This is a genomic window from Vibrio viridaestus (assembly GCF_003856525.1).
GTDB classification, from domain to species: Bacteria; Pseudomonadota; Gammaproteobacteria; order Enterobacterales; family Vibrionaceae; genus Vibrio; species Vibrio viridaestus.
In genome coordinates this window covers 461,372-519,042 of sequence record NZ_RJVQ01000003.1, presented here as the reverse complement: position 1 = coordinate 519,042, position 57,671 = coordinate 461,372, and the positions used below count along the sequence as shown (strand labels likewise).

At 42.1% G+C, this 57,671-nt stretch carries 47 protein-coding genes (1 of these 47 cut by a window edge); 17 read left to right on the top strand and 30 right to left on the bottom strand.

The genetic code is table 11. The features are described 5' to 3' along the window. The 10 genes from rlmKL to EES38_RS09890 form a co-directional block, all read right to left on the bottom strand. On the bottom strand, positions 1-1,878 hold the 5' portion of the coding sequence (gene rlmKL, locus EES38_RS09935) for a bifunctional 23S rRNA (guanine(2069)-N(7))-methyltransferase RlmK/23S rRNA (guanine(2445)-N(2))-methyltransferase RlmL (RefSeq protein ID WP_124937025.1). Its footprint begins 264 nt before the window's first position; the window shows 1,878 of its 2,142 coding nt (coding positions 1-1,878); its start codon is at positions 1,876-1,878; its stop codon lies off the left edge, out of view. A 454-nt stretch (positions 1,879-2,332) separates the two neighbouring features. Further along, positions 2,333-2,875, bottom strand: a complete 543-nt coding sequence (locus EES38_RS09930; RefSeq protein WP_124937024.1) for a cell division protein ZapC — start codon at positions 2,873-2,875, stop codon at positions 2,333-2,335. A 180-nt stretch (positions 2,876-3,055) separates the two neighbouring features. Continuing rightward, the gene (gene pyrD, locus EES38_RS09925) at positions 3,056-4,066 is read right to left on the bottom strand and encodes a quinone-dependent dihydroorotate dehydrogenase (protein ID WP_124937023.1); all 1,011 of its coding nucleotides are present in this window, start codon (positions 4,064-4,066) and stop codon (positions 3,056-3,058) included. Between the two features lie 43 nt (positions 4,067-4,109). Next, a complete protein-coding gene (locus EES38_RS09920) occupies positions 4,110-8,948 on the bottom strand; it encodes an NAD-glutamate dehydrogenase (protein WP_124937022.1) in 4,839 nt (1,612 codons plus the stop codon). A 148-nt stretch (positions 8,949-9,096) separates the two neighbouring features. After that, positions 9,097-9,315: a DUF2835 domain-containing protein gene (locus EES38_RS09915; RefSeq protein ID WP_124937021.1), complete on the bottom strand. Its 219-nt coding sequence runs from the start codon at positions 9,313-9,315 to the stop codon at positions 9,097-9,099. A 37-nt stretch (positions 9,316-9,352) separates the two neighbouring features. Next, on the bottom strand, positions 9,353-11,959 hold the full coding sequence (gene pepN, locus EES38_RS09910) for an aminopeptidase N (RefSeq protein WP_124937020.1): 2,607 nt from the start codon (positions 11,957-11,959) through the stop codon (positions 9,353-9,355). A 145-nt stretch (positions 11,960-12,104) separates the two neighbouring features. Beyond that, on the bottom strand, positions 12,105-12,782 hold the full coding sequence (locus EES38_RS09905; protein ID WP_124937019.1) for a hypothetical protein: 678 nt from the start codon (positions 12,780-12,782) through the stop codon (positions 12,105-12,107). Positions 12,783-12,907: 125 nt separating this feature from the next. Then, positions 12,908-14,911, bottom strand: a complete 2,004-nt coding sequence (gene prc / locus EES38_RS09900) for a carboxy terminal-processing peptidase (protein WP_124937018.1) — start codon at positions 14,909-14,911, stop codon at positions 12,908-12,910. A 17-nt stretch (positions 14,912-14,928) separates the two neighbouring features. Next, positions 14,929-15,558 carry an RNA chaperone ProQ gene (proQ, locus tag EES38_RS09895; RefSeq protein WP_124937017.1) on the bottom strand — a complete coding sequence of 210 codons (630 nt, stop codon included), beginning with the start codon at positions 15,556-15,558 and terminating at the stop codon, positions 14,929-14,931. Positions 15,559-15,666: 108 nt separating this feature from the next. Continuing rightward, positions 15,667-16,140, bottom strand: coding sequence for a free L-methionine (R)-S-oxide reductase MsrC (locus EES38_RS09890; protein ID WP_124937016.1), 474 nt, complete (start codon positions 16,138-16,140; stop codon positions 15,667-15,669). A 73-nt stretch (positions 16,141-16,213) separates the two neighbouring features. Between EES38_RS09890 and EES38_RS09885 the strand changes: the two genes are divergently transcribed. From EES38_RS09885 to rsmF, 4 genes are all read left to right on the top strand, one after another. Then, complete coding sequence (locus EES38_RS09885) at positions 16,214-17,998, top strand: ABC transporter ATP-binding protein (RefSeq protein WP_124937015.1); 1,785 nt, start codon at positions 16,214-16,216, stop codon at positions 17,996-17,998. A gap of 14 nt (positions 17,999-18,012) precedes the next feature. Then, a complete protein-coding gene (locus tag EES38_RS09880) occupies positions 18,013-19,182 on the top strand; it encodes a paraquat-inducible protein A (protein ID WP_124937014.1) in 1,170 nt (389 codons plus the stop codon). Further along, positions 19,175-21,817, top strand: coding sequence for a PqiB family protein (locus EES38_RS09875; protein WP_124937013.1), 2,643 nt, complete (start codon positions 19,175-19,177; stop codon positions 21,815-21,817). Before EES38_RS09880 ends, EES38_RS09875 begins: the two co-directional genes overlap by 8 nt. Positions 21,818-21,901: 84 nt before the next feature. Further along, positions 21,902-23,323, top strand: coding sequence for a 16S rRNA (cytosine(1407)-C(5))-methyltransferase RsmF (gene rsmF / locus EES38_RS09870; RefSeq protein WP_124937012.1), 1,422 nt, complete (start codon positions 21,902-21,904; stop codon positions 23,321-23,323). 162 nt (positions 23,324-23,485) lie between these two features. On the opposite strand, the gene EES38_RS09865 is transcribed toward rsmF, so the two are convergent. Beyond that, positions 23,486-24,319 (bottom strand): CvfB family protein, encoded by an 834-nt coding sequence (locus EES38_RS09865; RefSeq protein ID WP_124937011.1) that lies wholly within the window; start codon positions 24,317-24,319, stop codon positions 23,486-23,488. 150 nt (positions 24,320-24,469) lie between these two features. Between EES38_RS09865 and EES38_RS09860 the strand changes: the two genes are divergently transcribed. Beyond that, a complete protein-coding gene (locus EES38_RS09860) occupies positions 24,470-25,822 on the top strand; it encodes a hypothetical protein (RefSeq protein WP_124937010.1) in 1,353 nt (450 codons plus the stop codon). A gap of 23 nt (positions 25,823-25,845) precedes the next feature. On the opposite strand, the gene EES38_RS09855 is transcribed toward EES38_RS09860, so the two are convergent. Beyond that, positions 25,846-26,742: a putative PEP-binding protein gene (locus EES38_RS09855; protein ID WP_124937009.1), complete on the bottom strand. Its 897-nt coding sequence runs from the start codon at positions 26,740-26,742 to the stop codon at positions 25,846-25,848. 232 nt (positions 26,743-26,974) lie between these two features. Here EES38_RS09855 and EES38_RS09850 point away from each other — a divergent pair, with 232 nt between their 5' ends. Further along, the gene (locus tag EES38_RS09850; RefSeq protein ID WP_124937008.1) at positions 26,975-27,457 is read left to right on the top strand and encodes a YajQ family cyclic di-GMP-binding protein; all 483 of its coding nucleotides are present in this window, start codon (positions 26,975-26,977) and stop codon (positions 27,455-27,457) included. 60 nt (positions 27,458-27,517) lie between these two features. Here the strand turns inward: EES38_RS09850 and EES38_RS09845 are convergent, their stop codons facing one another. Then, a complete protein-coding gene (locus EES38_RS09845; RefSeq protein ID WP_124937007.1) occupies positions 27,518-28,468 on the bottom strand; it encodes an NAD(P)-dependent oxidoreductase in 951 nt (316 codons plus the stop codon). A 456-nt stretch (positions 28,469-28,924) separates the two neighbouring features. Between EES38_RS09845 and EES38_RS09840 the strand changes: the two genes are divergently transcribed. The 6 genes from EES38_RS09840 (at position 28,925) to EES38_RS09815 (ending at position 34,502) form a co-directional block, all read left to right on the top strand. After that, complete coding sequence (locus EES38_RS09840; RefSeq protein WP_124937006.1) at positions 28,925-29,953, top strand: amino acid ABC transporter substrate-binding protein; 1,029 nt, start codon at positions 28,925-28,927, stop codon at positions 29,951-29,953. A gap of 85 nt (positions 29,954-30,038) precedes the next feature. Beyond that, positions 30,039-31,247, top strand: coding sequence for an amino acid ABC transporter permease (locus tag EES38_RS09835; RefSeq protein WP_124937005.1), 1,209 nt, complete (start codon positions 30,039-30,041; stop codon positions 31,245-31,247). A gap of 1 nt (position 31,248) precedes the next feature. Further along, positions 31,249-32,346: an amino acid ABC transporter permease gene (locus tag EES38_RS09830; RefSeq protein ID WP_124937004.1), complete on the top strand. Its 1,098-nt coding sequence runs from the start codon at positions 31,249-31,251 to the stop codon at positions 32,344-32,346. 19 nt (positions 32,347-32,365) lie between these two features. Next, positions 32,366-33,124, top strand: a complete 759-nt coding sequence (locus tag EES38_RS09825; RefSeq protein ID WP_124937003.1) for an amino acid ABC transporter ATP-binding protein — start codon at positions 32,366-32,368, stop codon at positions 33,122-33,124. Positions 33,125-33,335: 211 nt separating this feature from the next. Continuing rightward, a complete protein-coding gene (locus EES38_RS09820; RefSeq protein WP_124937002.1) occupies positions 33,336-33,998 on the top strand; it encodes a Bax inhibitor-1/YccA family protein in 663 nt (220 codons plus the stop codon). A 174-nt stretch (positions 33,999-34,172) separates the two neighbouring features. Then, entirely contained in the window at positions 34,173-34,502 is a 330-nt protein-coding gene (locus tag EES38_RS09815; RefSeq protein ID WP_124937001.1) for a TusE/DsrC/DsvC family sulfur relay protein, read from the top strand. 7 nt (positions 34,503-34,509) lie between these two features. Here EES38_RS09815 and yccX read toward each other — a convergent pair whose 3' ends face one another. The 3 genes from yccX to EES38_RS09800 all read right to left on the bottom strand — a co-directional run bounded on the left by yccX (position 34,510) and on the right by EES38_RS09800 (position 36,897). Next, positions 34,510-34,782, bottom strand: coding sequence for an acylphosphatase (yccX, locus tag EES38_RS09810; RefSeq protein WP_124937000.1), 273 nt, complete (start codon positions 34,780-34,782; stop codon positions 34,510-34,512). Between the two features lie 104 nt (positions 34,783-34,886). After that, complete coding sequence (locus EES38_RS09805; protein WP_124936999.1) at positions 34,887-35,861, bottom strand: L-lactate dehydrogenase; 975 nt, start codon at positions 35,859-35,861, stop codon at positions 34,887-34,889. Between the two features lie 154 nt (positions 35,862-36,015). Further along, positions 36,016-36,897, bottom strand: coding sequence for a LysR substrate-binding domain-containing protein (locus EES38_RS09800; RefSeq protein WP_124936998.1), 882 nt, complete (start codon positions 36,895-36,897; stop codon positions 36,016-36,018). Between the two features lie 100 nt (positions 36,898-36,997). On the opposite strand from EES38_RS09800, the gene EES38_RS09795 reads away from it, so the two are divergent. After that, positions 36,998-37,315 (top strand): carboxymuconolactone decarboxylase family protein, encoded by a 318-nt coding sequence (locus EES38_RS09795; RefSeq protein ID WP_124936997.1) that lies wholly within the window; start codon positions 36,998-37,000, stop codon positions 37,313-37,315. Next, positions 37,306-37,704 (top strand): tautomerase family protein, encoded by a 399-nt coding sequence (locus EES38_RS09790; RefSeq protein WP_124936996.1) that lies wholly within the window; start codon positions 37,306-37,308, stop codon positions 37,702-37,704. The genes EES38_RS09795 and EES38_RS09790 overlap by 10 nt, the downstream gene beginning before the upstream one ends. A 47-nt stretch (positions 37,705-37,751) precedes the next feature. On the opposite strand, the gene EES38_RS09785 is transcribed toward EES38_RS09790, so the two are convergent. Next, positions 37,752-38,981 (bottom strand): OprD family outer membrane porin, encoded by a 1,230-nt coding sequence (locus tag EES38_RS09785; protein WP_124936995.1) that lies wholly within the window; start codon positions 38,979-38,981, stop codon positions 37,752-37,754. Between the two features lie 834 nt (positions 38,982-39,815). Further along, a complete protein-coding gene (locus EES38_RS09780) occupies positions 39,816-41,876 on the bottom strand; it encodes a TonB-dependent receptor (protein ID WP_124936994.1) in 2,061 nt (686 codons plus the stop codon). Between the two features lie 309 nt (positions 41,877-42,185). Between EES38_RS09780 and EES38_RS09775 the strand changes: the two genes are divergently transcribed. Then, entirely contained in the window at positions 42,186-43,175 is a 990-nt protein-coding gene (locus EES38_RS09775; RefSeq protein ID WP_124936993.1) for a helix-turn-helix transcriptional regulator, read from the top strand. A 73-nt stretch (positions 43,176-43,248) separates the two neighbouring features. Continuing rightward, complete coding sequence (locus EES38_RS09770) at positions 43,249-44,442, top strand: class I SAM-dependent methyltransferase (RefSeq protein WP_124936992.1); 1,194 nt, start codon at positions 43,249-43,251, stop codon at positions 44,440-44,442. A 31-nt stretch (positions 44,443-44,473) separates the two neighbouring features. On the opposite strand, the gene EES38_RS09765 is transcribed toward EES38_RS09770, so the two are convergent. From EES38_RS09765 to EES38_RS09735, 7 genes are all read right to left on the bottom strand, one after another. Continuing rightward, complete coding sequence (locus tag EES38_RS09765; RefSeq protein WP_124936991.1) at positions 44,474-45,634, bottom strand: M20 family metallopeptidase; 1,161 nt, start codon at positions 45,632-45,634, stop codon at positions 44,474-44,476. Continuing rightward, positions 45,627-47,045: a M20 family metallopeptidase gene (locus tag EES38_RS09760; protein WP_124936990.1), complete on the bottom strand. Its 1,419-nt coding sequence runs from the start codon at positions 47,043-47,045 to the stop codon at positions 45,627-45,629. Before EES38_RS09760 ends, EES38_RS09765 begins: the two co-directional genes overlap by 8 nt. A gap of 99 nt (positions 47,046-47,144) precedes the next feature. Continuing rightward, entirely contained in the window at positions 47,145-47,972 is an 828-nt protein-coding gene (locus EES38_RS09755) for an ATP-binding cassette domain-containing protein (protein ID WP_208020424.1), read from the bottom strand. Further along, positions 47,972-48,964, bottom strand: coding sequence for an ABC transporter ATP-binding protein (locus EES38_RS09750; RefSeq protein ID WP_124936988.1), 993 nt, complete (start codon positions 48,962-48,964; stop codon positions 47,972-47,974). The genes EES38_RS09755 and EES38_RS09750 overlap by 1 nt, the downstream gene beginning before the upstream one ends. Positions 48,965-48,976: 12 nt before the next feature. Continuing rightward, entirely contained in the window at positions 48,977-49,882 is a 906-nt protein-coding gene (locus tag EES38_RS09745) for an ABC transporter permease (protein WP_124936987.1), read from the bottom strand. Positions 49,883-49,894: 12 nt separating this feature from the next. Beyond that, a complete protein-coding gene (locus tag EES38_RS09740; RefSeq protein WP_124936986.1) occupies positions 49,895-50,812 on the bottom strand; it encodes an ABC transporter permease in 918 nt (305 codons plus the stop codon). Positions 50,813-50,847: 35 nt separating this feature from the next. Beyond that, a complete protein-coding gene (locus tag EES38_RS09735; protein WP_124936985.1) occupies positions 50,848-52,374 on the bottom strand; it encodes an ABC transporter substrate-binding protein in 1,527 nt (508 codons plus the stop codon). Between the two features lie 275 nt (positions 52,375-52,649). Between EES38_RS09735 and EES38_RS09730 the strand changes: the two genes are divergently transcribed. After that, on the top strand, positions 52,650-53,564 hold the full coding sequence (locus EES38_RS09730; RefSeq protein WP_124936984.1) for a LysR family transcriptional regulator: 915 nt from the start codon (positions 52,650-52,652) through the stop codon (positions 53,562-53,564). A 37-nt stretch (positions 53,565-53,601) separates the two neighbouring features. Here the strand turns inward: EES38_RS09730 and EES38_RS09725 are convergent, their stop codons facing one another. The 5 genes from EES38_RS09725 to ureC are packed head-to-tail and all read right to left on the bottom strand — an operon-like array spanning position 53,602 to position 57,670. Further along, positions 53,602-54,144 carry a HupE/UreJ family protein gene (locus EES38_RS09725; protein WP_166434235.1) on the bottom strand — a complete coding sequence of 181 codons (543 nt, stop codon included), beginning with the start codon at positions 54,142-54,144 and terminating at the stop codon, positions 53,602-53,604. A gap of 30 nt (positions 54,145-54,174) precedes the next feature. Beyond that, on the bottom strand, positions 54,175-54,816 hold the full coding sequence (ureG, locus tag EES38_RS09720) for an urease accessory protein UreG (protein ID WP_124936982.1): 642 nt from the start codon (positions 54,814-54,816) through the stop codon (positions 54,175-54,177). 2 nt (positions 54,817-54,818) lie between these two features. Further along, entirely contained in the window at positions 54,819-55,481 is a 663-nt protein-coding gene (locus EES38_RS09715) for an urease accessory protein UreF (RefSeq protein ID WP_124936981.1), read from the bottom strand. Beyond that, the gene (ureE, locus tag EES38_RS09710; protein WP_124936980.1) at positions 55,481-55,951 is read right to left on the bottom strand and encodes an urease accessory protein UreE; all 471 of its coding nucleotides are present in this window, start codon (positions 55,949-55,951) and stop codon (positions 55,481-55,483) included. Before ureE ends, EES38_RS09715 begins: the two co-directional genes overlap by 1 nt. A gap of 12 nt (positions 55,952-55,963) precedes the next feature. Beyond that, complete coding sequence (ureC, locus tag EES38_RS09705; RefSeq protein WP_124936979.1) at positions 55,964-57,670, bottom strand: urease subunit alpha; 1,707 nt, start codon at positions 57,668-57,670, stop codon at positions 55,964-55,966. Position 57,671: the final 1 nt, after the last annotated feature.

Genomic DNA, 57,671 nt, shown 5'->3' with positions numbered 1-57,671 from the left:
ATCAATAAATATCAGATCAAACTGATCATTTGAACTTTCGAGCCACTGTAAACAATCAGCTTGAATAAATGTATGTTCAGAGCCAGACATTCCGTTCAACTGCATATTTTGCTTGGCCCAATCAAGATACGTTTTAGACATATCCACAGTTGTCGTCTTCGATGCCCCACCTAAAGCCGCATGAACGGTTGCGGAGCCAGTATAAGAAAACAGATTGAGGAACGTTTTACCACGAGACATTTGCCCTAACATACGTCTAGTTAGTTTGTGGTCGAGAAACAAACCTGTATCAAGATAATCCTGCAGATTGACGATTAAATCAGCACCATACTCATGTACAGTAAATTGCTCGGCTTGTTTGGCTAGCTTTTGATACTGAGATTTTCCCTTTTGCTTCTCGCGGACTTTTAGTATGACGTTATTAGAATCCACATCCAGAGTAAGCATAATGGCACGTAACATGTCTGTTAAACGTCGTTTGGCTTTCTCTGGTTCAATATTCTTAGGTGCCGCGTACTCTTGTACAACAACGAACTCACCATAAATGTCAATTGCTGCATTGTAGTCAGGAAGGTCCGCATCATAAACACGATAACAGTCTAATTTTTCCTTTCGAGCCCATTTAGACAATTTGACAAAGTTCTTTTTCAGACGATTTGTGAAATCCGGTGCGACCACAACTTCATTCGATGATGTTTCTGAACCACCTGAATCCGTTGAGACCTCAGTGCTACGCTCACGATCAGAAATAGAATAAAGTTTAAAGTGACACTGTAATGCACCATTACTGACTTTAAAGTGTTTATCCGCCCTCATGCGCAAACAACTTAACAAATCATCATTACTTGAGAGTAAAGCGACTTTGCTACCAGGGAAAGCGTGCTTAAGTTGACCACCAAAAGCTGAGTAAAGCGCTATGAGTGCTGGCTCTGTCCCTAAACGCTCACCATATGGTGGATTAGAAAGTATGAAGGCCTGCTCAATACCTGAGGGACGCTGTAACTTTGCAGCATCACCCACAGCAAATTCGATTGCTGAATCAACACCAGCTCTGCGCGCATTAGCCTTAGCAACTTCGATAACTCTTGGATCGAGGTCATAACCAAAAAATTTTGTTTCGAGCTGTTTTAAACCACGCTTACCAGTCACAGAAGCTTCTGCTTTGATTTCGTTCCAGCTATCACGGTCAAAGTCTAAAAGCGATTCAAAACCCCACTTCACTCGATGAATACCAGGCGCCATATTTGCAGCTTTAAGACACGCCTCGATTAAGAGCGTGCCAGAGCCACACATTGGGTCGATTAGAGCTTCATCGGTCCACCCGGAGCGTCTTACTAATGCAGCAGCTAACGTTTCTCTTAGCGGTGCACCACCAGACTCACGTCGATAACCACGAATATGCAGGCCACCACCAACAAAATCAACGCCAAGAAGAGCCTGTTCTTTATGCAAACGAACGTGCAGCCTAAGATCCGGACGATCTTTATCGATCATCGGCCTTGGTAAGTTGCGCTTAGTAAAATGGTCTACTACCGCGTCTTTTACTTTCATTGCGCCATATTGGCTATTTCGAATAGATCGGTTAGTACCGTTGAAATCAACCACAAATCGCTTAGTTGCGTGGAATATTGATGACCAACTAACGGACGTAGAGCTCAGATAGAGATCCATATCATCGTTACAAGTAAACTCAGATAGAACAAGTACAAATCGAGAAGCAATTCTGCTCCATAAACAACAACGATATGCTAAAGCAAGATCAGCATTAAATCTGACGCCTGCTTGTACAGGTTTTGGATCAATGACTCCTATCTCAGCAAGCTCTTCTGCTAAGAGATTTTCAAGACCATTAGAGGTTATTGCTAAATATTGACGCATAGTAATTTTCTAGAATTCAAAACGGCCAATAGTATAACTGAGACACGTTCATTAAGCTAAAAATTCTCTAGTTTCCCTTGTCCGTTTATCCATTCCGACAAACAACACTAATTTATACCCAAACCCTACTATCAATTAAATTGATAACATAAAAATAAGGAATTACAGGTTAGTGAGTATTTATTCACACCAATAATTGGTCTATACCAGAACCCATTTTTAGCCGTAATTTACTTTCATTTTTTGGCTAATAGAGGAATTTTTATCGCATCATGAGCTGATATTGGATGAAATTGTTGGAGAAAAATATGTAGGATTTTTAAACTAATTGAGCCCATCTCATTCCTGAGAGAGCTATTTTCACGAAAAGTAGCGTTATTTGAGGCAAAAAAAATCGGCCATAAGACCGATTCAACATTAATGGAACATAAAAACTAGTCCGCCATAGAGGTGGCTAGCTAACCATCGACAACATCTCAGTTTGGAAACTAATATTGGGTAACGCCATGCGATCGTGCATTACCTTTATAACATCTGAAAAATTGAGTGCCTTCGAAGCACTCAAATCAAACCCATCCTGTTCAACGCAAATACACAGACTGGATGAATCCCCAGCCTCTATCACAACAAAATGACCATCATTCATACCATTTCTTAAAGAAATTAGCTCGCCCTCTTTTGGTTGCATGTCGATACCCTGAGTATCAAAAAACCAACTTTTGGGTTGAACTGGCTTATAGAATCGCTTCGCTGCAACGCAATTAAGAACAAGTTCTACCTTACGCGCTTCAATAATAGGTAAATAAGAAATGGATTCGCAGAACGTTTGGTAATCGCCTGCATCATCTACGGTAAAATCGTTATCACAGAAAGCGCAGTCTACTAATACTTTTCCAGCAAAATTAGTCCTGAAGAGCATATCAGTTCCCAGGTCGAGCATCAGGTGACCTTCTTTATCACAGAAGTACCAACTCCATTTGTCACTTGGTTTAAGCATTGTTCCAACTCTCTACTCTGTCTATTTGATAGTGGTTCTAACGTAGACGTTGCTGAATTTGCCAACGAATATCATTCATTCTATAAACGATTTCTTAAAAAAAAAGAGGAAATGAAAAGTCATTCCCTCTCTTAGAATCAATATGATAGACGTCTTAAACCATCATTTATGCAGAGTAAGTTAGATATTTTTTACGATATCTTTAACTAGACCAGGTCCGTGATAAATAAAACCAGAATAAACCTGAACGAGTTTAGCTCCTGCGAGTAGTTTTTCTTTCGCTGATACAAACGAGTCGATACCACCAACACCGATAATCGGTATTTGATCCCCGAGCTGCTCGTAAAGCTTCTTGATCACTTCGGTACTTTTAAGTTGAACTGGGCGCCCACTTAATCCACCCGTTTCGTTGGCGTATTTCATACCTTCTACAACTGAACGGTCTAAAGTCGTATTCGTTGCGATAACACCATCGATAGCATTGGTTTTGAGAGAATCACATATTTGAACTAGCTCTTCGTCACTTAAGTCCGGAGCTATCTTGAGAGCAAGAGGAACATATTTATCATGCTTTATCTGAAGTTCTTTCTGCTTCTCTTTTAAAGCAGCAAGTAGTTCATCCAATGCTTCTCCATATTGTAGCGAGCGAAGTCCTGGAGTATTGGGTGAAGATATATTTACGGCAATATAACCAGCATAAGGATAAACTTTGTCCATACAAATTAAGTAATCGTCAACTCCTTTTTCGATGGGAGTATCCTTGTTCTTACCTATATTGATGCCAATTACACCATCATATTTCGCTTTTTTTACATTTTCTACGAGATGATCTACACCTAGGTTATTGAAACCCATGCGATTAATAATCCCTTCTGCATCAACCAATCTGAATAATCTTGGTTTATCGTTACCAGGTTGTGGACGCGGTGTCACAGTCCCTACCTCAACAAATCCAAAGCCCATTGCGCCAAATGCTTCAATACATTCGCCGTTTTTATCCAAACCAGCTGCTAGGCCGACCGGATTTTTAAACGTTATGCCCATGCACTCAACCGGTCTATTAGGTAATTGCTGACGATAGAATAGATCCAGAGGAGTCCCAGTAAATCGTTTAAAGTTCTGTATTGCAAGATCGTGTGCCTTTTCGGCATCAAGTTGGAAAAAGCCACTTCTGGCTAAGCGGTAGAGCATTGTGCCTCCGAAAGAAAAGCCCCGTATAAACGGGGCCTTATTATCACTGATTTGTCGTACAATTCAAATTTAAAAGTGCTAATTCCCTCAAAGCAACGGAGAATTTTGCAAATTCGTGTACAGAGCCGACTTTGAACTCATTGAGAATGTTGTCCCAGCGTAGCAGTGCTTTCTTATTCTCACTAATCCAACTCTCTAAAACTTCGAGTTCTGCATGTTCTTTATCCAAAGAAGCACAATTCATCACTTTTGAAGTAAGCGATCGTTGCTGCCAATCAAGATCTTCTCTAAAAGCCGCTCTTGCAAGAGCCTGCCAGTTATTATCAATTGCCTGATGGTTAATTTGGTTCAGGAACCAATGCAGTGACAAACGATCACCCAGATGATAGTAAAGCCGTGCTGTTTTAACGATATCAGACTCATGTTCATACGCGACTTCAATAATATCGAGAGCAGACGTAAGGCTAGATAACCTTGAAACATAGTGCGCTGTTTTTTCATCAATTCCCGATTCGATCCATCGGCTTGCTAACATTAAATGCTCTTCTACTTCAGAAGATACAAGCAGATCATCCATTTGCGAAAAGATCGTTTTAACGTAATCCGAGTATCTGTCGATCAATGCCTCGATCGGTTGATGGGCATTCTGGTTTCTTAAGATCCAACGAGTTAATCTTCGAAGCATTCTTCTAAGGTGAATTAAGAGTGAATATTGTGATTGCGCCGTCGCAGTTAAGTCACTCGTTCTAATCGTATCGATCACTTCTCCTAACCCAAATACCTCACGTACTACGGTGTAAGCATTTGTTATATCAATCACATCAGAGCCAGTTTCTTCTTGTAGTCGCGATACAAAGTTACAGCCCATTTCGTTAACAATTTGATTTGCTAGCGTAGTGGCAATAATTTCAGTCCGTAAAGGATGAGACTCCAACTCCCGATTAAAGTTACGCTGTAACTCCGTTGGGAATGATGATTGCAGTAGTTTTGAGTGAAATGGTTCCGATGCAACACGCTCCGAAGCAAGTTGCTGTTTAAGTAGCATCTTGCCATAGGCGACCAATACCGATAATTCGGGCCGAGTCAACCCTTCACCCCGCTTTTCACGTTCAAACAACGTTTCATCATCAGGTAAAAACTCTAAGTTGCGATCGAGAAATCCTAACTTTTCAAGTGAGTGAATGAAACGAATCTGTTGTTTAACAACCGATGTGCCCTGACTTTCAGTAACGGAAATCGACTCTGATTGTTGATACGCATCAGAAAGTACTATCGAGCCCACTTCATCTTGCATTTTTACAAGAAGCTCATTGCGATTTTTTAATGTCAGATCGCCATTGTGTACTAAGCTATTCAGGAAGATTTTAATATTCACTTCGTTATCTGAACAATCAACCCCGCCAACGTTATCTACGAAATCGGTATTAATACGTCCACCACTTAAGGCATATTCGACTCGTCCAAGTTGCGTTACACCCAGATTTCCGCCTTCTCCGACAATTTTCGCTTTTACTTCACTGCCATTAACACGAAGTGCGTCATTAGTTCTATCACCAACATCCGCATTGGATTCTTTCGATGACTTAATATAGGTACCAATACCACCATTCCACAATAAATCCACATTCATGGTTAACAACAAGTGGATCAACTCATTGGGCGTAACTTGAGATTTACTGGTTTCAAGCATAACTTTCATTTCAGGCGTGAGACTGATCGATTTTACCTTGCGAGAGAAGATACCTCCCCCCTTAGAAATCAGTGACTTGTCATAATCTTCCCAAGATGAACGAGGAAGATTAAATAAACGCTCACGTTCAACCCAGCTTGATGATGAATCAGGATTAGGATCAATGAAAATATTCATATGATTAAAGGCGGCGACGAGCTGTATATGTTTTGATAACAACATGCCATTACCAAACACATCACCAGCCATATCTCCAATACCGACAACGGTAAAATCCGTCGTTTGGCAATCGATGTTGACTTCTCTAAAGTGACGCTTAACTGATTCCCATGCTCCTTTCGCTGTTATCCCCATCGCTTTATGGTCGTAACCATTTGATCCCCCAGATGCGAACGCATCGTCTAACCAGAAGTGATACTCACGGGATACACTGTTAGCCAAGTCAGAAAATGTTGCCGTACCTTTGTCAGCAGCCACGACCAAATAAGGATCATCGTCATCGTAACGGATCACTTGTGATGGTGGTTGGATCTCACCATTAACAATATTATCCGTGACATCAAGTAAACCGCGTATAAAGATCTTATAGCAACGTTGGCCCTCAGCAAAAATTTCATCTCTGCCGGACAGTAAACTTTGCTTTTTACAAACAAAACCACCTTTGGCACCAACAGGTACAATCACCGTATTTTTAACCTGTTGCGCTTTGACTAAGCCGAGAATCTCTGTGCGGAAATCTTCATATCGATCTGACCAGCGTAACCCTCCTCTGGCTACCTTCCCACCACGCAGATGCACACCCTCAACATCAGGTGAATAAACGAAAATTTCGTAGGCTGGAACCGGGGCTGGTATTTCAGGAATCTTCTTCGGATTCATTTTAAATGAGATCCAAGGTTTATCCTTACCTAATTCATCTTTCTGGAAATAATTGGTACGAATAGTCGCGACCATCATCTCCATGTAACGACGAATAATTCTGTCATCATCGAGACTTTCTACATCTTCAAGATGTTGTGTAATCTGATCGATAATCTTTTGTTGCTTATCGCTCGACGGTTTACCTCTAGGTTCGAACCTGTTGATAAACAACGTCACCAATAAACTTGCAATATGTGGATAGTGATTGAGAGTAATCTCGATATATTGTTGGCTGAATGGGAAACCCACCTGACGCATGTAACGTGCATACGCTCTTAAGATAGCAACTTCCCTAGCACTCATTTTTGTATTAAGGATTAAGCTGTTGAAGCCATCATTTTCGATCCGACCATACCAAATATCCGCAAAAGCGTTTTGAAAACGATCTCTTGATTCACGGATATCGATCGGACTATTACTGCTACTTAACATTGAAAAATCTAAGATCCAATATATCTGTCCATTAGATTTAATCACTTCATACGGGGCTTCACCAATTACTCGTAGTCCCATGTTTTCCAGCAACGGCATCACATCTGACAAATGTATCGGTTCATCTCTGTAGTAGATTTTTAACCTAACCACTTTTGAAGAAGATGACTCTTCCTGAGGTCGATAAAAGAGCATACCTAGTTTGCTATCTTCACTCAGCTTTTCTAGAGCTTCAATATCTGCGACAGCACTGCTTGGTAGCATGGCTTCTTTGTACGAACGTGGAAATGCACTCATGTACTCTTTTGACAGAGGCAAGCCTTTGCTTTCACCTAGCTCAACAACAATAGCGTCAGAAAGTCTATCATCCCAACTGGTTGAAGCTTCGGTTAAGTTCTGTTCTATTTGTTTCACATCGACGTCCATGATATTGCTATCTACCCGCACTATATAGTGCGTTCTGGCAAGTGAGCTTTCAGAGAAAAATACGCTGTATTCAACTTTTTGTTTTGAACCAAAATAATCAGCCAGGATTAATTGCGTTTTTTTCCGTAACTCTGTGGTATGACGGTCCTTTGTCACATAAACCATACAACTGAAAAAACGACCGAAAGGATCTCGTCTTACAAAGACACGTAGCAGATCTCGGTCCTGCATCTGTACAACCCCTTTTCCTACTTGAAGAAGCTCCTCCTCTTTTGCTTGGAGTAATTCGTCACGCGGATAATTTTCGAGAATATTATGTAGCGCTTTATAGGCGTATGAACCATTAAAGTAGCCACTCGCCATTAGTATTCTTTCGACCTTTTCTCTAATTAAAGGAATGGACTCGACGGTTTGGTTATAGACTGCAGACGTGTAAAGACCGGTAAAACGATGTTCACCAATGACATTACCTTTACTGTCAAATTTCTTGATCCCAATATAATCGGTATATGCGGGTCTATGAATTCGACACTGTGTATTCCCTTTGGTAAGAATAACAATGAATGGTTTTGTCGCTTCATTGCGAGCGGACTCAGAAAATTGCGACAGCTTAACACTGCGCACACGCTTTTTATCAGTAAAAATACCTAATCCCGTTTCTTGCGTTGGCTGAAGTTCAATATCACCCTTTACATCAACAAGGTTGTACTCTTTATAACCCATAAACGTAAAATTATGATTCACAAGCCAGCGTAAAAACTCAAGATTTTCGACAAACCTATCGCTCTCGATTGGAATCACTTTCTTCTGTTTTTCCAACTGCTTAATGACCGTATTTAGCTTATCGACCATAGGCTGCCAGTCTTTGACCACAAGCGCAGTATCCGACAATACTGACATCAGCTCATCTTTAAGTTCGTTGATCTTAGCCTTATCGTTGATCCGATCGATTTCAATATGAAACATTGACATCAATGTTCCGTTATCGCATGCGATATCAGAGATACTTTGATCTTGCCATTTAATTCGAGCGGGTCCATGAAGCATGATATGTGTCGCGAGGTCAAAACGTGCCAGCACCATTTTTATTGAGTCCACTAAAAATGGGGTGTCAGGTAATACAATCTCTATAATGGTGTGACTCGATTGCCAACCATGTTTGCTTACCTGCGGATTAAACACTTTAATTGATTGGGACGTGGCATTAGATTCATTTAAGTGATGCCACACACTGACTATTGCACCATACAGATCAGACTCCGTCCGATTGGCTAAATCATCCAGAGAAATATTACCTAAAAGATGATGAGCCAGCTTTGTCACTATTGCTTGAGCTCCATCATCTAATTTCGTATCTATGAGTTGCTGAACTTTCTCTAATAAGACAGGTTGGACAGATTGTTTCGATCCCATACCTCACCTCTTACCCGTTTTTGTTAGTTTTTATTGTCTTAACATAAGGATAGCTTGAGATAAGAAAAAATTTTGGAATCTACGAAAGTTTGTCAGAGATTATGATGTCCCTCTAACTTATGAGCTAATTATCAATACAAAGCCAGTGTTATATTGACTCGATCGCTATGATTTTATTGTGATTATCCACACTGAGCTTAAACCTTCCGCGGATACCAAGCTGACTTAAAAAAGGGCGAAGGCGTGACGCGGGTAACTGCAGACGCAAGCCATTTTCTGTCGTCACCAAAACCGTTGAAGCGGCGCCAGTATAGAGCTGATGAAAATCGACATAACTGATATGAAGAGAAAAGTAATAGCTATTCATAACAAAAATAGAGGGCCAAAGCCCTCATTATATTTCCTTATGCTTCTAACGCTTTTGTAACCTTTTCATAGAGATCTTTTGCGAGCCCTTTTAAGCCATGTAACTCTTCTAGAACAGATTTAATTTGCTCCTGACGAATAGAATCATAACGTTTAAATTTCAGTAATGGATCGATTAAACGTGATGCGACTTGCGGGTTAGTCGTATTAAGCTGTTTAAGAATATCACCGGCGAATTGGTATCCAGAACCATCAACTTTATGAAATTGAGTCGGATTGTTATTCAAGAAGGCACCAATCAAACTGCGAATACGATTTGGATTTCTCATCGTAAATGCTTCATGCCCCATGCTTTCCTTTATAACTGCTAATGCATTATCCGCTGGATTCGTCGCCTGAATCATGAACCACTTATCCATTACAAGCCCGTCATGTTTCCACTTATCACTATAATCATTCATAAGGGTCTGACGACAATCTAACTGCGCATGATTCGCAGCACTCATGGCCGCTATAGTGTCAGTCATGTTGTTGGCAGATTGATATTGTTGTAGAACTAATTCGTTCCCTTTAACAGTATGTGCTAAATAAGAAAGGCAAACATTTCTCAGAGCTCTTTTACCAATAGCATCATGCTCAATTGTGTAGTCAGCCTGAGCAAGTGATTCGTAGTGATTATAAAATTCATCCAACAGACTATTAGCCAAAGTAAGCTTAAGTGAAGAAAGTACAGAATCTACTGCATCTACATCAACACTATCGTACCAACCAAAAACCTCATTGTGAGATGGTAAGGTAAACATTTCCGCTACAAATGCAGTCTCAATACTCCTATCACTCAAGACTCCTTTAAAAGCGTCGATGAGTGAAGATGGCCACTCAGCACTCTCACCTTGAGATACTTTAGTGACATTGTCACGAATATATTTCGCAAGTAACATTTGTCCAGCATCCCAACGAGCAAACTCGTCAGTCGCATGTACCATAAGAAATGAGAGATCTTGATCGGAATAGTTAAAATTTAGTTTCACCGGAGCAGAAAACTCTCGAAGTAACGAAACAATAGGTTTTTCATTCACATTTTCAAATAGATAAGTTTCCTCAGCATCTTTGATATTAAGAATATTATCTAAAAGAATTCCATTACACTGTAACGGAATTGTCTTTCCATCTTTACTATAGAGCTCAATATTCAGTGGTATATGTAACGGTAGTTTCTCTAATTGCTCTGCTGTTGGTTTCGTACTTTGTTTGACTGTAAGTGTATAGGTAGATTTTTCAGCGTTGTATTCATCCGTAATATCCAATATTGGTGTACCAGACTGACTGTACCAACGACGGAATTGACCTAAGTCCACGCCTGAAGCGTCTTCCATCGCAGCCACGAAGTCTTCACAGGTAGCAGCCGTGCCGTCATGTCGATCGAAATACAAACGCATCCCTTTTTGAAAACCTTCTTCACCTAGTAAAGTATGAATCATACGAATAACTTCGCTGCCCTTTTCATAGACGGTCAATGTATAGAAGTTATTCATTTCAATCACTTTATCCGGACGAATCGGGTGTGACATTGGTGAGGCATCTTCCGCAAATTGTGGGCCACGGATAATGCGTACGTTATGAATGCGGTTAACAACCCGTGAACCTAAATCTGAAGAAAATTCTTGATCACGGAAAACGGTCAAGCCTTCTTTCAAACTGAGTTGAAACCAGTCACGACAAGTTACACGGTTACCAGTCCAGTTATGGAAATATTCATGGCCGATAACTGATTCAATGCCCAGATAATCGGAGTCAGTCGCAGTTTGGTCATTCGCCAGGACAAATTTTGAGTTAAATACGTTCAGCCCTTTATTTTCCATCGCGCCCATATTGAAGAAGTCGACGGCAACGACCATATAAATATCAAGGTCGTATTCAAGCCCAAAGCGTTCTTCGTCCCACTTCATCGCATTTTTTAAAGAAGTCATTGCATGACTAGCTCGATCGAGATTGCCTTTATCAACAAATATCTCTAGTGCAACATTTCTTCCGCTTTTAGTAATGAAGGAGTCTCTAAGTACGTCAAAATCACCAGCTACTAGTGCAAACAAGTATGCTGGTTTAGGATGAGGATCTTCCCAAGTAATCCAATGTTGACCATCATCTGTTAGACCTGATTCCACTTTGTTACCATTACTCAACAGATATGGGTAACGTGCTTTATCTGCGATGATAGTTGTAGTAAAACGGGCTAAAACATCAGGTCGGTCAAGGTAGTACGTAATTCGCCTGAAGCCTTCCGCTTCACATTGAGTACAAAACGCTCCATCAGAGATGTATAGCCCTTCCAACGCACTATTATTTAATGGGTCTATCTGGGTCTCTATTGTTAGTTCAAATTGTTTTGGCAAACCTGTAATCTTGAGCTGCCCTTCTATTTCTTCGTAATGGCTCCAATCAACTCCATCAACCTTAACAGAAATTAATTTGAGGTTTTCTCCATCGAGCACTAATTGATTACTATCATCAAGCTGCTTTACTTTTGAAACTGCAACAACATGAGTTTGAGTTTCTTCAAGATTGAATTTTAATGCGATATCAGTAATGGTGTGAGAAGGCGACTGATAATCTTTTCTAAATTTGGCTTGCGGAGTGTTGGCCATGGCAGGTTCCTTTTCTCTAAATCATTATTAATGATGAGCACGTGCCTCAATGCTTCATATGAGCATTACACGTTAAAAGCATATAATTATAATTGGGGACATGAGACAAATTATCAACCCAGCGAGGTCATATATATCAGGCAACCTATTGAAGTTTAGTTAATAACGCCGTCATTTCACCATCATCGGTCATCAAGCTCATTCTATTATTGCGGATATTAAACGTGGTATTTAACTCGCCATTTTCATAAACCAATACAAGATGGTCATCTTCTAGGTAGTAGACTCCTCGATGCAAGACTTCTTTACCTTTTTCGTTACTCGCTTTGAAATAAAAAACAAAATCCGGTTGAAGCACCAATAACATTTTATCGACACCCACTGACTGAATATCATGCCCACCTATACTGTCGCTAAGCCATGCTCCGGACACTTTCTGGGAAATCATTTTTAAAAAAGTGACACCGTTTAAAATCAGCCGGTTATGTGTATTTGCAAAAGAATAGAGTTGGGGTTCAATACTGGTCCTCCCTAGAACCAAGGTATCTCCACTGACTTCATATTCCCCATCCCAGTACTCATAGGTATTATCCATTCGTTGAATTTGCACAAGGAATGAATAGTCAGACTGGAGTTTGAGGTGGATGGATTGATAATTTTGTTTCTCGTCATAAGGTGAACTATTAATGAGCACCCAATCGCCGAGCAGAAAAGGATAATCAAACTGTGTAAGATCATCTTGTTTCTGATCTTCTGTCGCCAACGTAACGTGAGTGACTATCAAAAGAAGTGGTAACGACCACCATTTAATGCATAGTTGCATGATAATTCTCCTCACTTTTCTTTAAGCTTAGGCAAGAGCAGTGAGGAACGCGAATTTCTGTCAGGATATAAAAAACGGACCTAGTGAGTAGGTCCGTTTTATCATTGAGATCTCGAAAACATGTACTATTTTTCTAGAGAAACTAACTCACTAGTAATAGCAACCGCTTCATCGAGATAAGCATCAGGAGCTTTGTAATCTTTAGGGATATCTTCAAACGCTTTATACGGTTTTTTACCCGCAGCTTCTCTGCGCATGTTTACACGCTTGAGCTCAAGGCTTTCTGAATCTTCGCTTTGCTTAAGTCGAGTCTTTTCATTTAATGACACTCGGTTATCATCTTTATCTGCACGATATTTGGTAATATCCTGATCGATAAATTTAAACTCCATATCATTTGCAATTCGAGACTTATGGTCTGCTTTAAGCTTATCGATATAGCTCGATTCGTCTAAAACTTTGCTGTAATCAGCTTTATCAATACTGTCCCATGGAAGTGCATTGTCTTCTACACTTTCCCCAGTATCAGCAGGATCGATTGCAGTTGGGAACGCGATATCAGGAACGACACCTTTGTTCTGGGTACTACCACCGTTAATTCGATAGAACTTCTGGATCGTATATTGAACATAACCCAGCTTCTCATCAAAAAGGTCATAGATATGATTCAATGAACGATGCTGCTGCACTGTCCCTTTACCATATGAGTTTTCACCTAAGATGATCGCTCGACCATAATCTTGCATCGCAGCTGCAAATATTTCCGATGCCGATGCGCTGTAGCGGTTAATCAATACCGTTAGCGGGCCATCATAGCTTATCTGATCATCTGTATCGGTATTCACGTTCACTCGACCGTAGCTGTCGCGAACCTGTACTACCGGACCACTCTTGATAAACAAACCCGTTAAGCCTGTTGCTTCGGTCAAAGCTCCGCCGCCGTTGTTTCTAAGGTCAACGATCACACCATCAACGTGCTTTTTATCAAACTCATCAAGCAGAACTTTGGTATCTCTCGATAAACCAACGTAGAAACTTGGTACTTCGAGCACACCAATTTTCTTACCGTCCTTCTCGATAATGTTTGATTTCACCGCTCGATCTTCTAAACGGATTTTATCACGAACAATTGTTACAACGTGACTTTTAGCATCTTTTCCTTCGGGAAGAATCTGGAGCTTAACTTTTGTTCCTTTCGGGCCTTTGATAAGTTCAACAACATCATCTAGACGCCAACCAATCACATCAACTACGGCTTTACCTTCTTGACCAACACCAATAATACGGTCACCTTCAGAAAGCTTGTGACTCTTAGCCGCAGGACCACCAGCAACAAGTGAACGTATAACAGTATAATCATCTGTCAGTTGAAGAACCGCTCCGATACCTTCCAGAGACAAGTTCATTTCAGACTGAAATTGCTCAGCCGTACGTGGTGATAAATAGCTAGTATGCGGATCGATTTGGCGGGCGAACGCATTCATATAAATTTGGAATACGTCTTCGCTATGAGTCTGCGCAAGTCGCTTAATCGCATTATTATAACGTTTGCTCAATGTTTCCTTTATCTCGGGCCAGGTTTTCCCTGCAAGCTTAAGGTTTAGAGCATCGTATTTAACACGTTTACGCCATAACTCATTCACTTCCTGCTCATTCTTTGGCCAAGCAGCCTTCGAACGATCTACATCGATATATTCATCTTTATCGAATGTTATTTCTTTATCCAGTAAAGACAATGCGTACTTAAAGCGTTCATATCGCTTTTTCATCGCAATGTTATAAACATCGAATGCAATGCTGTCATCACCTGACTTAAGTTGATCGTCAAGCTGAACAGACCAATTCTTAAAACTGTCTATGTCTTGCTGTGTAAAGATATTACGATTGTAATCAAGAGATTCTAAATAACGCTCGAACATCTTTTTCGAGAAATCATCATTTAAATCAATGTGTTTATAATGTGAACGGGTAAAACGAGAAGTGATTCTCTTGGTTGCTGTGGAGTGTTGGACTTCTGGGGCAAGAACAGGAAGGTCTTTTTCTTGGATAGAAGTATCAACAGCGTAAGCTGAAGATGCTACTAGCAATAAGCTAGTAGCAATAATCGTCAATTTTGAACGGCATTTCATGCGTAGGAGACTCTCCTTTAAGCGCGCAAGTGCTCCGCTTTCACAACCATTTGCAGGCCATTTACTAACTGAACTCTCACATCTTCCTTATTGATTTCTACGATAGTAGCAGACATATTTCCGTTGCCCATATTAACATTGACTGCTTTACCTACACTAAGTTCATCAGAGCTAAGCGGTTTTGTGTCTACTACCTTGTTATTCGGCTTATTGCCTTTTGATTTATTACGTGGCTGACTTTTCTTCACGCCAGGCTTAGCTTTTGCCTTGTTATCCTGCGGACCACTTTTCGCCTGTTGCTCTTTGCGACGAGCTTTTACCTTCGCTTTGCTCTCTGCAAGTGCCGTTTGAGCATGGTCAACGTGTTCTTGCTCTAATTCACCACATGCATTTCCATCCAGATCAACACGAACTGCACCAGGTTTTACACCATGCAAATAACGCCAAGATGATGTGTACTGTCTTAAAGCAGCGCGTAATTGTGTCTTACTTACTTTTGGATCTTCTCCAAGACGTTCAGCAAGATCCTGAAAAATACCTATTTTCAAAGGTTTTGCTTCACCCTCTAGAGTAAAGCATTTAGGGAAACATTCAGCAATATATGCAATCACTTCTTTGCTGTTTTTTAACTTTTCAGTGTTTTCCATGAGGATTCCTGGTTGTGCGGCTAGACCGCTAGCATGTATAAATATGTTTATTAAATATTTTCGGTATTATAGTGAGCTGATTTGGAAAAACCACCGTCAATCACAAAATTATCGATTATTAGCGTGCGAATTAAGCACTTGCTCTACTTGTCGCATCAAGTTTACTAGCCCTTGTTCGTCAGTTTCGGTGAATCGACCTATTGATGGACTGTCAATGTCCAGTACACCAGCAACCTCACCATCAATACTGAACGGAATCACGATTTCAGAGTTGCTGGCCGCGTCGCATGCTATGTGACCTTCAAATTGATGGACATCTTCTACACGTTGAACTGTGTTTTTAGCAACAGCGGTGCCACATACCCCTTTTCCTACAGTGATACGCACGCATGCAGGTTTACCTTGGAATGGACCAAGAACTAATTCACCCTGATTCATTAAATAAAAGCCAACCCAATTTAAGTCTGATAACTCAAGATTCAACAAAGCACTGACGTTTGCTAAATTCGCGATCATATCGTTTTCATCTTCAATTAACGCTATCGCTTGCTTTGCTAAACGTTCATAATGCTCTAATTTCATAATTATTTCCTAACAATTTCTTTCTTTAATGGTACTGCTGTTTTGCATGCCATAACTACAATACAAAAGGCTTATGAGCGAAACAAGAGACCAAATCGGAACTCAGTGGCTGATAAAACAGGTTATTGAGCACAAGCGCAAGCTAATTTTTGCGAATATCGTTGCAATCGCTGCAACTTTAGTCAGTGTGCCAATCCCAATGCTAATGCCCTTAATGGTCGACGAAGTCTTGCTCAATAAACCAGCATCCGGCGTGAGTATTATGAATCATGTACTACCGCCGAGCTATCACAGTCCAACCGGCTATATTGTCCTAACCTTAATTTTGGTTATTCTCATGCGGGCGGTCGGACAAATCTTGAATATTCTTCAAAGCCGTCAATTTACTTTAGTCTCCAAAACCATTACGTACAAAATGCGCTGCAAAATGATTGATAAACTCGGTCGTGTCAGCATGCGCCAATACGAAACGACCGGTAGTGGTGTATTTAATGCCCATCTGATTACTGATATTGAGACGATTGATAACTTTATTGGTACAACGTTGAGTCGTTTTATCATTGGGCTTTTTACCGTTATTGGCACAGCCGTTATATTGCTTTGGCTAGATTGGCGCCTTGGACTTTTCATCCTGTTGGTCAACCCTTTCGTTGTCTATTTTTCTCGTAAGCTAGGAAGTCGTGTTAAGACATTAAAACGGGTTGAAAATGAATCCTTCGAACGGTTTCAGAATCGTTTAATTGAAACTCTGGATGGAATTTATCAGCTTAGAGCATCAAACAGGGAACGCATTTTCCTCGAAGAACTAAAAAGTCGCGCCAATGATGTGCGAGACAGTGCTGATCGATACTCTTGGCAATCTGAAGCGGCTGGGCGTATGTCGTTCTTACTATTTTTAGTCGGTTTTGAACTTTTTCGTGCTGTAGCTATGTTAATGGTTGTTTTCAGTAACTTAACCATTGGTGAAATTTTCGCCGTATTTGGTTATCTTTGGTTTATGCTTTCTCCCGTACAAGAATTACTCGGTATTCAATTTTCCTGGTATAGCGCGAAAGCCGCACTAAAGAGAATTAACGGTGTGTTACAAATGGAAGAAGAAATTCGCGGAGAACTCAAGGCCAATCCGTTCAATTCCAGTGACAAAATATCAGTCGATATAGAAAATATCAGTTTTGCTTACGATGAAGACACTCTTGTTCTCAACAATTTATCTCTGCATATTCCTGCGGGGAAACGCATCGCAGTCGTTGGTGCAAGTGGCGGTGGAAAGTCAACGTTGATCCAATTATTACTTGGACTTTATCAACCGTTCTCCGGTGATATTCGATTTAATAATATTCGAGCCAAAGATATTGGATATGAACAAATACGTAACAACATATCCGTGGTTCTACAACATCCTATTTTGTTCAATGATTCTCTGCGGGCAAATTTAACTCTAGGCTCTACAATCCCTGATGAGCAACTATGGAAAAGTCTCGAAATTGCGCAATTAGGTGACGTTATCAAACAATTGGAGAATGGTCTCGAAACTCAAATTGGACGTAACGGTTTAAAACTGTCTGGTGGCCAACGGCAAAGACTTGCAATAGCACGTATGATTCTATCTGAGCCGAAGTTTGTCATACTGGATGAAGCGACATCTGCTCTTGATACAGCCACAGAAAGTGCGCTTCATAAAGCAATGAGCGAATTTTTATATGATAAAACGACATTGATCGTTGCTCACAGATTGTCAGCAATAAAAGAAGCTGATTTAATCTATGTTTTAGAGGATGGCCAGGTAACTCAGGCGGGCACTCACAACGAGTTGCTTAATCAGGATGGCCTTTATCAAACTCTTTATGGGACCGTTTAGTTCTACAAGCAAAGATGAATCAACTAGTTAAAACATCTCCTTCTGGAGCGGACTTCAATTGCCCGACCTGCGGTCTACAGTTGACCCGAGCAGCGATTCCTTCAGGAACAAAAGCTCAATGTCCACGTTGTAATACCAATCTATATCGTGCTGATTATCCTTCGTTATCAGGCAACATGGTGCTATTGATAAGTTGTTTAATGCTATGCATCCCTGCTTACTCGCTCAATTTTTTAACGATTCATTTAATTGGCATGAAGATTTCAGCTTCTTTTTTTACGATGCTTATCGCCTTATATGATTCGGGGTTTGGACTTCTTAGCCTATTGATTGCACTTTGTGGGTTTCTCGCGCCAACGGGATTCTGTATTTCCCTGTTTATTCAGCATTACGCTATCTCACAGCATAATGTAGGCTTGTACCATCGGATGGAAAAACTGACAGCTCACTTGCGATCATGGGTCATGATCGATGTATTCTTGTTAAGCGTCGCCATTGCTTGTGTCAGACTTAAAGACTTTGCAGAGATTGACGTACCTACAGGTTTATACATATTTATCGTGTTGCAAGTTTTAACCATCATGCTTGTAATCCGTTCAAATTCAAAAGTATACGAGCACCATCTCAGAGAACGCTCTCCTGTATTTTTTCACCAACTGACGACATTGAGAGTCGACAAAAAGCGGGATACTCTTCTGAGTTCTATACTGCTCCTCTGCGCAGCAATTTGTTTTGTCCCAGCAAACTTCATTCCTATATCAATACTCATGTCTAATGGTAATCGTACAGTAGATACTATTTTTTCGGGCGTCGAGTATCTCATGGTGAATGGACTGGGTGGATTGGCAGTTATCATATTTATTGCCAGCATTGCGGTTCCGATGCTGAAAATTTTGGGCTTGGGCTATCTTATAGCCAGTTGTCGTTGGGGTTCCGGTCGACTTAACACACAAAATACCAAAGTCTATTTCTTTTTAAAATGGATCGGGAAATGGTCAATGATTGATCTATTTGTCATTGCCATAACATTGACATTAGTCGACCGTGGCCAATTACTGGACTTTGTTCCTGGTTATGGTGCAATAGCATTTGCAGCAGTGGTCGTATTTACGATGTTAGCGACCGAATCTTTCTCACCACAATTGATTTGGCAAAACGATAATTCAAGGCAAGTAAATGAGTAATGAAAAGCCCAATAGCCAGTTTCCCGTTGTAAGAAAAGCACGGGGTATTTCTCCACTCTGGATTCTTCCAATCTTAACTCTCATAATTGCTGGCTGGTTAATTTTCAAAGCTGTCAATGCCACGGGCGAGATGGTAACGATCTATTTCGATGATGCACAGGGGCTTATAGAAGGTCGAACACCAATTCGCTATCAAGGCCTCGAAGTCGGTATGGTTCGACACGTAAAACTGGAAAAGAAGAACGATAGCATTTACGTTGAAGCCGAGGTATACCCAGAAGCCTCATATCTCGTTAACGGTGATACCAAATTTTGGCTGGTAAAACCTTCCGCGAGTTTGTCTGGCATCTCGGGTCTGGATGCCTTGGTATCTGGTAATTACATTGCCCTACTACCTGATAACCTTGATAGTGAATCAGATATTAAAGATGCCTACTACGCATTAAAAAACGCGCCAACCAATATAAAGAATACAAAGGATCTGATCGTCGAACTGACGGCTGATGAATTAGATGGGATAAATGTTGGCTCTAAAATTCTCTATAAGAAAATCCCGATTGGCGAAGTAATTGGATATAACTTAAGTCAAGATAATCAATCAGTATCAATACAGACCAGCATAAAACAAGAATACGCGCCGCTGATTACCGATAAAAGTCGCTTTTGGAACGTCAGTGGTGTCAATGCCAACATTAATTTTTCCAACGTAGACATACAACTTGAGAGCATTTCCTCATTACTGGCAGGAGGCATCGCTGTCGATTCTCCTGACGATGGAAATCCTGTCGAGTCAGGACAAAAATATAAACTGTATGACGATATTCGCTCCGCAGGGAGAGGCATTCATATTCAGGTCGAACTACCTCAGGATCATGGACTTACAGCTCAGTCGTCGTCAGTCCTATATAAGGGTATGAAAATAGGTCAGGTTTTAAGCATAGTATTCAATAAGCAAAAAACCAAAGTACTCGCGAATATCGCTGTCGAGCCAACCTTTAGCGACTTACTCGTTAACGGCAGCAAATTCATTATTGATCAGGCGCGGCTCTCGCTCACTGATATGAAGAAACTACCTAACCTGATTAAAGGTAATGATCTCATTTTACTACCGAACCCTTCGGGTAAAGAGAGAGCTCGAAGCTTTACAGCGATCAAAGAATCTCAATTCAATCAACTCTCAGAAAATGCGTTAAGCCTAACACTTAACTCTGATAGTGCAATGGGACTGAGTCCTGGCAGCCCTATTCGTTACCGTGGCCTTAGCGTCGGTGCCGTCAGTCATATTGAGATCGCTGATGAAGGCGTCAATATTCACATTTATATAAACAATAAGTACAAATACTTAGTTCGCTCAGAAAACCGTTTTTATATCAATACTGTCGCGTCAGCTAAGTTAACAAATAATGGCGTGAATGTGTCTATTCCTCCTGTTTCTGATCTCATTTCTGGTGGGATTGGATTTATAAGCGAAGGCAATGACAAATCCCGTCGTATTTACCGGTTATATTCAAGTGAAGAAGCCGCTAACCTTGCTAAAGAAACCGAGCAAGGAACACAGAGATTAACGCTATTAGCTGATAGCCTACCCGCCATCAGTGAAAGCAGCCCTGTTATCTATCACAATATAAAAGTTGGTCGGGTAGAGAAATATGAATTAGGTGATAAAGGCGTCGTTATCACCTTACTCATTGAAAATAAATACTCACACTTAATCAATAGTACAACGGTTTTCTGGGGCACATCTGGTTTAGAAGTGGATGCTTCTGTTAATGGTATTTCGTTGAAATCCAAACCCGTTGAGTCAATTCTCAAGGGCGGTATAGAGTTTACGTCGATCAATGGAATAAAAAACAAATCGAACAACCGTTATATTCTCTTTAAATCGTTAGATGAAGCGAAGCTCTATGGCGAGCAAATTACCCTCACTTCTCCTGAAAGTTATGGCATCACAAAAGGCACATCAATTCAGTTTAAAGGGGTCACCGTTGGTAAAGTATCGTCAGTACTACCCGATTTTTCTCATGACAACGTACTGATTACAGCATATGTGCTTCCCGAATTTCGAGGAAAAATCGCTCTTAAGTCCAGTTATTTCTGGATAAAAGGCAAAAGCGAGAATGCGCTGGAAGTCATGAAAAACATCAAATCGGTAATTATACCCACAATAGAGGTGATGCCCGGACAAGGCGAGTTTGTTAAACAATTTAATCTCCACTTGAACGCGCCAAACCGTCAGGGTTTGGATTTGATTTTACAAACGGCTAATCGTGATTCCATTACTTTTGGCATGCCTGTGACCTTTAGAGGAATTGAAGTTGGCAAAGTTACCAATGTTCGTCTGGGTGACCTCGCTGATCGAGTTTTGGTCTCAGTCCATATCGATAATCAGTTTGCCTATCTAGTCAGAGAGAACAGCGTATTCTGGAATGAATCGGGGATTAATGTATCGGTGGGATTAACTGGCGCAGACATCAAAACGGGTTCGTTACAATCGCTGGTAACTGGTGGTATCGCGTTTAACACGCCATTAAGCCAACCTATTTCCCCCGTCGCTCATACAGGCGATGCATATCTACTTCATCAAGAAAAGCGATCTGAATGGTCTGAATGGAACCAGCCTATCGCTAAACCTTAATCCGCAAAGAGAACGATGAGTCCCCCCATCGTTCTCTTTTTCGGTATATAATGCCCCCCACAATGAATCATGAGAACCGACCTAGTGCAGAATAACGCTTTTATCCCCAACGAATTTATCCAGCATGTTCAGCAATTTCTTCCCGCTCATTTAACGATTGAACAGTTTTTAGAGTATTGCAATAAACCATTACGCAAGAGCATTCGCGTTAATACTCTAAAGATCGATATTAAATCGTTTGAGAAACAAGCCAATGCTAAAGGATGGATATTAGAAGCTATTCCTTGGTGTGAATTCGGATACTGGATAGAAGCTGATGAGTCGGAGACACCACTAGGCAATACAGCAGAGCATATGGCGGGGCTTTTCTATATACAAGAAGCCAGTTCAATGATGCCAGTAACCGCTCTTCAAAACGCGCTTATCAACGCATCAACTGTTTTAGACATGGCGGCAGCTCCGGGTTCAAAAACCACACAGATAGCGTCGATCATGAATAACAAACATCTGTTGGTCGCAAATGAATTCTCTGCCAGTCGAGTTAAAACACTGCATGCAAATATAGAACGTTGCGGTATTTCCAATTGTGCATTGACTAACTTCGATGCACGAGTCTTTGGCCAGTGGTTACCAGAATCATTTGATGCCATCCTTTTAGATGCACCATGCTCAGGCGAAGGCACTATCAGAAAAGATACCGACGCGCTAAAAAATTGGAGCCTATCCTCTTCAGCTGAAATCGCATCCACACAAAAAGACCTTATTGAATCGGCATTTCAAGCATTAAAACCTAACGGCGTACTAGTCTATTCGACTTGTGCGTTGAGTGTTGAAGAGAATCAGCACGTTTGTCATCACCTAAAAGAACTATTTGGTGACGCGGTCACTTTTGAACCATTAAACCACTTATTTCCTAATGCCGAACGAGCAATAACACCAGAAGGCTTCCTACATATATTCCCACAAATATTTGATAGTGAAGGTTTTTTTGTGGCTAGAATTCGTAAAAACGCTTCAATCCCAACCGTTGAAGCAAAGAAAAAAGTGGGCAAGTTCCCATTTGGTAAGGCAACAGCTAAGCAAGCAAATGAGATAAATGACTTACTAAAGAACACATTTAATATCACAATACCAAATGATAAACAGATTTGGATTAGAGATAAGGAAGTCTGGCTATTTCCCAACGATTTCGAACCTTTCATCGGTCAAATGCGTTTTTCAAGAATCGGAATAAAAATTGCCGAAATGCATAAAACCGGTTATCGCTGGCAACATCAGGTTGCAACTTCTCTCACAACGAGTTGTGACACCGTCACTGTTGATCTTGTAAAAGATGATGCTCGCGAGTGGTTTATGGGTAGAGATATAAGACCAGAAGGCGTAACGGGTGCCGGTGAGGTTCTAGTAAGTTATTCAGGAATGGTGATTGGTTTAGGTAAATGGGTTGGTAACCGAATCAAAAATGGTCTTCCGCGAGAACTAGTTAGGGATAAAAACCTATTCTGATTCATTCTGTTATCGAATTGTGTACTTTAAAAGTTCTCGTTTTTGAAAATGGTGTACTAAAATAGATAAGGCGCACCGCGATAACCGATTAGCGCAGGCTCTATGAGAGCCATTCCCCTGAACCCCAAATCTTCCCCGATTTGGGGTTTTTTTGTGTGCTATTTAGTTAATACGGATTCCGTTATCTTCAATCACAATTTTACCGGCTTTGTACAAAGTGCCTATTGCTTTCTTAAAGGTGCCTTTGCTTGTGCGGAATTCCGCGAAAATCGCTTCTGGAGATGACTTATCACTTAGTGGTAGAAAGCCACTATTTTTTTCGAGTTTCTGGAGGATTTTTTCGCTAAGATCATCAAACTTGGCGACACCCACTTTTTGCAACGAGACGTCAATTTTGCCATCTTCTCGCACTTGCTTAATGTAACCTTTCAGTTTTTTACCAATAAAAATTTTCCCAAATACATCACTTGGGAAAATCATTCCCCAATGAGATTCATTGATAATAACTTTAAAACCGAGTTCACTTCGTTCAGCAACTAATAAGTCGACTTGCTGATTACTTGTGTAACGAGCTGGTGTTTTGTCTAACAGCTTATTGAATTTAGTGGTGCCCACGATTCGTCCAGAGGCTTTGTCCGTATAGACATAAATTAATTTAGTCTGGCCCTCAGCTAAACGCCCACGCTGTTCACTGTAAGGTACCAGTAAGTCTTTACCTTTGATTCCCCAATTGACGAAGGCTCCAGTATTGTTTACCCCTTCCACTTTCATCAATCCCCATTCTCCAACTTGAGCAATAGGTTTTTCGGTTGTCGCAACAACCTGGTTATCTGAGTCAAAATAAATAAATACCTCGAGTTCATCGCCGATTTCTACACTCTCAGGCAACCAACGATTCGCAAGCAGCACACTGCCAAAATCATCGGCGTCGAGGAATACTCCAAAGTCAGCAATACGAGTAACAGTTAACTTATTTATTTTTCCTATTTGGGCCATACTTTTTTCAGTCTCACATCAAATTTGCGGAGATTATACTTTATCTCTGATATCCTTTCTCTAAGAATAAAAATAAATTGTCTCAACAAGCAAGTTGTTGAAGTAATGGATACTTGAGACAGATAACAATAAAGATTAGGAGAGCTTCATTTGATTAACGTCGGTAAACACGATGCAATCACATTAAAAATCACCCACGCCATGCCTGAAACTAAGGCGTGCGATCTTGATATCTTTCTCTTCGTTCCTGGTGAAATTGGTTTATCACGGAACATCATTGATGAGTCAGAATTTTATTACAACTGCTTTACCCAAAAGCGTACCTACTTCAGTGATAAAATTCTTCTTCCTCTCATCCATAGCCGATTAGCGCAACGTGGGCGCCTCTCAACCACACAGTACAGGGTGAGTCTTAGCTTATTTGCATATCAGTACGTCATTGCCCTTGATAAAGCCATCCATGACCTCACAAAACATGGAGATAGTATTACCGAAGATGAGATAGACAGTGTAATCGAACTATCGCTCGATATTCTTCGTAGGTTGAGACGTACAATCCCCTATGAAGAAAATATCAAGCGTTACTACAATAACATCGACAATTACTTGTCTTGGTATACGGAACAAAGTTTCTTAAGTTTAGTTTCGACGTTACCACGTAACGACGATTACACGACAATTAAAAATCGTCTGATTACGTTAGCAGAGAAAGAAGAAGCGCATCGCACACTGAATCACTACAACTCGAAAAAGGCGTCAGAAAATGTTAACCGACTGACGAACAAAATGCGCTTACTTCGCCGTCTTATTGAGCATCCCGTTGTTTTAAAGCAAGAGATGTCCTCGTTAGGTAAAAATATCAGTCGCGCAGTAAAAGGCATCGCTACTGGTTTTATTATGGTTTTTGTCACCATTACAGCTGTCATGGCAAGAGATTATCTTGGCGAAATCACTGCATCATTTATCGTTGTGATGTCACTACTCTACGCATTACGTGAAATATTCAAGGACGACTTAAAGGAGTTATTGTGGCGCTGGTTGAGAAAAGGGAAACCTAAATGGAAGCGTCGCTACAATGATCCCACTACCGGCTCACAGGTGGGTCATAAAGTGGAATGGCTAGACTATAAAACTCTGGCTGAATTACCAGATCGAATTAAGTTTATTCGCAAGAAACGCGTTGTTCAGAGAGAGGAACGAATCGTCCATTACCGCTCAGAAACTCAAATGTCGACATCCAAGTTTCTTTCGGGATATGAGGAAACCAGAGAGACGATCCATATCGATTTTCGTCCGCTAACACGCTTATTCGATAAAAGTGCAACCAGTATTTATATCTTAAATAATGGCCAAGTTAGTAAAGAAAAAGTAGAAAAGAGACACCTTCTGAACTTGATCATTAAAGAAAATAATCACAAAGGCGTACCAAATTATTACCGTTATAAAGTCGTATTGAGCAGAAACAAAATCGTGGACATAGAAAAGATAGAGCTTACTCCCTAAGCGGAAGTAAGCCTTATAATAAGTTAGTAGCGATAGATGGTATCAGCGTGGCAGTGTTCAGTTAAATAAAATTCAAACTTGTCGTTTGTCGCTGAGTTATCGTAAATGATCGATGCGTCTTTCTTAGCAATGTGAGCACACTTCACCGCTGTATCAATTAGCGATATCACTGCTTCGTTTTCTGGTTTAAATAGATGTTCCAATTGCTCATTAAAACGGTCTACACCCAAAGTAAACTGAGTTAAGTGATCGACGTTAATCACAATGCCATCAAAATACTGAAGCAATCTTTCCGATAGAAGCGCAGCTGACGGAACATCGCATGAATACGATACCTTCAACCCATTGAGCCCACGTGGCAGACCATTTTCAGCCAATCGATCGATAATCGTTGCTGCATCGCTTAATGCGCGAACGAAAGGAACGACAATTTCAACATCAATCCCTTGCGTACGTAGAGCTTTAACAATATCGCACTCCAAAGAAAACGCAGTGGCATATTTTTCTGACGCGTAACGAGAAACACCACGTACACCCATAAATGGATTAGTTTCTTTCTCTTCTGCAACGGAACCGCCAATGAGCGCACTATAAGCAAAACTATCAGCGTCGCTTAAGCAGAGTTTAATCGACTGATATGACTGAGACTTAAATTTTGCAGTAATACTGGTAACTAAAGTAGAAACAAAGTGTTCTGATATCGATGCCGAACCAACAATAGCCTTTAACGCCTGTTGTTCCTGCTCGCTCAAACTCCCCTCGTCCTCATTAGCAAGAGAAGGATGATAAAATACGCTTTCTGCCACCAACTCGGCCAACGAAATGTACAAGTGAATTGCACTATCTTGCTGAATGTCTGATGGGAATACATTTCCGTAACTAACTGTGCCATTAGCAACTTGAGGATGCTCTAAGCTCATTACTGCTCCATTTCATTATTATCATCGTATATGAGTGGAAAAATACCGACTGCAGTAGATAAATACAAGCGGAATCACTACAAATATAAAGGATTAAGGAGAAAAAGATGGAACTCTTGACCAGAATTGACTGCTTTGTCGATGTTTGAGTTTATATCATGGACATTATGAGCTATCTTACAGCCCTAATATTTAGCAAAAGTTTTTAATCTGATTTCCTTAGGAGTGAACCATGCCCTCTTTTGATATTGTTTCTGAAGTAGATACTGTTGAACTGCGTAATGCTGTTGATAATGCCAGCAGAGAACTATCAACACGTTTCGACTTTCGTAACATTAATGCCAGTTTCGAGCTAAAAGATGACGTAGTGAAAATGGCGGCTGAAGCAGATTTTCAGTTGAATCAAATGATGGATATTTTACGTGGTAACTTAGCCAAACGCGGAGTTGACGCTCGCTCTGCTGACGCACAAAAGTCAGAATGCACAGGGAAGAACTGGTCTAGAAACGTCATTTTTCGCCAAGGCATTGAAACTGACGTAGCGAAGAAAGTCGTTAAATTGATTAAAGATAAAAAATTGAAAGTTCAAGCTTCAATTCAGGGCGATAAAGTTCGTGTAACGGGCAAAAAAAGAGATGACTTACAAAGCGTGATAGCTGCACTTCGTGAAAGTGATTTCGAACAACCTTTCCAGTTCAATAACTTCCGAGATTAATCATCTCGATATTTGAAAACGCATTGCGTGGCGAGTGTCTCACCACGCAATGAAGCTTTATTAGTGCTTATCAATATGTCCGTGTAGAAATAATGACGCGGCTTGTGAACATTGCTGATAAAGATAACGTAGCGTCGGATGGATAAGAACAATAATTCGCTTATTTTCCTTCCGGTGTTCATTCAAAAGTTTAACCAAGTCTGCCTTGGTTCGATATTGAGCTCGTTCAGCATCCCTTCGACAAAGTTCTAAATACGCTAGGCAATCATGATCGCTGTGTAAAACGATCTCTGCTTGCTGCATAAACCGCAAAGCCTTAAGAGGAAGAAGCTCGACATCTTTCTCTATGATGATCCAGTTTTCTTCGCATGATTCGTATGTTGGCTTGCTAATTAATTCCTGATAACGTACTTCAAGAACACGATTATTGTCCGCCAGCTTCACTTCAGAATCAGCGAAAAAACGCTCCCAGAATTTTCGTCTGAGATCGACGGTTGGTAACGCTTCTTTTATTGAATCTCGCTTAGATGCGCCAAAGTCGGCTAGCAACGCCAAGTTCTGGGGTAGTACAGATTCTAACGTTTCCCGTAAATTTCTAATTAATACCGGGGATGCTCCTCCGCTTGACACTGCAATTTGGATACGCCCTCTATTGAGCATAGATGGTGTAATAAAATCGCAATATGGCTGATCATCAACCACATTAATCAGAAGATTCCTCTGCTTAGCATCTGCGTGTATCTGATGATTGAGCTCATTACTGTCAGTTGTCGCCCATACCTGAACAAAAGGATAAGTATCCATTACTGAGCTGTCGTAACAGCTTGCAGACCATCGGCACTGCTCTTCTGAAACCAATGTTTGTAAAGTCTCGCTCACCTGCGGGGAAACTATAAGAACATCTGCACCCGCTTTGACCAACGCTTCTACTTTTCGGCTAGCGACTTCTCCTCCGCCGATAACCAGCACAGGCTTGTCTTTCAAGTCCATAAATAGTGGAAAATATTGCATTTAGTCTAAAACTCTCCCTTATACTGGTCAAAATGACCCTACCTAAAAACGTGCACGGCTCTCTCTAAAATGCCATTCGGTAAAAATAATGCGTTATATTTACCATTTTCTGATTATAAAACTCCATTAAAACCAAATTATCCAGTTATTTGTATAGTTATGCCACTCCACAAAAAACAGGACATTCTGTTGCACCACAATGGAACTCATTTGCACCATTTACATTTGAATAACAATTCGCCATTCTAAAACCCGTAGGTAAGAGTTCAATTATAAGTCTAATGACCACAGATTTGAGAAAATTTTAATTTCTACCTACGCTTTAAAAAGTCTGCACTAATAAGTGGCAATCTTTTTGCTTAGTAGATGCAGCGCTAATAACAAACAAACACAACATTTATGTACCTTGTACCAGGGTTACCCTGTTTACATATGGATCATACAGGAAGGATACAAATGGCAAACAAACTCACACTTCTAGCCTCCGCTGTAGCTGTTTCTGCTGCACTTGTCTCTACAACTGCATCAGCAGCTGAAAGTACCTTAGACAAAGTACTTTCTCAAGGCTACCTTACTTGTGGCGTTAGTACTGGTCTTCCAGGCTTTTCTAACCCAAATGAAAAAGGTGAATGGGAAGGTATCGACGTCGAATACTGTCAAGCAGTAGCAGCAGCGGTTCTAGGTGATAAAACTAAAGTAAAATACGTGCCATTAACAGCTAAAGAACGTTTCACAGCGCTACAATCTGGTGAAATCGACATTCTTTCGCGCAATACAACATGGACACTACAACGTGATACTGCCCTTGGTCTTAACTTCGTTGGCGTTAACTACTACGATGGTCAAGGTTTTATGGTCAAGAAATCACTTGGTGTTAAAAGTGCTAAGGAACTGGACGGCGCATCAGTATGTGTGCAGTCTGGCACAACAACAGAACTTAACCTTGCGGATTACTTCCGTAAAAGTGGTATGACATACAAACCAGTTGTTTTTGATACAGGTGCTCAAACAGCAAAAGGTTTCGACTCAGGACGTTGTGACGTTCTTACTACTGACCAATCAGGTCTATACGCTCTTCGTCTAAACCTAGCAGATCCTAGTACTGCAGTCGTTCTACCAGAAATCATTTCAAAAGAACCTCTTGGTCCGGTAGTTCGTCAAGACGATGATAAATGGTTCAACGTAGCTAAGTGGACTCTATTCGCAATGATCAACGCTGAAGAATATGGTATCACTTCTCAAAACGTTGATGAAATGAAGAAATCTTCTGATCCAAACATCGCTCGTATCCTAGGTGAAGATGGTCCAAAAGGTACTGGCCTTGGTATTCGTGATGACTGGGGTTACCAAATCGTTAAGCAAGTTGGTAACTACGGTGAAGTGTTTGAAAAAACAGTTGGTAAAGGCTCACCACTTCAAATTTCTCGTGGCGTAAACGCGCTATGGAATGCTGGTGGCTTCATGTACGCTCCACCACTACGTTAATTAACTTTCTAAGCTAAACAGACAGGGCGGGATTCACTCTCGCCCTTTTCTCGAAAATATGGATTAGATTAGAGGTTATAGCTGTATGAAACCTGAGAATAATCGTGTTTCAGAGGCGGAGCCTATCGCTCCATCAAAGAACACAAATTTGTTTTACAATCCTACTTTTCGATCAGTCGCCTTCCAAGTTATTGCTATCTTCGCTTTAGGCTTTTTTGTTTACACGCTTGTAAGCAACGCGTTATCAAACCTAGAAGCTCGTGGTATTGCAACTGGCTTTGGCTTCCTGGACCAACCTGCCGGGTTTGGTATTGGATTATCACTGATCGATTACACAGAAACAGATACTTATGCCCGGACCTTTTTTGTCGGTCTTCTCAACACGGCTCTAGTATCTGCACTCGGTATATTCTTCGCAACCATTATCGGATTTGTCCTTGGTATCGCTCGTTTATCGTCTAACTGGTTAGTTAGCCGCATCGCTGCGGTTTACATAGAGACCTTCCGTAATATACCCCTTCTGCTGCAAATTCTATTCTGGTACTTTGCAGTGCTTCAGGCACTACCATCACCGAGACAGAGTATGTCTATCGGTGAATCTGTGTTTCTGAATGTTCGCGGATTATATTTACCAGCACCAGTGTTTGAAGCTGGCAGCGGTGTAGTCATTGCTGCATTCATCATTGGTATCGTAGCGACAATTGCTATTAATGTTTGGGCTAAAAACCGCCAAAAACTTACCGGTCAACAGTTTCCAATCGGACGAGTTGCACTTGGTCTGATCATCGCTTTACCTGTGGTCGTATACTTCATTGCAGGCATGCCTATTTCAGCTGATTACCCTCACCTTCAAGGTTTTAACTTTAGAGGTGGTATAGGAATTATGCCTGAACTGGCGGCATTGCTACTAGCGCTAAGCGTCTACACTGCAGCATTTATTGCTGAGATAGTTCGCTCTGGTATCAACGCAGTGAACTATGGGCAAACAGAAGCAGCAATGTCTCTTGGCGTCCCACGCTCAAAGGCTTTGAAATTAGTTATTATCCCACAAGCGATGAGAATTATTATTCCACCGCTTACCAGCCAATACTTGAACCTCACCAAGAACTCGTCATTAGCGATGGCCATAGGCTATCCTGATCTCGTTTCTGTGTTTGCGGGTACGACATTGAACCAAACAGGTCAGGCAATCGAAATTATTGCTATGACAATGGGTGTGTACCTCGGCCTAAGTATTCTGACATCGGTTCTGATGAACCTTTACAACAAGAAAGTTGCGTTGGTGGAGAGATAATATGAAAAAGCACGAATTCCTTCCAGATCTCCCACCACCAGCCAACACACGAGGTGTGATGGGATGGATGCTAAAAAATCTGTTCAACAGCCCTGTTAATACTGTTTTGACTTTTGTCATCGCTTATTTTGCGTTTACTGGAATTTGGCATGTCGTCGACTGGGCATTTATCAATGCTAACTGGATGGGTGATACTCGCGATGCGTGTACAAAAGACGGTGCGTGCTGGGTATTTATCAGCGTTCGCTTTGAGCAATTCATGTTTGGCTTCTACCCAGAAGCTGAGATATGGAGACCTCAGATCTTTTTCGCGACATTAGCTATTTTAATCGCGTTAATCGCTTATGACAAAACACCAAAGCGCGCGTGGATATTTCTCTTCACTGTAACAGTTTACCCATTTTTAATTGGTGAACTGCTTGAAGGACACCTATTCGGCCTACCTATTGTTGATACGCATAAATGGGGCGGCCTGATGATTACATTGATTATCGCCTTAGTAGGTATCGTGGTTTCATTACCAATTGGTATTCTTCTTGCGTTAGGCCGTCGTTCAGACATGCCAGTGATACGCAGTCTTTGTACTGTGTATATTGAAGTTTGGCGTGGTGTTCCGTTGATTACTGTATTGTTTATGGCGTCAGTGATGTTGCCTCTATTCTTATCTCATGGAACAGAAGCCAATAAACTGGTTCGTGCCTTAATTGGTGTGGTGATGTTTAGCTCAGCGTATATGGCTGAGGTAATTCGTGGTGGTCTTCAAGCCATCCCCAAAGGCCAGTATGAAGCTGCCGATGCGTTGGGATTGAACTACTCGAAAAAAATCGCACTTGTTATTATGCCGCAAGCATTAAAGATTACGATTCCATCTATCGTAAACACTTTCATCGGTCTGTTTAAAGATACCAGCCTTGTTCTTATTATTGGTATGTTTGACGTCCTTGGTATTGGTCAGGCGGCGAATACCGACCCGAATTGGCTAGGCTATTCAACTGAAAGTTATGTATTTGTCGCGTTAGTGTTCTGGATATTTTGTTTTGGCATGTCGAGATACTCGATATGGCTAGAAAATAAATTAAATACCGGCCACAAACGATAAGCAGAATTAAGGACGTATTATGACGCTGCAAGATTCAAACGAAGATTTCATGATTCAAATTAAACACATGAATAAGTGGTACGGTGAATTTCACGTACTAAAAGATATCAATCTAAACGTAAAAAAAGGCGAAAAGATTGTTATCTGTGGCCCTTCAGGTTCGGGGAAGTCAACAATGATTCGTTGTATTAACCGCCTTGAAGAGCATCAAAAAGGTAAGATCATCGTAAACAATAACGAACTGACCGAAGACCTAAAGGATATCGAGCTAGTTCGTCGTGAAGTTGGTATGTGTTTCCAGCACTTCAACTTATTCCCTCACTTAACCGTGTTGGAAAACTGTACTCTTGCTCCTATCTGGGTGAAAAAAATGCCTAAGAAAGAAGCTGAGGCCATCGCGATGAAATACCTTGAGCGTGTGAAAATTCCGAATCAGGCACTGAAATATCCAGGACAATTATCCGGTGGTCAGCAACAGCGTGTAGCGATAGCCCGCTCACTATGTATGAACCCACAAGTCATGTTATTCGATGAACCTACATCGGCACTCGACCCAGAGATGGTACGTGAAGTACTTGACGTTATGGTCGAGCTAGCAAGTGAAGGTATGACCATGCTTTGTGTTACTCACGAGATGGGCTTTGCTAAAGAAGTCGCAGACCGAGTCATCTTTATGGATGCTGGTGAGATTATTGAAGAAAACAATCCAAAAGAATTCTTCGAAAATCCTCAGTCGGATCGTACACAGAACTTCCTGTCGCAGATTCTTTCTCACTAAAGGACAGTTACACATACAAAGAGACACCATCTGGTGTCTCTTTTCTTATGTAGAACACAATAAATAGAAAGATTGTGTTACAACTTCCCCCTTACTTGTCGCCTCAAATTGATTATTATAGAAGTATGAAAATGTAGGGACTTGAAATATTGAACTTCTGTCCCCATAAATGTCTTATAAATAAACGGGTAATAACCATACGAGGAAGAGTATGAACAGACCTATCTATTCTCAAACGTCATCACAAAGCAGTGTACTGCAAACGAACAAAGTTCTGCGCAATACTTATGCGCTACTATCAATGACACTGCTATGGTCAGCTGTTGTTGCTGGTGTATCTATGGCGATGAACCTACCACGTCCGGGGCTAATTATTACCCTAGTTGGTTTCTACGGCTTACTGTTCTTAACAGAGAAAAATCGTAACAGCAGCTTAGGTGTTGTCTTTACATTCCTGTTTACAGGATTCCTAGGCTATACGTTAGGTCCAATCTTGAACATGTACGTTAGTGCTGGAATGGGAGACGTTGTTCTTACAGCGCTCGGTGGTACAGCATTAACATTTATGGCTGCTTCAGCGTACGCACTAACAACAAAACGTGACCTATCATTCCTTAGCGGGATGTTAATGGCAGGTTTCGTCGTTCTGCTTGTTGGTATGGTTGCTAACATCTTCCTACAGATGCCAGCTCTTTACCTTGCTATGAGCGCTCTATTTGTTTTGTTCTCAACGGGTGCAATTCTGCTGACGACTCAGCAAATCGTTCGTGGCGGTGAAACAAACTATATTTCAGCGACAGTGACACTTTACGTGTCTATCTATAACTTGTTCCTAAGCTTACTAAGTTTGCTTGGTGTGATGAACGACGACTAATTATTGCAATTAGATCATAGTTTCCAAAGCCTCCTTTACGGAGGCTTTTTTGTTGTTAGGCCATTTAGTCTACGTAAGCGAGATGCTCACTTGTCATAAGGACATCCATCAGCGTAAACTTAGCGCCTTAAGATCATATGCTTCACAAAATTAAACATAAGGTTATGTATTACAATGTTGATGTATAAAGGTAATCCAATCGCAACAGATAAAGAAGGCTACTTGTTGGATTTCTCTTTGTGGGAAGAAGAAATGATACCTGAACTGGCGAAAACAGAAGGTATTGAACTGACTGATGATCATTTAGAGGTAATCATGTTTGTTCGTCGCTTTTACGAAGAATACAATACTTCTCCAGCGATTCGTATGCTGGTCAAGGCGATGGCTAAAGAATACGGCCCAGAAAAAGGCAGCAGCAAATACCTATTTAAACTATTCCGTGAAGGCCCAGCGAAGCAGGCAACCAAGCTAGCAGGACTACCCAAGCCGGCTAAATGCTTATAATCGGAGCCTAATGCGTAGAGAAGCCTCGGAATGGCTTCTCTGGAAAAAACTCCATTCTTTCTATGTGATCAACTGTTGCCATCGGTGACCCGGTGTGTAGCCATTCATATAGCAGTTCAATTTGCTCCGGTTTACCCGTTGCAACCACTTCTACGTCCCCACTACTCAGATTACGAGCATATCCGGTTAAACCTAACTTGAGACCTTGATTTGCAGTAAAGTAACGAAAGCCAACTCCCTGCACGATTCCCGATACAATAAACTTTTCGCTTTTCTCCATTTGAACTCCAAAGTACAAGGTTATGCCTAGCCATTATTACCGAGTATGGCAAAGATCACTCAACTAAACCATGAATAACAAACTACATATTGTACTGTGTTCAACTACACGAGCTGCTCTGTCGTTATCGCGTTCATCATCGTTTTGTTGACATTTCTTAATATCGAAACCGATGCTTTAAATGCAGCAAGTTCGTTATCTTGCAGATGATAGGTAACCAATTCTTTTATACCGTTACGAGTGATCACGGCAGGAACTCCCGCGTAAACATCCGTTTCACCATACTCACCTTTTAACATCACTGATGCAGGCATAACAATATTACCATCACGAATAATTGCTCTTATCATTTTGGCAGCAACCGATGCGATACCATAGTCCGTCGCCCCTTTTGCTTTCACGACTCGATAGGCAATCTGGCTAATCTCTTTCTGTACTTTCTCAATTTCAATTCCAGAGAGTCTTTCTGGATTATCATGAAGAATTTGCACAAAATGCTTCGCGCCGACGGTAACCTGACTCCAGGGTATCATTTGCGAGTCGCCATGTTCTCCCATACACATCGCCTCGACACTACGGGGATCCACTTCCATTGTATCAGCGAGAAAATAACGTAACCGTGCAGAATCAAGCGATGTCCCCGTCCCAATAACTTTGTTCGCAGACAAACCCGACAGTTTATGGACTAGGTAAGTAATGGCGTCAACGGGATTGGTGATTACAATAAATATACCGCAAAAACCACTCGCCATAACCTTTGGTACGATGTCACTGACAATGGATGTAGCCTGTTCCAGCATGTCTAAACGGGTATAACCATCTTTGTAGGGTGCCGCTACTGACAACACAACAATGTCTGCATCAGAGCAATCAGAGTAGTCTCCAGATCGGATTCTCATACGATTCTCTGAGAAACCCAAAGAATGCTTGAGGTCTTCGGCCTCCGACCATGCTTTTTCAATTCGACGGTTAATCAGAATCAACTCATCACACGTATTACTTATAGTAAGGTGATGTGCTAATGCGCAACCAACGTGCCCCATACCAATAATGGCCAGTTTACTTTGGCTAATAGTCATGCCAACTCTCCCTGTACAAATCAAATGCACTCGTTATTCCATAACGAATTTGTTAATCGTACATTAGCAGATCGGCTGTATTATGCGCATCGTTGAACTGGAACAAAGCAAAAAACACCATGTAAACTCATATTTACGGTGGCTGTCATCACGCTTACGCAATCGAAGCCTGCAATTCTTCCATTAGAAGTGACTTTAATGTGGTTTGAGCAACACCTTTGATCGTTTTAGACTCTTTTAGTGATAAACCAAGTTGTGGGAGAGACGGTAGTGAAGAAGAAACAAGATATTTTAAACTGGTAGGCATTCCGACACTAGAGCGAACAGTCACGCCCATTCCGGCTCGCGTTGCGGCCCAAACACTGCTAAGACTGCCACTGGTAAAAGACATTCGCCATGGGATATTTGCGTTGTCTAACGCCTCGATTGCCATGTTCCGGATCACACATGGAGCTTCGAGCATGACAAGCGGAAGAGGATCACCACTACTCATAGCATTGATGACGATCGTCTCATCAAGTCCTATCCAATACAACGGCAACTCAGCCACATGAGAGTCAGCATCATACTGATCTGGGGCTTCCCAGCAAAGGGCGTAGTCAAGAGCACAACACTCAACCGATTCTGTAAGCATACGATTCCTACCGGATTGCGCTTCCACTTCAACAGCAGGGTAAGCCCGACAAAACCGGCCAAGAAGATTAGGAATCAAAATATCGCTAAAATCTTCCTGAAATCCGATGGTCACTTTACCATCCATTTGCCGTTGTTTGAGTGCGAGTAGCGCTTCATCATTCACAGCTAAAAGCCTACGCGCATAACTTAGTAAAAGCTCGCCATCTTGAGTCAGCGTTAAGCCTCTCCCCTCTTTTTGTAAAAGCTGCCTGTCACACTGTGCTTCTAATTTTTTCAATTGCGCACTCACAGCAGATGTCGAACGACTTAATCTTTGTGCCGCAATAGCGTAGTTTCCAGCATCAATTCCAGTCACAAACGTGCGCAAAGCATCGAGATCTAAAGCTTCGGGTCTCTTCATTACAATCCTCTAATTCAGGACATTAATTCCCAATAGTTTTGATTTTATACAATATAAAAATCGTAAACAATGTCATTCAGACACTGAAGAGGAAAATAGAATGACAAAAATACTCAATAAAGAGTCCTTGGTGGGTATTGCTCCAAAATTAGCAGAGATAACCAACACGGTTTTATTCAACGATATTTGGCAACGAGAAGAACTGAGTAGCCGAGAAAGAAGTTTAATTACACTAGGAGCATTGACGGCATTAGGAAGACACGATCAATTAGAGTGGCATATTCACTACGCAATACAAAACGGGCTAAACCTAGATGAACTGATAGAAATATTTACGCACCTCGCTTTTTACACAGGTTGGCCCAGTGCGATATGCGCCCTCGAACGATTGCCAGAGAAGGATGAATCATGCCGCTAACCCGAATTATTGTTCAAAAGGAACACTACAGTCGTAACGAGTTAAATAAAATATCGCACATATTGCACGCTGTGTTAGTCAACGAGTTTGATGTTCCTGTGAGAGACCAATTTCAAATAATTGAAGAAGTTGAGAAGAATAATATCATCGTTGATCGTGAGTATCTCTCCCCAGGTCGCACTAGTGGATATATTCTTTTCTACATCACCGCAGGTAAACCTAGGAACTTAACACAGAAAACCCGTTTCTATCGCGAGTTGTGCCTCCAATTGACCAAGCAAACTTCGATACGCTCAGCCGACATTATGGTTATCATCCAATACACTGACGCTAGCGACTGGAGCTTTAGCAATGGAGATGTGTTTTCAACGAAAATGTTAGAAGGCTAAAAGCTTGATGAAAAATAGAAACCGGGTCCATGACCCGGTTAGGAAGACTAACTTTTAAATGTATAGGTGGTGATAAATCGATACTCGTCGTAGCCATCTGAAAACGATTTATTCACATGGATATTTCTTAAGTCAAATTTCAGCCCTTGAAGCGAACCTTCCTGAATCGTGTAGCTTACGTAGATGTCGCGCTCTATCTCATTAGCATTGCTATCGCTTCCTACATTAATATCGTTGCCGTAGATATAGCGTGCAAATAAGTCGAGCCCAGGTAAGTCAAAGTCTTTAAAGTTATACCCGTATCGAACACCATACGATTTTTCGTCTGGGCGAACAAAAGCTAATGACGACCAATGTACTAGATAAGGCTGTGGAATATAACCGTTCATCGTTGGAAAGAAACTGTCGCTATTCATGCTCTGGTAACTTAATGCAAACATATGATTTGATTTATTTAATGTAAACATCGTACCAAAAGCACTGCCGTCCACTTTTCCATATAAATCATCACCATTATCACTGTTATCAAAATAGCGAATATCAGTCGTCAGCCTATAGTCGCCACCCAATTCAGCCCTGTGCTTCAACCCGGCATATTGCTGAGTGTAAATATCTTTAAGTTCAGCATAAAAGTAGGTCGCAGCGAGTGATTTTGTTACATCATAAGTACCGCCAGCAAAAGAAAGACCGTCACTGCGTTCCTGACCATCTCCTCCCCATAGATAAAAGTCTTCTTTTTTCTCACTATTACGAGTTACCGCTGACCAAAAATGTCCACCAGTCAGACTCAATCCATCAATTTCATCTGTTTGAATAACGGCACCCTGATAGATGGTATCAAGCTGACGGCTCGTATCATCCCAGGCAATGGGAAGATGGGGGCGATGATCACCAACCGTTAATTTGGTTTTTGAGTATTTCATCTTAAATGTGGCACCAACTCGTCCGTAATCGTCTTGCGCTTCACTCGTCGTCGTATCGTATGGAAGTGTTCCGTCATTTCCCTCAGAATCGAGCGTGATTGCCCCCTGGGCAGAAGCATCAAAACCGAACTGTAAGGCGGTATCGGTATATCCAGAGAAGAATTGCAGATCAGCCCCTTGAGACCAACTACTTACATCGGAGGTTGTACCCGAGTAATCTCTGTCCAAATAGAAGTTTTTGAGATCGAGTTGAATAGAACTGTCATCTAAGAAATCGGCGTGAGCCATTACTGGCAAATAGGCGCACGTAGAGAGCAGACAAACTCTCAGAATATCTGTTGAATTCCGTTTCATATTTTATCCTAATTTGTATGACTGACTTTTTATGAATTTTAAATCCATTTATTTTTGTTACGGCACACTAGCCAACCTATCCGTACGGTCGGCTCAAGTGCACCTCTATATACTTGCTACGATATAGATTAAAAGTCAATTGAATATTCAACTAAAATTCATCATTTAAATTGGTGCAATAAATGGTGCAACGCCTAAATTAAGTGCAATGATTACACACTTTATTCGACTATAACGCACCACATTAACTCATTGATTATTATGAAATGAAATATAGAAAAATCCTGATACATGAAGGATTATTGAATTTAATGAAAAATTTAGGATATTACTTAAGTAATTCCTTAAGCACTAATTTTGATCATTTTTTGTAAAACATTTTATTATTTTTTATCAAAAGAAAAAATTGCGCAATTTATGGGCAAAGACGATCTGAAACTTTTTTACTTTTCGTGTAACTTCAATGCACCATTATCTCGTTAAAGTTAGCTAATTGTTTCGATAACAGACTGTAGAACTGACTAGCCCCGTGAACGCAAAAACTGAATAAAAGCGGTGAGTTTGGCTAGCTAGAACTTTGCATAAGGATAAATAATGTAGACGGGTAACGGTGCCGCTTGCCAATCGGGTAAGACATTAATCAACTTTCCCTCTCGAATATCTTGATTCAATAACCACATGTTAATTAATTTGATAATTGATAAAAGTCTGGAACGGTATAGGCAAATATTGGCGGCTAGAATAATAACGGCAAAATAAAGCCGTAAAGAGAGAAAAGTCAGCCCTTTACGACATTTTTTACCAAGATAGAAACTTTAAAATGATAATTAAATATTACATTTTATAGGTAACATTTAATCCGTAAGTGCGGGTTTGCCCTACTGATGCTCTTTCTGGACTGCTCGATTTAAGCAGAATGACATCAGCGTTTGCTAAGTTTTTGATGTATCCATCAATGGTGAAATCACCCCAAGTGTAGCTTAGCCTTGCGTCTGCTGTGACGTAGTCCCCTGCAGTGTAATCACTGTCATTATCCAAATCAGAGTAATATTCACTAACGTACTTAGTATCAGCACCGAATGAGAAACTTTCTCCGATATACTGCGTAAAGCCAACACTCAAGTTAGCGTGAGGCGCATACGGCAGCTCGTCACCCGTTGTGTTGCTGTTCGCATCGACTTTTGAATCAAGTAGCCCGGCGGAACCACGTAACATTAGGTCATTCGTAGCCCAGAATGTACCCTCAAGCTCAAGTCCATAAGTATGAGAAGAATCGACGTTGGTAATCTTAGAATCAGATTGCGCCTGATAACCATCATAGTCGTTATAGAACAAGTTACTTGATAGCGTGGCTCGATTACCAAACTGCGTTTTTGCTGTCAGTTCATAGGCAATGACCGTTTCTTTATCATAAGAATAGTATTCATCCGTACTCATTTTGAGGCCTGCACCACCAGCATTATAGCCTCGACGAACGTTTCCGCCGACAGTCGTGCTGTCCGTCAGGTCGTATGTCATACCGACTTTAGGTAGAAATACAGTTTCGTCATCGTTTTGTGCAAGATTGTAAGCCGTTCCCTTCGGCGCATATACCATATCTCGATCAACCGAGTTATTTTCAAGACGAGCACCGCCAATCAGATTCCAACGCTGAGACATTGCATACGTTGTTTCTCCGTATAGAGCAATCACTTGAGAGTCAGCGAGGCTTGCATAGCTTGTCCAACCATTAACGTTATTATCGATATCAAAATCGTTTTTCTCATGCGAAAAGTAAATTCCCGTCATACCAGACCAATCCGAATCTGGCACGGCGAAGCTCACTCTGTTATCTAACTCATAGGTATACAGTTTGTTATCTAGCTCAGTTTTATTTAATGGATACTGATAAAAGGTAATATGATTGAGTTGATAGTCAAAATGAGTAAGGTTAGAAATACCATTCGAAAAATCGTAGTTCACATCAAGCGCTATTGTATGGATATCGGTATCTTGCAGGCGAGTATTACCATTTTGGGAGCTCGCTTTTAACTCTAATGTTTGCGATCCGTAACCATCATCACTGTCATTAACCCACGTAAGAAATTCACCCTCGTACTTATGATAGTTGTACGTTAACTTGGCAGACAATCCTGGTATTGCGCTGGGTTCCCAAAGTAGTTTTGCTCTTAAATTGAGGTTTTTTGAATCGTTCACGTCAGGCCCAACATCTAGCTGATCGGTTTCCTGAGTGTAGTTTAGCCACCCTTCCCCTTTTGTCCCATCCACGGCTACACGTAGAGCCAATTCATTTTCAATTAACGGGGTATTGAACATCACAGCAAGATTATTTTTAAAATTACCATTTTCGTAATTTTCTAGTCCAGCCCGAACAGCAGCTTCATACTCATAAGTCGGATCATTTGTGGTTGAAACCAGCGCACCACCGATAGCATTAGTCCCCTGAGACGTTGATTGAGGCCCGCGCAATACTTCAACACTTTTTGCATCCCATAGACCCGATGGAGAATAACCGTATCCTGTCCAGCGCTGCGTGACACCATCGACAATAGTCGCAATGCGAGAACGACTACCAGTTAAATACGCATACTGTCCTGTCGATGCGCCCGTTCCTGAGATACCACGAATAGTGACTGAACCAAAACCCTCGGCCACAACGTTTGGTGCTAAGGTCACTATATCATTTAGTTTTTTATTCTGGCCGTTTTCAAACTGGTCTGCATCGATAACCGTAACCGCAGTTGTGGTGTGTTTTAAATCCTTGTTGGTTTTCTCACCCACGACGGTAATCGTATCTAATGAATCCACTTGATTTGCTTCTTCTGCTATAGCAGCAAAAGAAAGCGTCGAAGAAAGCGCAAAAGCCACGGCAAGGCTTAATTTATTAGGTTTCATACCAATATCCTACTCAATGTATGATTTTTGTTATTAGCGACATGCGTGATAGGAACTTAGCTGACGCAGCCTATTGACCTTATCAGAACCAGGAAGACAACCTTGTTTGAATCAATGAGTACTTCTACGGCTTGTTGGAGTTCACACACTCTTAGCGAAATATTTTTACCTTTGAGTGACCAAATCCAGCCAACAAATAGTAATGGTAATAATATTCGTTATCATTTATGGTAAGTGTGTTTTTGTGTGACTCACAGCATATTTAGTTATGCAAAATCACCAGATTGTTATGAGAATAAGGCAAGCATCATGAGTAAACCAATCCCATCGTCTTTTAAACAAAGTGCTTTAGTTCACTGGGTTGATAGTCATGAAAAACAAACCCTTATATCAGAAACTCAATATCAAAAAGAAGCTCTATTAGAAGCGGATCTTAAGCATTACCATGTCAATAATGGCTTTACATTACACAGTGGGAACTCACGAGAGCTCAGAGATTACCAAGTTATATCTACAGCGCATAAAGGCTTGATTGTCATTATTTTGTTTAGCGGGAAGTTGGATTTTAGCTACGATGATGTGCGATTTAAGATGAACGCCGATACTGTGCCAAAGGGTTTGGTTGTTAACCTCACTAAACCTGCAACATTCAGACGTACCCTGACGCAAAATAACCAAGTTTCAAAAATTAATATTTTATTACCACTCAATTGGATTGCAGAACGTCTTGATTCACCAGAGCTGATTACCGACTTTCTCTCATCCCATCTCAGTGATTTTGAACTCTCGATTAACAAGTCATTGCTCAATTTATCGCAAACTATTATGGCTACGAATACACCATCTAATTTAATCGGGAAATTAGAATTAGAAACGTTGGTCTACCAACTTTTCGCTAATATTTTTAAGCAAATGGTCATCTGCGATTCTCGGCTTAATAACGTCAAACACAACTCAGGCGACCAGACAAATCATGTGTCAAAGATGACTCTGGGAAGCCTGATAACATACATTGAAACCCACCTTTCAAGTGAGCTCACACCAAAACAGCTGGCGCAAACGATGGGTATGAGTGAATCCAGTTTGCAACGAAAGTTCAAACAAACGTTAGGTCATAGTGTACAAAGCTACATTAGACGCAGACGACTTGAGATAGCTCGCCAACATTTAGAACGAGGCGTCGCTAGCGTAACGGAGGTGGCTTATAACGCAGGTTATCGTCATCCTGCCAATTTTACTAACGCCTTTAAAAAAGCGTTCGGCTATCCACCGGTGGCTGCAGTCAATAAACGTCTTTAACCCCTATATCATTTGCTTTTCTGTCATACATAAAAGAAAATACCCGCCCTTGTAAAATACACAGAGTTTTCCCATGTCATCAGCAATCTATCTGGCCAAAGGCCGTGAAAAGTCCCTCTATCGCAAACATCCATGGATTTTTTCCAGAGCGATCGAAAAAATAGAGGGAACGCCAGAGCTTGGGGATACGGTTGATGTATTTAGCCACTCAGGCCAGTGGTTAGCAAAAGCAGGCTATTCACCTCATTCTCAGATCCGTGCTCGCGTTTGGAGTTTTACTAAATGCGAAATTGATTTTAATTTTTTCGTGGAACGCATTCAGAATGCTCAGGTTCTTCGCGAAGAGATTATTCAACGTGACGGATTGACGGGTTATCGACTGATAGCGGCAGAGTCAGATGGAATGCCAGGTATTACTATCGATAAATACGACAACTATTTAGTCTGCCAATTCTTAAGTGCTGCCGCGGAACAAAATAAGCAAATCATTTGCGATGCACTACTCAGTTGCTTTCCTGAACACAATATCTATGAGCGTTCCGATGTCGCGGTAAGAAAGAAAGAAGGCTTAACTGAAACGACAGGCGTGCTGCGTGGTATTGAGCCTCCACAGTTTGTTGTTATTGAAGAGAACGGCATAAAAATTCAGGTTGATATCCAGTCAGGTCATAAAACCGGCTTTTATCTCGACCAGCGTGATAGCCGACTTCAGGCAATGAAGTACCTCGAGGGGAAAGAGGTCCTAAACTGTTTTTCTTACACTGGCGGATTCGGCCTATACGCAATGAAAGCGGGGGCTTCTCGAGTCATCAATGCCGATGTTTCTCAACCAGCACTGGATACTGCAAAAAGTAACGCAGAGCTCAATAAATTTGATATCAGCAAGAAGAAGGCCGTTTTCCTCAATGCTGATGTATTTAAGCTACTTAGAGAGTACAGAGATCAGGGAACAAAGTTTGATGTCGTCATCATGGACCCACCCAAGTTTGCTGAATCGAAAGCCCAACTTAATGGTGCATGTCGTGGGTACAAAGATATCAATATGCTGGCTATGCAGATACTTAACCCAGGCGGTACGCTGCTAACCTACTCTTGCTCGGGCTTAATGGATCAGGTTTTGTTCCAAAAAGTGATAGCCGATGCTGCTGTTGACTCAGGCAGAACGGTCAAATTTATCGAACGCTTTGAGCAAGCTGCTGATCACCCTATTGATACAGCCTATCCTGAAGGTTTCTATCTAAAAGGCTTCGCCTGCAAAGTACTGTAATAAAAAAATGCCAGATTCATCTGGCTTTTTTTTAAACAAGAGCAACGCAGCAACGCGCAACTAAACGGCTTCTCTCGTAGAAGGTATTAAGTAAGCAATATTCACGACTCGTGTGAGCATGTCCTCCCACAGGACCAGTTGCACATAATGTCGGGATTCCCATTGATGACGTCCAACCAGCATCAGAGCACCCACCAGTAAATTCACCATCGATGCTCAACCCAAGAGCTTGTGACTGCTCCCGATAAACCGACATCAACATCTCACTCATTTTTTCTTCAAAAGGTAAGAATCCAGCGATTTTAGCTAACCCAACTTCCACTTTAGTTGAATGGGTCGTGACAATATCCTGTAGAGCAAAATCAAGCCACTCTCCCTGCTCTATTGTCACAAATCGCACGTCAATCTTTGCCGATGCATATTCTGCTACCGTATTCGGTGTCGTCCCGCCAGAGATAACGCCCACGTTAGTTGTTATCCCTTTTTCATAGTCCGTCAAACCGTGAATTGCAGTGATCATTTCAGCTAACGCGCCAATCGCGCTAATACCGTCTTTGTGATTGACGCCAGCATGAGCGGCTTTACCTTTAATTTTTAATTCATAGGTTCCACCACCCTTGCGTGATGTAACAACATTCCCCGACACCCGCCCAGGTTCTGCATTGAATACCGCGTCAACCTGTTCCAGATATTTAAAGATAAGATTACGTCCTTTCGGAGAACCAATTTCTTCATCTCCGGTCATTAAAAGAGCTAATCGAAAGGGTAATACTACGTTGTTATGCAATTCATAAGAACGAAACGCCATCAGCAAGTGGGTATTCATCACTAGCCCAGCTTTCATATCTGCGACACCTGGACCGTAACCACGTTCACCATCACTGGTGTAAGGTCTTATCTCGACCTCACCCGTTGGGAAGACGGTATCCATATGCCCTGTCAGAGCAAACGTTTTTCCTCGCTCTCCTCCAACGAATGCCAGTACGCCTACCGTGTCTTGAACATCTATCGCCTCAGCAAGGACATGTCCTTCGGTTAGATGCTCGATGATCGTATCGCGAACTTTTTTCACACCGTCGATGTTCTGACTGAATGAATCGATATTAACCAATGTTTCGAGCATAGAAACCATGTCCTGATTATGCTGCTCTAGCCACGTTTCTACATACTCAATAAGACCTGGTTCAACCATTCCTTTGCTCCTTAATTGACAATCCCTGTTCTGCCAAATCCCAAAAAACTCCCGCCATTACCTGCAAAGCTTCAAGAGCGACACTCCCTAACATATGCTCATTTGGGCCATGCTGCAAACAGGCAGGATAGGAATGTGGGATCCACAGAGTCGGCAAACCAAGAGTCAAAGCAAACGAATCATTTGGAATAGAACCACCAAGATTAGGCAATAGTGTTGGGCTCTTACGGGTCGTAGATTCGATAGAATTGAGTGCCCATTTAACCCATAAATCGCTAGGGTCCAATCTGGTTGCTTCCATTTTCACCACACCAGCAGGGGTCACTTCAACATCGTCAAAGCCATTTGCGCTCAGATGATCTCGAATCGCTTCCAAAAAGTGGTCATCATCACTACCGACAACATAACGGATTTGAGCATGTATCGATGCTTTCCCCGGAATTGCATTGGCAGGAGCATCGGGGTTACCAGCTTTACAGGCCAGAATTTCCAGCGTGTTCCACCCAAATACACGTTCTGCCGGCGTAAGGCCGGGCTCACCCCAGTCAAGCGCTATTTCAGGATCATCTTTTCCCTGTCCGACAGGAATATCCTTAACCGCCGCGCTTACGATGTCTGGAATCGCAGGAGGTAATAGCTTAGGCACCAGAATACGCCCTTTAGCGTCAATCAGCGTACTCCATGCATTCATCAATCGAGTTGCAGAGTTCACAAGTAAACCACCCCAGTTGCCAGAGTGATGAGCACCCTCACGACAATTTACTGTGAGATCGAAGTTTAATGAGCCTCGTGAACCAAGGAACAAAGTCGGAAGTTCTGCACCAGCACGGGGGCCATCGGATGCGATGAATAAATCGGCTTTCAGGCGGTCTTTGTATGTTTCACAAAAGGTCTTTAACCCTGGAGAGCCAGCTTCCTCACCCATTTCAAGAAGAACCTTTACGTTAAACCCTAGGCTGCCATCTCGAGCATCCATTACAGCCTTGAGCGCAGCAAAATTGACTGTATGCTGGCCTTTATTATCCGCTGTACCTCGTCCATACCATTTATCACCTTCGACGATAACATCCCAAGGCGTTAATCCTGTGCGCCATTGGTCGTCATATCCTCTTACGACATCGCCGTGTCCGTAGGTAAGTACGGTTAGTAGTTCTGGGCTTTCAATACGTTCCGCCAATAATAGTGGCCAAGCAGAGGGATCGTCAGAACTTGGATTGGCCATTATTTCACACGTAAACCCCATTGCTTCCAGGTAAGGAATAATATTGGATTCAAGATAGGTCGATAAGGCTGGAAAACCATCAGGGGTCTGACTCTCGCTGTGAATTTGGACACGATCACTGAGTAGTTTTAAAAATGCACCTGATTCATATAGTTCGGTAACGGTACGAATGGCTTGCTCGCGACTCATAATAACTCCTAATAACTGGCATGACTCATCCTTCTCCCACTACAGGCAATGGGAGCTAGATAGTTAAAATTTTATTTACTGACGACTAGATTGAAGTGTTCAACTGGCTTTTTGCCAAACTAAATCAGCTTCATCGGGTAACCCAAGGCTAGGATCTGGCGTCAGAATTGAACTCAGTAGCGCCTGTGTATAAGGATGCTTAGGGTTATGGAAAATCTGTTCGCATTCACCTTGCTCAACGATCTGTCCCTGATTCATCACGGCGACTCTGTCGGCTAAATGCTCAACAACGGCCAGATTATGGCTAATAAACAGATAGGTCAGACCTAGTTCTTGTTTTAGCTCTAGTAGAAGGTTGAGAATCTGCGCCTGAACTGACACATCCAGCGCAGAAGTTGGTTCATCACAGATTAATATCCGTGGGTTTAAAATTAACGCTCTGGCGATGGCTACTCTTTGTCGTTGTCCACCAGACAGTTGACCCGGAAACTGCTCCAAAAGACGTTCAGGCAATCCTACTTTCTCAGCGATAGCTAACACTGATGCTTCCTGCTCTTTTGCTGAACCGATTTTGTGCAGTACAAGAGGTAAACGAATAATATCTTTAATCTTTTTGCGCGGATTCAAAGATGAATACGGATCTTGAAATACGGGCTGAATCATCTTCGCCAATGCTAGGCGATCGCTCAGATCAATCTCTTTATCCTCAATCAGAACATTGCCTTCTGAGGGCGCTAATAGACCCAGTATCATTTTCGATAAAGTACTTTTACCGCATCCTGATTCACCAACGAGTCCAAGAACTTCACCTGGCCTAATCCGCAGATTTACCTTATCTACTGCAGTAAATTCAGTTGGTTTTTTCCACATGCCTTTCTTGATATCAAAGCGACGTGTTAGATCGCATAGTTCCAATGCCCATTCCATTAGCATGCCTCCTTAATTTGTCCTTCGGCATAAGGACAACGAACTGAATGTACGTTTGAAATAGAATCCAAAGATGGTAATGCGGTAGAACATGAATGACTCGCTTTACTGCATCGGTTGGCAAAAGCACATCCTGATAACTCTCCAACCAAGTTTGGAACGACCCCTGAAATAGTTGCCAGCGGTTTACCCGCAATAGTTCTTCCCGGGATCGGGATACAACTCAATAGTCCTTGCGTGTATGGGTGCTGTGGATTGGTAAAAATATCCTTTACTGGCGCAGTTTCGACAACCTGTCCCGCATACATCACAGCAACACGATCAGCGATTCTCGCAACGACACCCAAATCGTGAGTGATGAAAATTACCGCTGTGCCAAACTCTTGCTGCAATTCACGAATCAGCTTTAAGATTTGCGCCTGAATTGTTACATCCAGCGCCGTTGTCGGTTCATCAGCGATAATCAAATCGGGTTCGCACATTAGCGCCATGGCGATCATAATACGTTGTCTGAGACCACCAGATAACTGATGTGGATATTGGTTTAAACGTTCTTCAGCATATGGAACACCTGCTCGTTTGAGAAGAAAAATCGCACGTTCTTGCGCCTCTTTCTTGGACACGCCCTTGTGTTTAATGATCCCTTCACATAACTGATCACCGAGCTTGTAAGAAGGATTAAGCGAAGTCATCGGTTCCTGAAATATCATCGACATTTTCAGTCCACGTAGCGCGTTTCTCTTTTTCTTCGGTACATTGAGCAAATCAATACCATCAAACGATAATGTATCCGCTGTACAATCCGCCCTGCGAGGAAGTAGATCCATGAGAGCCATCGATGTCATCGACTTACCGCATCCAGATTCTCCAACGATACACAGCATCTCACCGCGTTTGACCTCAAAGTCGATACCACGTACGGCGCGCAAAGGGCCATTTGCCGTAGGTAGAGACACCCGAAGATTTTTGACTTTTAAAATTGCATCATACATGTGCTGTCTCCTCTAGCTGCGGTTTTGAGGTGCATTTAAATCGCGTAGTCCATCACCAACTAGATTAATCGCGAGGACCAAAATCATTAGCGCGATTCCCGGAATAGCGATCACCCAGGACTGGAAAAACATGTAGGCTTTACCTTCAGCAACCATCAATCCCCACGAAGGTAATGGTGGCTGAACGCCCAAACCAAGGAAAGATAAGGTGGCTTCTAAAAGAATAGCGTGTGCCATCTCGAGTGTTGCGACCACGATTAACGGACTTAAGATATTTGGCAGCAATTCCTTCATAAGAATATATGGTGTAGACGCACCAAGTACTTTCGCAGAGGCGATAAACTCAGATTCACGAAGCTGCTGTGTCGTTGCTCTGGCTACGACGGCGAATCGATCCCATAGAAGAAATCCGAGTAAAAGTATGACGACATTTAAGGAGCCACCGACCAATGAAGCCATCGCGAGTGCCACCAGGATAACTGGCATCGCTAAACGAGTCGTAATGAGATAACTGATAACGGCATCGGTACGGCCACCAAAGTAACCCGCAAGAATACCCATTGTTGTACCGATTACACCTGAAATGAATGCAGCAGCAAGGCCAATGAACAGGGAAATTTGAGCACCATACAGTAAACGACTAAAGTAATCCCGCCCTAGTTTATCGGTGCCAAGAATATGTTCCCATGTGCCTTTTTCCTGCCATACAGGTGGAATCATACGCTGCATAACATCCTGCTCATAAGGATCATGAGGAGCAAGTAATGGCGCGAATAAGGCGCTTAGAGCAATAATAATGAGGATCGCAGCACCTAACGTTAAACTATGGTGACCCAGCACTTTTCTAAAGGCTTTTCTCCATGGCGGGATCTCATTAATCGATGATTTTACTTTTTCTGAAACAGCGACTGACATCATATAACCTCCTTGTTACGCGATTCGCAGCTTAGGATCGAGCATCGCATTGATAAGGTCTGCAATGAACGTGAGCACGATATAAAACACAGCTATGAGCAAGACGATAGCCTGTACAACTGGATAGTCATTACGCGCGATAGAATCCCACGCTAATTGGCCCAAACCTCTGAGAGAGAACACCGATTCAATCACAATCGAACCACCCAACATAAAACCCAGTTCAACAGCCAATAGCGCGACAACAGGAATAACAGCATTACGTAAGGCATGCTTCAAAATCACTTTCGTTTCACTGATTCCCTTTGCTCTTGCAGTACGAATATAATCTGACCCAAGAACTTCAAGCATCCCGGTACGAGTTAGTCGCATAATCGATGGTGTTGCGTAATAACCCAACGCAACCGCAGGAAGAATGAAGTGCTGCCAACTTCCTGTGCCACCCGCTGGTAACCAGTGTAGGTTCACGGCAAAGATAATGATCAGCACCAAACCAAAGAAGAAACTCGGCATCGCCTGACCAAAAACGGCAATCATCAGAGCAAGGCGGTCAATCCATGTATCTTGCTTAATTGCCGCAATCACACCAAGTGGAATCGCGATAAGTGTCGCGACACTCAGGGCAATCACACCTAATGTTAAAGTAACCGGCAATCGTTCATGTATCAGAGAAATTACAGATTCTGGAAAATAGTAAGACTCGCCAAAGTCCATATGGACGGCATTCCATAACCAGTGTAAATACTGCATACCTATTGGCTGATCGAGGCCAAATTGAACGCGAATCTGCTCAATTTGCTCCGCCGTAGCCTCGGGACCTGCAATCGCTGTAGCAAGATCACCTGAGAGATGCAGTAACATAAAACACACGACTGAAACTGTTAGTGCCACACTAACAGCCATCAGTAAACGTCTAAGACAATAACCCAGCATCCATAACCTCCCTGTTACATGGTTCTACGTAGTAATTACTTCCAGCTTGCTTCCCAGAAACGCGGTAACTCATCTGGATACGCTTTAAAGTTCAAATCAGAGGTAAAAGCGTAGTTACTGGTATATGAGAACATAGGCGCCCAATACGCTTTTTCTGTAATTTGTTTAATCGCTTTACCGTAATATTCGTCACGCACTTTCTGATCTACAGAGGTATCAGCTGTTTCCAGCCATTTTTCGACTGCTGGATCTTTATCTTCATCATCTGCGCCGCCTTTGAAGTAAACGCTGATAATTGCCGATGCATCATTTATTGAATACGAACCCCAGGTCTGGAACGACATAGGTACTTTGCCTGCACGCAACTCATCCCGTAGCGCAGCATAAGTCATGTAATGCAGTTTCGCTTTGATACCCACTTTGCGCAGGTTACCGATAACCGCTTCGACATAGTCACGATCTCGATAAGCGTAAATATCTGTATCAAATCCATTTGGATAACCTGCGTCCGCTAGCAGTTTTTTCGCTTTTTCAGGGTCGTAAGGATATTTCACCGCAGCATCCTGAACACAACCGAGCTGCTCAGGGAAGCAAGGGGTATAAAGTGGTCGGCTACCGCCACGAACAAGCTGGTGAGCCAGTCCATCACGGTTTATTGCATAGTTAATTGCCTCACGAACACGAAGATCTTTGTATGGTGAGTCTGGACTTTCGGTGCCGTGGCTGTTGAGCGTTAAAAATCCCACACGCATCGTTTCGCTACTTAGCACCGAAATATTCGGCATCGTTTTAAGCTGATCAGCCTGATCAGATGGAACACGCCAGATCCAGTCAACTTGTCCAGTCATAAGCTGCGCAAGACGTGTGTCTGGGTCAGGAATCAGAACAAACTTGATTTTACCGATAGATGGTTGACCGATCGGGCTGTCTTTGAAGTAATGTGGGTTTTTCACCATATCGGCTTCTTGACCATTAACCACTTTCACAATTTGGTAAGGTCCGGTTCCAATTGGCGCTTTGTTAAACCCAACTAAGCCAACTTTTTTAAAGTATTTTTCAGGATAGATCGGTAAAGGACCGGCGAGATATTCAAGTGCTGCAGGGAAAGGTTGTTTTAATTCAAATTCAACTTTGTAATCATCCAGCTTGGTTACTTTTTTAATCCAGCTGATGTTTTGTAATGTAACTACTTTAGATTCGGGTGAAAGAGCATAGTTAAACGTGAACGCGACGTCATCAGCTGTGAATGCATCACCGTTTTGGAATTTGACATCCTTACGCAGGTCAAATACCAAATGTGTGTCATCTTTCCATGTCCAGTCAGTTGCTAACATAGGAAGATACTTACCACTTTCTGGATCACGGTATACGAGTGTATCCCAAGCTAGATGCCCAAGAATAACGCCCTCACGCAGGTTATTGTGGTATGGACTAATGTTTTCAGGCCAACTGTTGGACGCATAAACTAAAGTGTCATCCGCTTTATTTGCCATTGCACTTGCAGACCCAAACGTGAGCGCAGTAGCAATCGCAAGAGGAAGACAGCGTTTTAATAAAGACATAGGCATTTCCTTATACTAAATATCCCAAAACTTAATCATTGAAAGCCAGCAATATTCGCGCCTAAAAAAAGCACCAATAACTCCTTTGCATTTATCGCCTTCAAATTCCCTTAAACAACACAAATACAACAAACAAATCACACAGATACAAAATTACTATAAGCCAGCTTTTTCATTGCCACAATTAGAGAAATAGCAAGCCTTCATTGCCTTTTTGGCAAGGATTTTGCTGCATTTTGGGTCACCAATTTGGTTAGTAGAAAAGGAGTTCTACAATGGCGGTAAAACACCAATTAACGGCACCAGCCTTACGTTATTTTCTAGAAGTCTCACGGTACGGGTCCATTAGTGAGGCATCATTGCACCTAAATGTCGCATCAAGCGCAATAAGTCGCCAAATTTCAGGGCTTGAAGATCACATTGGTACACCACTTTTCGAACGTCGACCGCGGGGAATGGTGTTAAGTGCAGCAGGAGAACTTTTGGCGGCGTATGCCCGTAAACTGCTTTTAGAAACGGACAGAGTCATTGGTGAAATTGATGCGTTAGAAGGTCTGCAAACCGGACATGTGTCACTTGCAGCAACGGAAGGCTTCGCAATGGAGTTTCTGCCTTACGCAATAGCAAAATTTCGTCACGAATACCCCGGAATACAGTTTAAGCTTGCGGTGTACCCACCAAAGGAAGTTTCGAGTGCAGTGATCAATGGCGACGCTGATATCGGCCTCACCTTCAGTTTAAAACCCACGCCGGATATTCGCGTCGTACACACCCAACCAGCACCAATTCTGGCCGTGGTGCCTCCGGATCATCCTTTGGCAAATAAAAAGCAGATATCTCTACGTCAAGTCGTCGCGCATCCGTTAGCACTTCCATATCCGGATACAACCGTCAGACAATTATTTGATATTTGTGCCAGCCAACAACAACTCCAATACGAACCCGCACTGGTTAGTAACTACATGTCAACACTCAATCAATTCACCATTAATCATTGTGGTATTTCGTTGTCGGGTGAAATATCCGTAAGACGTTTAATGAAAGCTAATATCGTTAGAGGGATTCCAATATCAGATAAAGGGATGGGGATACGAAACATTGAAGTTCAAATATTGGCTGGTCGAACGCTACCTAGAGCCGTTAAATCGTATCTTGATTTCGTTATCGAAGAAATGAAACAGGATAGTTAGAAGCCCTTAGGATTAAGGGCTTCCTGATGCATATTACTTATTTTGCTTTCACTGATTTCAATTCGTGAATAGTCGATTTAACGGCTTTGCTCACTAGCATGACAACGGTAATAACCATAAGACTGGAAACAAGAGATCCCAGCCCAAACTGAGCAGCACTACCTACTGATTCTGCTCCCTGAACCAAACCATGACAAGCGCTGAAAGCAAAAATGGCCGCCATAGAGATGAACTTTACAATGCCTTTTTTACGATAGGCCAAGATAGCGACTGGCAACGCGAGTAAAGAAAGAGACACTAGCGCTTCAGCTTGATGCGCATCAGCCCATTCAACCCCAATAGCAAAACCACCGATTAGAGCCAAGGCAAAACACCCTATTATTTTCCACGCACTTTTTGTTGCATAACCAGCCGCAAACAGACCAATCAGAAGCAAAGCGGTCAAATGATCATAGCCAGTCAACGGATGTAAGAAACCGGTAGAAAAACTTGCTTCACCATGTCCTGGATGCGCGAAAACGGGAGCACTTAAAAGCATCAGAGCAGAGAATCGTGCCGAAAATTTGCCAAAACTGTTCATAGTCATATTCCTTTTTTAATATCAGGTGGATTACTCTTGAGTAACCACAACGTCCACTTCGTTTTTATTTAGCATGCCTTGATCGACGATGAAATCGATAATCTGCTGTACACCATCGCCACGAATTAAATTGGTGAAAACAAATGGTTTTTCACCGCGCATTTTTTTCGCGTCACGATCCATTACCTCCAGAGAGGCATTTACCATTGGTGCTAGATCAGTCTTATTGATGATCAGTAAATCAGATTTAGTAATCCCCGGGCCACCTTTACGCGGGATTTTGTCGCCAGCACAAACATCGATTACATAAAGGGTTAGGTCGGATAACTCAGGACTGAACGTCGCGCTCAGGTTGTCGCCGCCACTTTCAACTAATACCAATTCTAAACCGGCATGACGCTCCTGCAGCTCGTCAATTGCAGCAAGATTCATTGATGCATCTTCCCGAATAGCTGTGTGCGGACAACCGCCCGTTTCTACCCCCATAATGCGATCGGCTTCTAATGCCTCATTGCGCAGTAAAAATTCAGCATCTTCTTTGGTATAGATATCGTTGGTCACCACAGCCAGGTTATACGTTTTACGCATCGCCAGACAAAGCTGGCGCAGCAGTGCCGTTTTACCCGATCCAACAGGACCACCCACTCCAACTCGTAAACATTGACTGCTCATTACTAACTCCTAAATAATCTTGAATATTGCGTTTCATGCCAGGCACTAACCATGGCAAAACTTGGCAATGTTAAGCCAATCGCCTCGTCTTCAACTTTCAATCCGTGCTCTATCGCTTGCTCAATAACGGGCATCAGTCGAACCAATACCTTTTGCGCACTGGTTTGTCCAAGTGGTACCGTTTTACACGCTGCCATTACCTGATTTTCTAGCCATGCCCAACACCATCCCGTCAACGCCTCATGCACGTCAATTTGATAGTGACAACACGCACCAGAAAATAGTGGTAAGTAACTTAAATCAGCATGTTGTTTGTCCAAGGGTATGTCTAAGCTTTTCATTAGACGATACAGGGTCTGACCCAATTTCTGCTCTTCCAGAACCAGCTCTGATGTTTCTCGATTCGCCAATAAGATCTGCTGCCAGTAATGAATGGCATCATTGTCTTGATTTTGCCAAGCGTTATAACACCTCACCAATAAAGGGATTTCCAAATTGGCCTGAGCGTGCAATAAAATCGGGGTCAACCACTCACACAGAGACTCCTCATCCTTTACCCAAGTCATTTCCACTGCAGTTTCCAAACCCTGACTATAAGCGAAAGCGCCAATGGGTAGGCTGGGACTGGTAAGATGAAGTAATGACATTAATGACTGGGTATTCATTAGTGGCTGTGCTCCTCTCCATCATGATGGTGATGATGATGTCCCCCACCATGATAAGCCCCATTTTCGGGTGTAAATTCGGCTTGGTGTTGAGTACAGGTTAAGCCCATTCGTTCAATCATTTCTTGCAGAACGTGGTCGGGCTGAAAACGCAACCAGCGCTCGCCAATTTGCATCGGAACGTGACGATTACCCATGTGGTAACAGGCTTTCGCAAATGAAATCCAGTCTTCTGCTGTCGCGGTAACAACGTCCTCTTTTTCTGCAATGACTTCTAAAACTTTGCCACATTCAGTGATAAGGCAATCACCTTGATGCAGCACGTCACCACGTGGTAAAAATACGCCGACATCTAAACCTGTCTTACTTTGGGTACGAAAGCGCCCCTTCTGCCTTAAAGCAAAAGGCAGAACCACACTGTCTAATACATCACCGTGATGATGGTCTTCCCGACTTACGACTCGTAACATACAGAGCCTCCTTTAAAATAGTGAATAACGTTGAGCCAACGGCAGTTCCGTTGCCGGATCGCAGGTCAATAACTGACCATCAGCTTTCACCTCGTAAGTTTGAGGATCAACGGAGATAACTGGCATGTAGTCGTTATGAATCATGTCGTTTTTGGTGACGGTTCTACAGCCAAAGCAAGCCTTGAGTTCTCGTTTGATACCTAATGACTGTTTCAGACCATTTTCAATGGCCGCTTTACTGGTAAATGTCACGGACGTCGCACTGGCAGCGTCACCAAACCCACCAAACATGTATCGATAATGGACTGGCTGAGGTGTGGGAATAGACGCATTTGCATCTCCCATCGGTGCAGCAGCAATAAATCCACCTTTAATAATTAGAGCGGGTTTGACACCAAAAAATGCGGGTTTCCACAACACAATATCGGCCATTTTTCCGACTTCTAACGATCCAACATAGCTATCGATACCATGCGCTTTCGCTGGATTAATGGTGTATTTGGCGATATAGCGCTTCGCCCGAAAATTATCCGCCTGACAAGCTTCATCTTCAGGAAGTAAGCCGCGTTGAACCTTCATTTTATGTGCAGTTTGCCAAGTACGAATGATGACTTCACCAACTCGCCCCATCGCCTGTGAATCAGATGCAATCATAGAAAACGCGCCTAAATCATGAAGAATGTCCTCTGCTGCAATCGTTTCTTTACGAATACGAGAATCGGCAAAGGCGACGTCTTCTGGAATATTCGGATCAAGGTGATGACACACCATTAGCATGTCTAAGTGTTCATCGATTGTGTTGACGGTATAAGGACGTGTAGGATTGGTCGATGAAGGCAAAACATTGGGCTGGCCGCATGCAACGATGATATCAGGGGCATGTCCACCACCGGCACCTTCCGTATGATACGTGTGAATGGTGCGTCCTTTGAAGGCAGCTAACGTGTCTTCTACGAAACCTGACTCATTCAGTGTGTCAGTATGAATGGCGATTTGCACATCGTACTGCTCTGCAACCGATAAACAGTTATCAATTGAGGCTGGCGTGGTTCCCCAGTCTTCATGCAATTTCAACCCACAAGCACCGGCTTCTAGCTGTTCTGCGAGTGCATCGGGTAGACTGGCGTTACCTTTGCCCAAAAAGCCAAAGTTCATTGGGAAGTTATCCGTACTGCGTAACATCTGTGCCAGATTCCACGCCCCTGGAGTACAAGTGGTCGCATTCGTTCCTGTAGCGGGCCCGGTACCACCACCTAGCATCGTCGTCGTACCCGACATCAACGCTTCTTCTATCTGTTGCGGGCAAATAAAATGGATATGTGAATCGATTGCACCAGCAGTTACAATATTTCCTTCACCGGCAATGACTTCGGTGCTGGCACCGATATTGATCGTGACATCAGGCTGAATATCAGAGTTCCCCGCCTTGCCAATCGCGGCTATTTTACCGTCTTTAATGCCAATATCAGCTTTGACAATACCCCAGTGATCGAGAATCAAAGCATTGGTAATCACGCAATCCATCACTTCAGCGCGACATTTCTGTCCTTGTCCCATTCCATCGCGGATCACTTTTCCTCCGCCAAATTTCACCTCGTCACCATAGGTGGTGAAATCTTTTTCTACCTGAATGACGAGTTCTGTATCTGCAAGGCGTACTTTATCGCCTACAGTCGGCCCATACATATCGGCGTATGCGGCTCTGGTTATACTGACCATG

Excerpts from the sequence above, each read along its gene's own strand:
- EES38_RS09930 (WP_124937024.1), bottom strand. The coding sequence starts at position 2,875 with ATGCTTAAACCAAGTGACAAATGGAGTTGGTACTTCTGTGATAAAGAA.
- pyrD (WP_124937023.1), bottom strand. The coding sequence starts at position 4,066 with ATGCTCTACCGCTTAGCCAGAAGTGGCTTTTTCCAACTTGATGCCGAA.
- EES38_RS09920 (WP_124937022.1), bottom strand. The coding sequence starts at position 8,948 with ATGGGATCGAAACAATCTGTCCAACCTGTCTTATTAGAGAAAGTTCAG.
- EES38_RS09915 (WP_124937021.1), bottom strand. The coding sequence starts at position 9,315 with ATGAATAGCTATTACTTTTCTCTTCATATCAGTTATGTCGATTTTCAT.
- pepN (WP_124937020.1), bottom strand. The coding sequence starts at position 11,959 with ATGGCCAACACTCCGCAAGCCAAATTTAGAAAAGATTATCAGTCGCCT.
- EES38_RS09905 (WP_124937019.1), bottom strand. The coding sequence starts at position 12,782 with ATGCAACTATGCATTAAATGGTGGTCGTTACCACTTCTTTTGATAGTC.
- prc (WP_124937018.1), bottom strand. The coding sequence starts at position 14,911 with ATGAAATGCCGTTCAAAATTGACGATTATTGCTACTAGCTTATTGCTA.
- proQ (WP_124937017.1), bottom strand. The coding sequence starts at position 15,558 with ATGGAAAACACTGAAAAGTTAAAAAACAGCAAAGAAGTGATTGCATAT.
- EES38_RS09890 (WP_124937016.1), bottom strand. The coding sequence starts at position 16,140 with ATGAAATTAGAGCATTATGAACGTTTAGCAAAGCAAGCGATAGCGTTA.
- EES38_RS09885 (WP_124937015.1), top strand. The coding sequence starts at position 16,214 with ATGAGCGAAACAAGAGACCAAATCGGAACTCAGTGGCTGATAAAACAG.
- EES38_RS09880 (WP_124937014.1), top strand. The coding sequence starts at position 18,013 with ATGAATCAACTAGTTAAAACATCTCCTTCTGGAGCGGACTTCAATTGC.
- EES38_RS09875 (WP_124937013.1), top strand. The coding sequence starts at position 19,175 with ATGAGTAATGAAAAGCCCAATAGCCAGTTTCCCGTTGTAAGAAAAGCA.
- EES38_RS09865 (WP_124937011.1), bottom strand. The coding sequence starts at position 24,319 with ATGGCCCAAATAGGAAAAATAAATAAGTTAACTGTTACTCGTATTGCT.
- EES38_RS09855 (WP_124937009.1), bottom strand. The coding sequence starts at position 26,742 with ATGAGCTTAGAGCATCCTCAAGTTGCTAATGGCACAGTTAGTTACGGA.
- EES38_RS09850 (WP_124937008.1), top strand. The coding sequence starts at position 26,975 with ATGCCCTCTTTTGATATTGTTTCTGAAGTAGATACTGTTGAACTGCGT.
- EES38_RS09845 (WP_124937007.1), bottom strand. The coding sequence starts at position 28,468 with ATGCAATATTTTCCACTATTTATGGACTTGAAAGACAAGCCTGTGCTG.
- EES38_RS09840 (WP_124937006.1), top strand. The coding sequence starts at position 28,925 with ATGGCAAACAAACTCACACTTCTAGCCTCCGCTGTAGCTGTTTCTGCT.
- EES38_RS09835 (WP_124937005.1), top strand. The coding sequence starts at position 30,039 with ATGAAACCTGAGAATAATCGTGTTTCAGAGGCGGAGCCTATCGCTCCA.
- EES38_RS09830 (WP_124937004.1), top strand. The coding sequence starts at position 31,249 with ATGAAAAAGCACGAATTCCTTCCAGATCTCCCACCACCAGCCAACACA.
- EES38_RS09825 (WP_124937003.1), top strand. The coding sequence starts at position 32,366 with ATGACGCTGCAAGATTCAAACGAAGATTTCATGATTCAAATTAAACAC.
- EES38_RS09820 (WP_124937002.1), top strand. The coding sequence starts at position 33,336 with ATGAACAGACCTATCTATTCTCAAACGTCATCACAAAGCAGTGTACTG.
- EES38_RS09815 (WP_124937001.1), top strand. The coding sequence starts at position 34,173 with ATGTTGATGTATAAAGGTAATCCAATCGCAACAGATAAAGAAGGCTAC.
- yccX (WP_124937000.1), bottom strand. The coding sequence starts at position 34,782 with ATGGAGAAAAGCGAAAAGTTTATTGTATCGGGAATCGTGCAGGGAGTT.
- EES38_RS09805 (WP_124936999.1), bottom strand. The coding sequence starts at position 35,861 with ATGACTATTAGCCAAAGTAAACTGGCCATTATTGGTATGGGGCACGTT.
- EES38_RS09800 (WP_124936998.1), bottom strand. The coding sequence starts at position 36,897 with ATGAAGAGACCCGAAGCTTTAGATCTCGATGCTTTGCGCACGTTTGTG.
- EES38_RS09795 (WP_124936997.1), top strand. The coding sequence starts at position 36,998 with ATGACAAAAATACTCAATAAAGAGTCCTTGGTGGGTATTGCTCCAAAA.
- EES38_RS09790 (WP_124936996.1), top strand. The coding sequence starts at position 37,306 with ATGCCGCTAACCCGAATTATTGTTCAAAAGGAACACTACAGTCGTAAC.
- EES38_RS09785 (WP_124936995.1), bottom strand. The coding sequence starts at position 38,981 with ATGAAACGGAATTCAACAGATATTCTGAGAGTTTGTCTGCTCTCTACG.
- EES38_RS09780 (WP_124936994.1), bottom strand. The coding sequence starts at position 41,876 with ATGAAACCTAATAAATTAAGCCTTGCCGTGGCTTTTGCGCTTTCTTCG.
- EES38_RS09775 (WP_124936993.1), top strand. The coding sequence starts at position 42,186 with ATGAGTAAACCAATCCCATCGTCTTTTAAACAAAGTGCTTTAGTTCAC.
- EES38_RS09770 (WP_124936992.1), top strand. The coding sequence starts at position 43,249 with ATGTCATCAGCAATCTATCTGGCCAAAGGCCGTGAAAAGTCCCTCTAT.
- EES38_RS09765 (WP_124936991.1), bottom strand. The coding sequence starts at position 45,634 with ATGGTTGAACCAGGTCTTATTGAGTATGTAGAAACGTGGCTAGAGCAG.
- EES38_RS09760 (WP_124936990.1), bottom strand. The coding sequence starts at position 47,045 with ATGAGTCGCGAGCAAGCCATTCGTACCGTTACCGAACTATATGAATCA.
- EES38_RS09755 (WP_208020424.1), bottom strand. The coding sequence starts at position 47,972 with ATGGAATGGGCATTGGAACTATGCGATCTAACACGTCGCTTTGATATC.
- EES38_RS09750 (WP_124936988.1), bottom strand. The coding sequence starts at position 48,964 with ATGTATGATGCAATTTTAAAAGTCAAAAATCTTCGGGTGTCTCTACCT.
- EES38_RS09745 (WP_124936987.1), bottom strand. The coding sequence starts at position 49,882 with ATGATGTCAGTCGCTGTTTCAGAAAAAGTAAAATCATCGATTAATGAG.
- EES38_RS09740 (WP_124936986.1), bottom strand. The coding sequence starts at position 50,812 with ATGCTGGGTTATTGTCTTAGACGTTTACTGATGGCTGTTAGTGTGGCA.
- EES38_RS09735 (WP_124936985.1), bottom strand. The coding sequence starts at position 52,374 with ATGTCTTTATTAAAACGCTGTCTTCCTCTTGCGATTGCTACTGCGCTC.
- EES38_RS09730 (WP_124936984.1), top strand. The coding sequence starts at position 52,650 with ATGGCGGTAAAACACCAATTAACGGCACCAGCCTTACGTTATTTTCTA.
- EES38_RS09725 (WP_166434235.1), bottom strand. The coding sequence starts at position 54,144 with ATGAACAGTTTTGGCAAATTTTCGGCACGATTCTCTGCTCTGATGCTT.
- ureG (WP_124936982.1), bottom strand. The coding sequence starts at position 54,816 with ATGAGCAGTCAATGTTTACGAGTTGGAGTGGGTGGTCCTGTTGGATCG.
- EES38_RS09715 (WP_124936981.1), bottom strand. The coding sequence starts at position 55,481 with ATGAATACCCAGTCATTAATGTCATTACTTCATCTTACCAGTCCCAGC.
- ureE (WP_124936980.1), bottom strand. The coding sequence starts at position 55,951 with ATGTTACGAGTCGTAAGTCGGGAAGACCATCATCACGGTGATGTATTA.
- ureC (WP_124936979.1), bottom strand. The coding sequence starts at position 57,670 with ATGGTCAGTATAACCAGAGCCGCATACGCCGATATGTATGGGCCGACT.